Here is a 51,749-nt window from a genome sequence, read left to right as displayed (position 1 = left end):
ACTTATTATATTCAAATAATGATTGCGATAGACCTTTTTGACTTGAACGTTCATAAGAGAAAAACTCCTTTACGTTCCTTGTGTGTCAAGGATTCATTCGACATCGGAACGAAAAAATCCTCCCGATTTTCGTCGAGAGGGTGCGAAATGTGAGTTATAACTTAATATATATAAGTTGCAATAAAGATTTTCCGATTGTTCGATTCTGTTTTCCTTCATAACAAGTCATTTTGATAGAATGCAGCGGGCGCTCTACTGGATGTAAAACAAAGTTTCAACTTATATATTTTCATGAACAAAAGAAAAATCCTCCTTAAAAAGCAACACTTTTTAAGGAGGAAACAACCGTTACGACGGCAGCTTCGTCTCTCCCATCAGGAACCGGTCCACTTCACGGGCCGCCCCCCGGCCCTCGTGGATCGCCCAAACGATCAGGCTTTGGCCGCGGCGGGCGTCGCCAGCCGCAAACACGCCCTCGATGTTTGTTGTATATTTGCCGTATGGGGCTTTCACTTTGTTGTTGGCCGTTTCAACGCCAAACTGCTTCAACAACGGCTGCTCTGGCCCTTCAAACCCGATGGCGATAAACACCAAATCGCACGGCCATACTTGTTCCGTCCCCGGAATTTCTTTAAAGATCGCTTTGCCGTTTTCATCGATGATTTTTTCCATTTGAATCGTATGCAGCTCTTTCACGCGGCCGTGCTCGTCGCCAACGATTTTCTTTGTTTGAATGCAATATTGACGCGGGTCGGCGCCGAATTTCGCTTTTGCTTCTTCATACGCGTAGTCAAGCGTAAAGACGAGCGGATATTGCGGCCACGGATTATCGTCCGGGCGCTTGTCCGGCAAGGCAGGGTGTTTGCCGAACTGGACGACGCTTTTGCAGCCTTGGCGCAGCGCGGTCGCCACACAGTCGGCCCCCGTGTCGCCGCCGCCGATCACAATGACACGTTTTCCCTTGGCATCGATAAACTGGCCGTCGGCAAAATTCGAATCCAATAAACTTTTCGTCACGCCGGTCAAATAATCCATCGCAAAATGGACCCCCTCAAGCTCCCGGCCTTCAATGGCCAAATCGCGCTGCTTTTGCGCACCGATGCACAAGACGACGGCGTCGTACTGAGCACGAAGTTCGTCAGCCATAATATCTTTGCCGACTTCGGTGTTCGTAATAAACGTGATGCCTTCCTCTTCGAGCAGACGCACCCGCCGCTCGACCACTTCTTTTTCCAACTTCATATTCGGAATGCCGTACATCAATAAGCCGCCGATGCGGTCAGCCCGCTCATACACCGTCACCGAATGGCCGGCTTGGTTGAGTTGGTCAGCGCAGGCCAACCCGGCCGGGCCGGAGCCGACGATGGCCACCTTTTTCCCCGTGCGCGTCTTCGGGATGCGCGGTTTCACCCATCCTTCAGCAAACCCTTTATCAATAATGGCCCGTTCGATTCCTTTAATCGCAACCGCTGGGTCGGAAATGGCCACCGTGCACGATCCTTCGCATGGCGCCGGACAGACGCGTCCAGTAAATTCCGGGAAATTATTGGTCTTTAAAAGTCGGTCAAGCGCTTCTTTCCAGCGCCCTCGGTACACCAAATCGTTCCATTCTGGGATCAAGTTGTGCACCGGACACCCCGAGGTAAGGCCGTTCAGCTCCAATCCCATATGACAAAACGGCGTGCCACAGTCCATACAGCGGGCGCCTTGGCGGGCCAGCACCTCTTCCGAAAACGGCTGTGTATATTCTTTCCAATCATCAAGACGGGAAAGCGGGTCGCGCTTTTTTTCCTCCTCGCGTGCATATTCCATAAACCCTGTTGCTTTTCCCACGATGGTTCCCCCTCCTTCTTTCCGTACACGTCCTCTCTTCTCCCCGATGCGGCCTTCCCGCCTGTTAGGCCAGTCAAAAAGCGAGCCCCGCGCGGCCGCGGGGCCAAAGCGGCGCCGCCATGCCACAGCCGCCCGAAAGGAAGACCTTATTTCGCGGCCGCTTGCAACACATGGACACCGACGGCAGCCGCTTTTTTCCGTTTCGCCACCGTTTCAAACGCCGCCAAGGCAGCTTCATCATACGAAAACCCGGATTGTTCGAGCGCTTGAATCGTTTCCACCATCAGTTTGTAGTTGTGTGGAATGACTTTGACAAACCGGCGGACATACGCATCCCACTCTTCGAGCACTAACGCCGCCCGCGGGCTTCCCGTATAGCGGTAATGGTTTTCGATCATCCGACGCACGTCGCGAATTTCTTCCTCGTCTTCGAGCCGCTCAAACGAGACGAGCTCAAGGTTGGCGGTTTGCTGCCAGCTGTCTTCGTCAGCGAGAACGTAAGCGATGCCCCCGGACATGCCAGCGGCGAAGTTTTTGCCAACCGAACCGAGGATGACGACGCGGCCGCCAGTCATATATTCACACCCGTGATCGCCGACTCCCTCAACAACGGCATGAACGCCGCTGTTGCGCACACAGAACCGTTCACCGGCGCGGCCGCGAATGTACGCCTCGCCGCTCGTCGCCCCGTAGAAAGCGACGTTGCCGATAATGACATTGTCCGCTGCGGCAAACGGCGCCTCATGCGGCGGACGGACGATCACTTTGCCGCCGGAAAGCCCTTTGCCGACGTAGTCGTTCGCGTCGCCGACGAGCTCGAGCGTCATCCCTTTCGGCACAAACGCCGCAAAACTTTGCCCGGCCGATCCGGTGAAATGGAGGCGGATCGTATCATCCGGCAACCCTTCCTCACCGTAGCGTTTCGAAATCTCGCTGCCGGTCATCGCCCCGACCGTGCGGTGGACGTTGCGGATGGCGAGGTGAAGTTCGACCGGCTCCTGCCGTTCAAGCGCTGGCTGCACCGCCGGCAAAATTTCTGTATGATCAAGCGTCTCTTCCAAACGATGGTTTTGCCCTTTGATGCAAGTGCGCGGTCCATCGACTTGGTACAGAAGACGCGACAGATCGAGATGTTTCGCTTTCCAATGCGCTTTCGCCCGCTCGCTTACCTTCAAGACATCGACGCGGCCGACCATTTCGTCGATCGTGCGGAAGCCGAGCTCCGCCATAATTTCCCGCACTTCTTGAGCGACAAAGTACATAAAGTTGACGACATGTTCTGGCTTCCCGGTGAATTTTTTACGCAGTTCCGGATTTTGCGTCGCCACGCCGACCGGGCATGTATCCAAATGGCAGACGCGCATCATGACACAGCCTAAAACGACGAGCGGTGCCGTCGCAAATCCGAATTCTTCGGCCCCAAACAGCGCCGCCATCACAACGTCACGGCCGGTCATCAATTTGCCGTCGGTTTCTAGAACGACGCGGTCGCGCAACCCATTGAGCATGAGCGTCTGATGCGTTTCCGCCAAACCAAGCTCCCACGGCAGGCCGGCATGTTTAATACTCGTTTTCGGCGAAGCGCCCGTGCCGCCGTCATAGCCGCTGATGACAATGACATCGGCGTTCCCTTTCGCCACGCCAGCGGCGATCGTGCCAACGCCGGCTTTGGCGACGAGCTTCACGCTGATGCGCGCATCTTTGTTGGCGTTTTTCAAATCATAAATGAGTTGGGCCAAATCTTCAATCGAGTAAATGTCATGGTGCGGCGGCGGAGAAATAAGCTCCACCCCTGGCGTTGAGCCGCGCACTTTGCCGACCCACGGATACACTTTGTTGGCCGGAAGCTGCCCGCCTTCACCCGGTTTTGCTCCTTGGGCCATTTTGATTTGCAATTCATCGGCATTGACCAAATAATGGCTTTTTACGCCAAAACGTCCGGACGCCACTTGTTTGATCGCGCTGCGGCGCCAGTCGCCGTTTTCATCTTTCACATAGCGGGCCGGGTCTTCGCCGCCCTCGCCGCTGTTGCTTTTTCCGCCGATCCGGTTCATGGCGATCGCCAGCGCCTCATGGGCTTCCTGGCTGATCGAACCGAACGACATGGCCCCTGTTTTAAAGCGGCGGACGATCGACTCGACCGGTTCGACTTCCTCAATCGGCACCGGTTGCCGGCTCGAATCGAAATCGAACAAATTGCGCAAGAACGTCAACTGTTCTTCATTGGCCAGTTTCGAATATTGTTTATAGAGGTTGTAATCGTTTTTCCGGCACGCCCACTGCAGCAAATGGATCGTCTTCGGGTTGAACGCGTGATGTTCGCCGTTGCGTCGCCATTGCAGCTCGCTGCCCGTATCCAGCACATCGTCTTCGTACCGTGCGTCAAATGCGGACTCATGGCGCATTTTCGCTTCTTTGGCGATTTCCGCAAGCCCGATGCCGCCAATTTGCGATGCCGTGCCGGTAAAGTATTCATCAATGACATCGTTGCCGATGCCGACGGCCTCAAAAATTTGTGCGCCGCGGTAGCTTTGCACCGTCGAAATGCCCATTTTCGACATCACTTTGACGACACCGTCAACAGCCGCCTTGATATATGTTTTCACCGCTTCACGGTAAGACAAGGCGATCGTGCCGTTTTCTGACGCTTGGCGGATCGTCTCCAGCGCCAAGTACGGGTTGATGGCGTCCGCCCCGTAGCCGATGAGCGCCGCAAAATGATGCACTTCACGCGCTTCACCGCTTTCTACAAGCAGGCTGACGTTCGTGCGCGTCCCTTTGCGGACAAGATGCTGGTGAAGCCCGCTTGTCGCCAACAAAACCGGAATGGCGACATGTGTTTCATCAACGCCGCGGTCGGACAGCACAAGAAGCGCCGCCCCGTTTTCGATCGCTTCATCCGCTTTGGCAAACAGCTCATCAAGCGCCTGTTTCAAATCATCAGTAAACAGCGTAGGCAGCACCGCGCACGCAAATTCCGGGTACGGATTGGCTTTTAACGCTGCGAGCTCTTCGTTCGTCAATAGCGGAGTTTCCAAGCGGATGCGCCGCGCCGCTTTGGCGTCCGGATGCAAAATGTTCCCTTCTTTGCCAAGCAGCGTCATCGTCGAGGTGACGACATATTCGCGGATCGCATCAATCGGCGGATTTGTCACTTGGGCGAACAGCTGCTTGAAGTAGTTGAACAAACTTTGCGGCCGCTCCGACAGCACGGCAAGCGGCGCGTCCATGCCCATAGCGCCGGTCGGATCTTTTCCTTCCGCCGCCATCGGCAAAATCGTTTTTTCCACATCTTCAAACGTGTAGCCGAACGCTTTTTGCAGTTTGACAAGCTGCTTCGGCGCTTCGACGTCCTCCGGAATTTCCAGATCGCCAAGCGTGATCATTTGCTCGTTGATCCATTGGCGATATGGCTTTTCATGAGCCATTTCTTCCTTGATTTCCTGGTCGGAGATGATGCGCCCTTGCTCGAGGTCAACCAAAAGCATTTTCCCCGGGCTCAGCCGTTCCTTATATAAAATGTTGTTCGGGTCGACATCAATGACGCCGACTTCGGATGAGAAAATAATATAGTCGTCTTTGGTGACATAATAGCGGGCCGGACGCAAACCGTTCCGGTCCAAAATGGCGCCGATTTGCTTGCCGTCGGTGAACGAAATCGCCGTCGGTCCGTCCCACGGCTCCATGAGACAGCTGTGGTACTCGTAAAACGCCTTTTTCGCCCCGTCCATCTGCTCATCCCAAAACCACGGTTCCGGAATGAGCATCATCGCGACATGGGCCGGCTTCCGGCCAGCGAGAACGAAAAATTCAAACGCATTGTCCAAAATCGACGAGTCGCTGCCGTTCGTATCCAAAATCGGCACGACTTTTTCCAAATCCGCGCCGAACGCTTCGGACACAAATTGTTTCTCGCGCGCCGCCATCCAGTTGACGTTGCCGCGCAGCGTGTTGATCTCGCCGTTATGGATCAAGTAGCGGTTCGGATGGGCCCGCTCCCAGCTCGGAAACGTGTTCGTGCTGAAGCGCGAGTGCACGAGAGCAAACGCCGAACGGAACCGTTCATCTTGCAAATCCAAATAAAACGCATCGATTTGTTCCGGCGTCAAAAGCCCTTTATACACGATCGTCCGGCTCGAGAAGCTCGCTACATAGCACTCGTTGTGTTCCACACATTTTTCGAATTGTTTGCGGATCACATACAGCTTCCGTTCAAACGCCAACTCATCAGCCACGTCATCACTTGCCGCGACAAACACTTGACGGACGAACGGCTTGCTTTGCCGCGCCAGTTTGCCAAGCTTGTCGTTGTCAACGGGCACGGTCCGCCAACCGAGCAGGCGCTGCCCCTCTTTCGCAACGATTTCATTGAATTTCGCTTCGTAATACGCCCGCTTCTCTTCCTGTTCCGGCAAAAAGAACATTCCGACCCCGTAGCGCCCTTTTTCCGGCAAGTTCATCCCACCGCACACCGCTTGAAAGTACTCATGCGGAATTTGCGTCATAATGCCCGCGCCATCACCTGTTTCCGGATCGCTTCCTTGTCCGCCGCGGTGTTCAAGCTGGCGAAGCATATGGAGCGCTTTTTCGATAATGTCATGTGACGGTTTTCCTTTCAAATGAGCATAAAACCCGATCCCGCATGCATCATGTTCAAATTCCGGGCGATACAGCCCTTGTGCTTCCGGTAATCCGTAGTGTTTCATGCTGCCTTCCCCTCCCGTTCCGAATTGTCTGTAATATTCATTGTAGTTTTCAAAATTAATATAAACAATATATAATTTAGATAAAATCCATCTCTTTTTGCGATCAATCAAAAGGAGGGAGAAAAATGGAGCTGCGGCAACTGCAATATTTCGTGGAAGTCGCCCGGCGCGAACACGTCTCCGAAGCCGCCGACGCCCTCCATGTCGCGCAGTCGGCGATCAGCCGGCAAATTGCCAACCTCGAAGCGGAGCTTGGCGTGCAGCTGTTTGAACGGGAAGGGCGAAACGTGAAGCTCACCCCGATCGGCCGCCATTTTTTGCCGCACGCCGAAGCGGTGTTAAAGGCGGTCGAGGATGCAAAGCAACAAATCGAAGAGTATTTGGACCCGGAACGCGGAACGATTAAAATCGGGTTTCCGACAAGCCTGGCAAGCCACATGATGCCGATGGTCATCTCCGCCTTTAAAGCGGAGCACCCAAACGTCTCGTTCCATCTCCGCCAAGGGTCGTACTATTATTTAATCGAAGCGGTGAAAAAACGGGAGATCGACCTTGCCTTTCTCGGACCGATTCCGGTTCGTGAAATCGGCATTAAAGGAGAAATTTTGTTTTCCGAACCGTTTGCCGCCCTCCTGCCGAACAGCCATCCGCTCGCTCGCCGCGACCGGATCGTGTTAAACGAACTGCGCCACGACCCGTTTGTTACGTTTCCAAAGGGATACATTTTGCATCAAATCGTCATTGACGCTTGCCACCAAGCCGGATTTTCGCCCAACATCTCATCGGAAGGCGAAGATCTCGATGCCATTAAAGGGCTTGTCTCCGCCGGCATCGGCGTGACCCTCTTGCCGGAGAGCGCCCTGTCGGAAAGCTTGCTTCGCTACGCCGCCAAAGTGCCGATTGAAATGCCGCAAGTGAAGCGAAATGTCGGCATCATCGTCTCCGACCATCACGAGCTCGCCCCGTCGGTGAAAGTGTTTTACCGGTTTGTGAAAGACTTTTTCTCCGAGCTGGAGCGGTACCAATTGCGGGGATAAAAAAGACGCAGGCGCTGCTTCCTGCGTCTTTCTCTTATTCTTCTGCACGCCTGCCTCCCCCGTCCCCTTCACTCTTTTAGAAGACTGGTGATTTAATGAAAAAATCAGCTCAACAATATCCCTTCTCAAGTTAAGAAACCTTGTAAAAATGTCTCTTCTTTTCCAAAAAAAACCACCCATTTGACGAAAATGATCGTTTTTCACCGACCTTTTAGGAAGTGTTCGTGTCAAGGACAAAACAAGAAGGAATGTGGAAGCATCGAGCTTTTGGCGTTGCTTCAAGCAGACCGCGTCCCAAACGTCATCCCAGCCGCACCACCATCCGGCCGCGCAGTTCGCCGCGCAAAATGCGCTTAAGCGCTTGCGGCAATTCAGCGAGCGAAATCTCTTGAGCAATCCGCTCCAAATCCGGCTTTAAGTCGCCAGCGAGCCGCTCCCAAATGCGGAGGCGCACATCCATTGGACAATAGACAGAATCGATGCCAAGCAAGCTGACACCGCGCAAAATAAACGGATGGACCGTCGTCGGCACTTCCGCCCCTCCGGTCAGTCCGCTCACCGCCACGGCTCCGCCGTAGCGGATGCGGCTTAACACCGTGGCCAGCGTCCGGCCGCCGACCGGATCGACTGCCGCTGCCCAGCGCTGCCGATCAAGCGGACGAATGCGCTCAGCCGTGACGTCCTCTCGCGTCAACACTTCTTTCGCCCCTAAAACGCGCAAATAATCGTGCTCCGCCGCTTTGCCTGTGCTCGCTTCCACCGTGTAGCCGCGCTTCGCGAGCATCGACACGGCCAGACTCCCGACTCCGCCCGTCGCCCCCGTGACAAGCACCGGTCCGCGTTCCGGCGTCAGCCCGTGCTCCTCAAGACGGTGAATGGACAGCGCCGCTGTAAACCCAGCTGTCCCGATCGCCATCGCTTCTTTCAACGTCAACCCTTTCGGCAGCGGAACGAGCCATTCGCCGTGCAGGCGAGCATATTCACTGTAGCCTCCGAAATGTGTCACGCCGATTTCATAACCGGTCGCAATCACCTCATCCCCTTCGCGAAAACGCGGATGTTGCGACGAAACAACCACCCCGGCCAAATCAATTCCGGGCACAAACGGATACGTTTTCACAATTTTGCCGTCCGGAATGGACGCCAATCCGTCTTTGTAGTTGACGCTTGAATAATGGACGCGGACAAGGACATCGCCTTCCGGCAAATCATCCATGGAAATCGTCTGCACACCGGCGGTAAATTCTGTTTCGGTTTTGTTGACAACAAACGCTTGAAATGCGGACATCATTCTCTCCCTTTCCCCATACATTCTTCACTCATGTCATTCGACAAACAAACGCCAGATTCCTTTTTTATCATCCTGAACCAAGAAGACCCTCACTCCCGCTTGTGAGCGTAAGCGGGTGATAAATAAACGTCTAATGAAAGTCCTCCCTACACTTCCTTGATTTCTTTTGCTAAACTGTAAACAAACGTATTCTTAAAAATGAAAGAGGGTGAAACAATGGGCAATATCCCTGACTCGAACAAAATTTACACTTACGCTGACTGGAAAACATGGGAAGGTCGCTGGGAACTTATAAATGGAAAAGCATATAATACGACACCTGCTCCATCTTCGGAACATCAATTTGCAGTCGGAGAATTGTATTTTGCTTTGCGCCATTTTTTCCAAAACAAACATTGTTATGTTTTTATGGCGCCGTTTGATGTATTCCTTAGCAAAAATGAAACGTATGAAACCCCTGATGACATTGTCCAACCCGATATTGCCGTGATTTGCAATAAAAAACAGATTGTCCAAAAAGGATGTTACGGGGCACCTACACTGGTTGTTGAAGTCTTGTCACCTTCAACCGCTTTAAAAGACTACAACGAAAAATTTTATACTTACCAACACTATGGAATTGCGGAATATTGGATTGTTGATACTGCTAATAAAATGATTCATGTGTACTATTTGCACGAAGGTACATATCAACGACATGCAACATACGGACAACAAGACACGCTGCATTCCGCACAATTTAAGGACTTAGCTATTCCATTAACGTATGTATTTGAATGGGGTTAAAACGGCTCTTGTTCGGAATGACCATTCAGTGTTCATGATCGATCTTTCGTCAAACACACAGGAATCGATGATCGGGCAGCCTGCCCTGAGGCAGGTGTCTAAGAATCTCCCATCTCGAAGAACAAGCGCATAGGCGGGAGAACGTTCAGCCCTAGCGACAGCCGCCTGCTTCTATGTTTTTCCGAATGTCTGCACGAAGGCAAACAAAACACCAGCCTGTCGACCCAAGCTGGCGTTTGTCCTTCTTCTTATTGAATGGCCGCTAGCGCCCCGGTCAAGACACGCACCACAAACGAAAGTTCATCATCCGTGATGCAAAGCGGCGGCGACAGCGTGAGTACGTTGTTGTATCCGGCGACTGTCGTTCCGTTTTTGCCGATGATGAGGCCGTTTTCTTTGCATCGATGGATCACTTGATTGACAAGCGACACATCAAGAGGCTCTTTCGTCGCTCGGTCGGCGACCAATTCAATGCCGACAAGCAGCCCTTTGCCGCGCACATCCCCGACGTACGGATGGTCGGCCAGTTTCGTTTTCAGTGCCGAAAGCAGCCATTCGCCCGCTTCACGCGAACGGTCAAACAGACGCTCCTCCTCCATAATCTCGATGTTTTTCAGCGCCACCGCACAAGCAGCCGGATGGCCCCCAAACGTATTGACATGGCGGAAATAGTCGTATTCGCCTGTTCCTTTGAACGCCTCGTAAATCTCTTTCCGAACCGCCGTTGCCGCCAGCGGCAAATACGCGCTCGTAATGCCTTTCGCCATCGTGATAATGTCCGGCTTGACGCCGTAGTGTTGAAATCCGAACGCTTTTCCCGTCCGGCCGAAGCCGCAGATGACTTCATCGACAATAAGCAAAGCCCCGTGTTTTTCACACACTTCTTTGACCGCTTTCATATACCCGTCCGGAGGAATGAGCACACCGCCCCCGGTGATGATCGGCTCCATAATGACGGCCGCAATCGTTTCGCTCAACTCCCACGTCATGACATCATCAATGGCCTTTACCGCCCGCAGTCGACGCGGATCGTCCGCTGCATCCGGGTCGCGGTAGACATCCGGCGGCGGCACGTGGATGAAACCTGGGGCGAGCGGCTCGTATTTGTATTTCCGCTGCGCCTGCCCGGTGGCTGAGAGCGCCCCCATCGAGTTGCCGTGGTACGCCCGGTAGCGGGAAATGATTTTGTACCGATGATGCTCCCCGCGTTGCTGATGGTATTGGCGGGCGATTTTAAACGCCGTTTCGTTCGCTTCCGACCCGCTGTTGGAAAAGAAAATCACATACTCATCGCCTAACAGTTCGTTGAGCTTTTCCCCGAGCTGAATCGCCGACAAGTGGCTTTGCGTCAACGGGAAATCGTCATCGCCATTGAAGCGAACGCAGGGGCCGCCATCATTCAGTATTGGTTTCCTTCCATTCCGTTATGGCTGCTCAGCCTTGTCCTGACTATACTGATGACACTTACTAATATTTGGTCGGTCAAATCGTACGGGGAGTTTGAATACTGGTTCGCTTTCATCAAAGTAGCAAGCATCGTCCTTTTTCTTATTCTCGGTTTGGCATTCATTTTCGGCCTTGCCCCGGGCAGCGATCCGGTCGGCTTGAAAAATTTGACCGGCCATGGCGGATTGATGCCGCATGGGATCGGTTCCATCCTTATCGGCATTGTCATCGTCATTTTCTCGTTCTTCGGGACGGAAATCGTGACGATTGCCGCCGGAGAATCAGCCGAACCGCAAGAAGCCGTGTCGAAGGCCACTAAATCGGTCACATGGCGGATTTTAGTGTTTTACATCGGCTCCATCGCCGTTGTCGTCACATTGCTCCCTTGGAACTCGGCGAGCGTGTTGAAAAGTCCGTTTGTCGCTGTGCTCGAACATGTCGGCGTCCCTGCGGCCGCGCAAATCATGAACTTTATCGTATTGACCGCCGTTTTGTCCTGCCTCAATTCGGGGCTGTACACGACATCGCGCATGCTGTACTCTTTAGCGCAAAAAGGAGAAGCACCGCAACTATTTTTAAAACTAAGTAAAAACGGCGTCCCAGTTCGAGCGGTCATCGCCAGCACGTTGTTCGCCTACATCGCCGTCATCATGAACTACGTTTCGCCTGATAAAGTGTTTCTCTTTCTTGTTAACTCTTCCGGAGCGATCGCGCTGCTCGTTTATTTAGCCATTGCTGTCTCGCAGTTGCGCATGCGGCAAAAACTCGAGCGGGACAACGGCGCCGCCTTAAAAATCAAAATGTGGTTGTTTCCGTACTTGACCTATTTTACGATTCTCGTTTTGCTCGTCATTCTCGCCTCGATGTTGTTCATCCGCTCAATGGTTTCACAGTTGTTGCTGACGTTGCTCATCACTGCCGTCGTCATCGTTTGCTACTTCGTCTTCGCCCGGCGCCGCCTCAATCCAAACTACCAGCCGGCGGCATCCACAACAGCGAAAGATTGATCCCTATCACATGAACGGGCGCCCGTCGACACGGGCGTTCGTTTTGTGTAGAACAGATCTTTTCCACCCCTCTCGTCCAAATCGCGCTGTCATGTAAAAATGACAACTTTTTAAACTTCCGTCAGCTCCTATTACATTAGCTGCCATTCCGTTGTATACTTACATTGAGAATAAATTCACAAACTAGGAGGATTAAACATGATCGTCCACGAACTGATGGACATGGAGCACTTATTTGCCGAGCAATTGCAAGAAGGATATTATGTCATTCGCGAAACATACCAAAACGTACTCGTTGAGCCGGAAGACGGCGACACCGTCCGGCAAGTGGACGCCGGAACGGAAGAAGTCGTCACCATCGTATTTGATCCCGGCGACGAATACTCCCTCATTTGCCTTGACACCTACACTTTCGCCGACGGCATCCCATCTTTAGCGGAGCTCAAAGAAACGATTGCCGCGGAGTACGACGTCTTTGTCAACGACCGTTGGGCTGCGGCGTCGTTGTAAAAAAAGCGCCCGAAACGTTGGACATCAGAGACTCGGAAAACACGGGTATCACCTCAACCAAAGCGCCTTTCATCAACCTAGTCAAGGAACAGCCCGTTCGCCTAGCGAGCGGGCTGGTTGGTTCTCTCAATCCGAAACACTTTAAAGCCGATATCAAGCTCCGTCTTCCCCGTTTCATAAACGATTTTCTCCCCCGCGCGGCGGATGCGCTCGCGGCCAATGTCGCAAATCGTCCGAAACCCCACCCGATACGCCTCGGACGTTTCCGCAAGCCGTTCGGGAAGCTGCACCATTATAAACGACCGCCGGCCGCCGTCTTCGGCGTTTTGCTGCATGACGGCATGAGCCGTTGTCGCCGAGCCGGAAAAAAAGTCGAGGATGAGATCATCATCCCTCGTTGTCAACGCCACCATGCGCTGAATGAGCTTCACCGGCTTCGGGTAATCCATCACCGCGAGCCCATCGAACAGCTCCTTCAGCTCCTTTTTCGCCTCCTGCGAATGGGACACCTCGTCATGCGTCCAAATCGTAAGCGGCGTCACCGTCGACTTCACTTCGCTTAAAAACCGCTTCAGGCGCGGCACCCCGTTTCCGTCTTTGCCAAACCAAATGCGGTTATCCGCCGCCAGCTCGGCGAAGCGCTCCTTCGTCACCCGCCAGCAATACCCATTCGGCGGGGAAACGACCCGACCGCTTGGCGTCACAATCTCATAAATCTTTTCCGGAATCGGCGGACCCACCGACAAATCGCCTGACGTCCATGGACCGCGTGGGTCATTGTCTGGGTTGGCATACCGCCCATCCGCTTCCGGATGGCGCGGCAAGCCGTACCAAGCCAGGCGATCGATGTTTTTCGCATAACATAAAATGAAATCATGGTTGCGCGAGGCGAACTTGTTCATATTCACGGGCGAAAACGCCCGCTGCCAAATGAACGTGGCGACAAAATTCCGCTCGCCAAAAATTTCATCGCACATTTTTCTCAAATTCGCCTGCTCCGTATCATCAATGGAGATAAAGATGGCCCCCGTCTCGGCTAACAGCTCCCTCGCCACCCAAAGGCGCGGGTACATCATGTTGAGCCAGCCGGCATGGGCACGCGCTTCTTCCTGGATTCCGCTAGGAACAACGGCTTTCCCCTTGCGCCAATTGTCTTTGTACGTGAGCACTTTTCCGGTATTGTACGGCGGATCGATGTAAATCATTTGAATGGTTCCCGCATGCGACGTCCTCAGCAGCTTTAACGCCTCTAAATTGTCTCCTTCAATATACCAATTGTTTGTTGTCTCCCACTGTTTGCTCGCTGCCTGATCCGGCCGCAATACTCCGGACGCAGGCAGCTCAGCGAGCCGCCTCGCCTCCGCCTTCCCCGGCCACGTGAACTCATATGCTTCTTGCCGTTCGTGACCGCCAAACACTTTCTTCAGCAACTCCCAATCGATGCCCCCATCTACAACCGCTTCCGGAAAGAGCTTTTTGATCGCCTCAAGCCTTGCATCCGCTGCCGGTTTCCTTCTCCCGCCGACGTTTGCCATGGCACTCCCCCTCTCTCCCCTCGCCCTTCCCAACGCGGTGCTTTTTTTGACGAATCTTATTTCCATTATTTCGCCACGGCGCACCGGTTTCCTTCCTTTGGCCATAAAAACACCCCCGCCTTCTGCAAAAAGCGGGGGAGCAAAACCTTTGAACGAGGTTTTCCTTTTTCATTTTCAAGATCCGTTCAGTAAATCTTGTTGAAACATATTTACTTGCGGTTTTTATCCTCTAAACGAGACCTTCCTTTTTCAAGAGTACCTTCATTTTACCATTGATTTTCTAAGGTTGCAACGGGTATTCTTGCACACCCCTTCTACTCCTCTCAAAAATAAAATGTGGTTATGTCAACTTTAACAAGTGACTAAAGTCGTCAACCGTTCAAACCATTGGTATATCAACACCATATTTCTGTTCCCGAAAGAAAAACCGCCATGCACACCTCCCCCTGTTTTTTGACCGTTTTCGGACCGTGCATGGCTGAATTCGGCACCGAAAACAAGACGAGCCAATGAGACGGAGAAGGCGGCATGGCGGATGGCGACCGCTCATACGGTTTTCAAAGAGAGGAATGGTCCACCTTTTCAAGCTTAGAACAGCCGACCCGGTACATATACAGTTTGACACCGTCGATCATGAATGCCCGGGCTTCCCCACGCCGTGAAGCGTAGTGCTCGAGCCCGAGCATAAAATTCACTCCTTCACGGTATTCCTCGTTGCCGATCACCTGAAGCGACGGCGACATGAGTTGGCGCGAGAGGAAGAGGATCGCCTTTTTCCGCGCCCGTGTGAGCGAAACGTTGAGGCGGTTCAAACTGTAGATGAACTCCCCTTCCATCACAGCCAGTTCAGGGTCGGCGACGCCGTAGCTAATGATCGCCGCATCCGCCTCTTGCCCTTGCATTTTATCAACCGTATCGACGAAAAACGGCGGGCGCAATTCTTGGCGTTCAAGCTCACGGCGAATGGCGCGGATTTGCGCCCGATGTGGCGAGATGATAAACAGCCCGTGGCGCCAAAACGCTTGATCGCCATCCGGCGTGTCATCATACCGTTTTCCATCACCATCAAGGAGCCGTTCCCGAAGCACCCTCGTTATGTTGGCCACCCAGCGCGCTTCGGCCTCATTTTCTTGCGTGCCGTGCGCACCATCATAAACGCAAACAACAAGCGGATAATCGGGGTCGATCGCCGCTTCCACCCATTCATCGGCAGTTGGAGCGGCGGCGAGCGCCAATGTTTGCTCAGCAATTTGGCGGGTGAACGCCGTATAGTCACGTCCATAAATCCGATCGGCCGGGTAGCGGCAAAGCGCCTCATTCATGCGGAAATTGTCCGTCAATTGGCGGGTATACCGCTTCTCGACATCGGCGTCAAACAACAGGCGGAAAATCGAGTCGAACAAGTGCGGCTCCCCTTCGCCGGCCGCATACGTCCCTTGAATGATCGGCGGCAGCTGGAAATGGTCGCCGACAATGAGCAGCCTGCCTGCTTTTTTGACATGGCGTAACGCCAACAGTGAATCGGCCACGCGGATTTGCGACGCCTCATCAAGGACGACGACGTCAAACCCTTCTATATAGCCTTTTTCGTATGCCCTTTGAATGCCGTACAGCGTGGCGCCAAGCACCCGATGGCCGCCGCTGCCAAGCCATCCGAGAAGGTCACGGTCCGCCACCTCGGCGATTCCTTTGGCGTTTTCCGTCTGAATCTCGCCGAGTTTCGCGATATGGACGCTGCGCCGCGGCGCAAGCTCCTGAATTTTGCGCAGGCAGTTTTCAATCGCCGCGTGAGTGAAGCCGGAGATGAGAATGGCAAGCCTCCGCCCCTGATGTTCGTAAATCGCCATAAGCAACTGAAGAGCGGCGGCGATAAAGTGCGTTTTTCCGGTGCCAGGCGGCCCCCAGACGAGTGTCAACGTATGACGAAGAAATTGAAGAAACGCCTGGCGCTGGCTTTTCGTCAGCCCGCTTTGGCGGAGGAGCGCCTTCACCTCCTCTACATCCCAGTTGGGACGAAACGTTTTCCGATAGCGAATCGGATCGCGAATCAAGTCCAAGATGCGATGATTTTCCTGATCCAACTGTTGCAACGCCTGCAAGACGCGCCGGGTGGTAAAATCGGCATGCCGGATCGACAGCCGATACTCCTCTCCTTCCACAAGCGGGAACCGGTCGATCCATTTGGGCAACTCGAGCTCGAGTTCAGCTGTCTTGCCATCATCTTCGATGGCGCGAATGCGGGTAAAGTACAAATTGGCCCATTGGGGCGGCTTCCATTCGCTGGAATACTTATAATCTGGAAACGCCTGTTGCGCCTTTTCCCCTTCCTCATTGCACTCCGTCAAAATCCAGCTCGCCTTTTGATCGATCGCTTCAAGCGCCTGCCGGTTGTTCAATCGGAACCGATCGCCGCCAAGGTACGTGACATGAAGCGTCACTCCGTTCTCAAGCCGCTCCGAAAGCGGGAGCAGGCGGCTTCGGCGAATTTCCAAGTAGTTTAATAGCGCCTCGTAGCGCGCCATAAACGCCAGCTTGGACACAAGCGGATCACGGTAATCAGCCAGATCGGGAAAAGCAAATTTTTCCGGCCAGACAATAAGCGGCGAAGGATGGACGCTCTCAGCCCAGACGCGGATGCCTTGGATAATGCTGCTTGCGGCCCAAAGACGCCGGCTTAGCTCCTTCTCGACCGCTTTTCGTTTTTCCTCGTCCCCCGTTTGCCAGGCGTCGTGCAGCACATCCAGTTTCATGGCGTTTGTCAAACGAAATGAAAAACGCTCACTCGCCGAGTACAGAAACGGCGAATCATTGTAGGCCGCAATATATCGCGACAAGTCTTCAAGACGGTACGCGACATGCGCCGGCAAGGCGAACAGCTGGCTCACGGCCGTTGTCAGGACAACGACAGGAAGCGGAACCATTTCGCTTGGGTGGTCGCTGGCACTTGCTAATGAGCTGCTATGAAAATAAGACAGCAACCGAACGGCTTTTTCTTGATATTCTGGATCGAACAAAAGCTCTTGAAGCAACTGTTGCACATTGTCCCATTCATAGTTGTCGGTGACATACGCCTGCACCGATTTTTGCGACCGCCACTCTCGATCCCGGTTGTAATCGTGCACCGTCTGAAGCAGGCGGTCCAGCGCATCGGCAAACGTTCGGCCAACCGCGTCGCATTCTTCCAGAGAACCAGCAATAACATGATGCATTTCTGATCCCGTTCCAAACACATCTGTTCCACCAACACGGTACAACGATGCCGCCGCGATCTTGCCCGTCAGTGGATCGCGTTGCGCGGTGAGAATAAGACGGATGTCTTCCCATATCGGCATATGTGTCACCGCACGGTCATACGGAACGACTTTTTCTTGCGTGATGGCCTCAAGCTGCGCTTCAAGCCGCCGAAGTTGGCGCGCCAGCCCGGCGTTTTGTTTCAGCACATGCCTGTTTTCTTGACGTTCAAGAAATTGGCGAAACTCACCGATCGTCTCAGGCAGCTGCCGCTCACGGATGAAGCGGGACGTGTAGTTCGATAAGTACGGAACGAGGGAAATGTGCTTCTGTTGCCGTGCTTTGTCGAAACAATAGTCATAAAACGGACACCATTCACACCGGTAATCTAAGTGCCAAAACAGCTCATCGGGTTGCTTCTCGGCCAGCGCCGTCAGTTCGCCAGCCAAAAACTGTTCGAGATACGGGAGCAACTGGCTGATATCCGCTGCTTGCGGCTGCTCGGTTTTGTACGTCCATACCCCCGCTTCGCACCAATCCACATTGCCCCTAATGCCGTGCTCCTCTAAAACGGAAGACAAAATCAAGGCGTACAACGCCGTTTGCACGCGGTGGGAAAGCTTCAACACGTCTGATGATTTGATGTCGATGATGCGAAACACAAAGCCGTTTTGTCCCGGTATGCACTCAATCAAATCCGGGCGGCACGCCGCAAAATGGATGTCGTCCCGATCCAACCCGTACCGTTCGTAAAAGCGCGGCGGCGCGATCAATGTCGGCTGATACAAATATCGCTTGCTCGGCCGCTTCAACTCGCGGATCGTTTCCTCGCCATCCAAATAGCAGTGGGAAATCGGCACGCCAGGCTCTCGCTCTCCCATCTTCACTTGGCCGGCCAAATGGGTCGTGATCACTTCCTCTTCCCACTCAACTCCTCGGCGCAGCACTCCCTCATGAACCGCGGGCCGCTCAAACAGCTCTTCCGGCACATCGAGCTCGCCGCGCCGCTCTTTCGCCAACGACTGAAAATAAAAATTCCGCTCGCACTCATGATAAAAATAGCTTGCGATTTTGGCAGGAGAAACGTAAAGCATACATCGATCCCTTTCTAAAACGTACTGGCCGATGCCCGCACTGAGATTTGTCAGTTTGTTTATCCATTGTATCATATGTTTGTACGCTTTCCTATATACACCATTCCTGCTTGTCTAACAAGAACATATGTGCTATAATGAAGGAAATTAAGATGAAAGAGGGGCCAACATGAGCGAAGAGATCCTCTTGCAGTTGTTCAACCGCCTCGGTCATATCGAAAACACGTTGCATCTCCTCGTCGAAAGCCACAAACGGCTGGAAGCAGAACAACAAGAAATCCGAAAAGAGCAACAGGAAATCCGAAGAGAACAACAAGAAATGCGGAAAGAGCAACAGGAGATCCGAAGAGAACAACAAGAAATGCGGAAAGAACAAGAAGAATTCCGACGCATCCAGCAAGCTCTCCTTGAAGGCCAAAAGCGGTTGGAAGAAGAACAAGCCCATATCAAAGCCGGCCAAAAAGAGCTGTATGACTTGATGTCTGCCCTGCTTCACCGCCAGGATGAAACCGACGCCGCACTCGACGCCCTCGCGATGGACGTGCACAAACTTCACGGTGAAGTTTCTTCCATCCACCAAAGACTCGACTCCTTAGAGAAAAAAGTCGATTCCCATGCCCAATCATTCAATGAACAGCTGAACAACATCAAACTTGACATCACCTTCCTCTCGAACAAAGTCATCGAACACGAACGGGAAATCTACAAAATTAAGAATATCATTTTATGACGATAAAGCAGGCGGGCCGCCTAAGCCCGCCTGTCCTTTTATTTCAATCCTTCTTCCACCTGTTTGATCATTTCCGACACCGACGTCAATCCGCCGCCTGAGAGATACCAATAATTTGGATCCAAGTAGACAATGTGGCCGTTTTGATATGCTTTCGTCTTTTTCACAAGCGCATTTTCAATCGTTTGCTTCGCTGTCGGCTTTCCTTCTACAACGGCGTCGCGGTCAATGACAAACAAGTAATCCGGGTTTTTCTTGGCAATGTACTCAAATGATACGCTTTGTCCATGAGGATTCGTCACTTTCAAATTCGGGTCTGCGGCTGGCACGCCGAGCACATCATGGATGAGCCCAAAGCGCGAACCTTTGCCGTACGCACTCACTTTCCCACCGGTCGTCAAAATGATCAGCGCTTTTTTGTCTGCAGCCTTTGTCTTCACTTCTTCGATTTGTTTTTCAATATTGGCCAGTTCCTCATCTACTTCTTTTTCTTTGCCAAACATTTGCCCGATCAGCTTCATATTGTTTGTAAATGAATCCCAATAATGTTGAGTGTCAATCCCTATATACACGGTTGGGCCAATCTCTTTCAACTTGTCATACAAATTTGCTTGACGACCGGAAATAAAAATGACATCCGGCTTGATTTCGCTCAATTTTTCAAAATCCGGCTCCATCAAGCTGCCGACGTTTTGGTAGTCGCTGCTTTTATATTTCTCCAAGTATTTCGGCACGTTCATCTGCGGCAAAGCTGTCACCTTCACCCCTAGTTTATCAAGGGTGTCTAGCACTCCGAAATCAAAGACAACCACTTTCTCTGGATTTTTCTTGACTTTCGCCTCTCCAAGCTGGTGCTTGATCGTCATTTCCTCGGCTTGTTCCGTTTTCTTCTCGTCATTCTTCCCACTTGCTCCGTCGCTTGTATTCTCCTTATTGCCGCAAGCAGCCAGTACGATGAGAAGCAAAGCAACCACTACCATCAGCCAACGCTGTTTCATTGGCTATACCCCCCTTTGGAAATTCAAATTATATGTTGACGGCTTTCGTATTCACTCGACAAGGGGCGCCCTTTCTTGCCGATGTCAACATGAAAGCCGGCTCAACCATTTTTTGCTTAATTGGAATCTTCTTCATATACTTGACTTTGATCGCGTCTCCCCGTCCCATGTTTGAATCCGAGACGGAGCTCTTCACCAAGCATGCCCATAGGCTTCCACAGCCCGCTTTTTCACTAGTCAAGATGGACGCTTTCTCATGGGAAATTGCTAAAAATACACACAGATGCGCCGATTTTCAATCGTCTGCACGCGCACATCCAAATCATAAATGCCGCGAAGCACTTCATCGCTCATGATCGATGAAACATCCCCTTCACAGACGACCGCTCCATCTTTTAACGCGACCATATAATCGGAGTAACAGGAGGCAAAGTTAATATCGTGCATCACCATCACGATCGTTTTGCCAAGCTCATCGACCAGCTTGCGCAACACTTTCATCATTTGCACGGCGTGTTTCATATCCAAATTGTTCAACGGCTCGTCCAAGAAAATATAATCCGTATCTTGCGCCAACACCATCGCGATATAAGCTCTCTGCCGCTGTCCGCCGCTCAACTCGTCCATATAGCGGTCTTGCAATGGCTCCAGCTCCATATAGCGGATCGCCTCACGCACATAGTCGCGATCTTGGCGCGTCAAGCGGCCGCGCGAATACGGAAAGCGACCGAACGACACCAATTCGTGTACCGTCAAGCGAGCCGCAATGTGGTTGGATTGCTTCAAAATGGAAATTTTTTTCGCCAACTCTTCTGTCCGATAACGAGCAATTTCCTTTCCTTCAATCCAGATTTCCCCGCCATCTTTTGGAATTAAGCGGCTCATCATGGACAAAAGCGTGCTTTTCCCCGCCCCGTTCGGGCCAATGAGCGATGTGAGCTTGCGGCGCGGAACAGATAAAGATACACGGTCAATCACGGTCTTCCCGCCGTATCGCTTCAATACTTGTTTCACCTCTACCATGCTTTTCGCTCCTTTAACAAAAGGTATAGAAAATAGACGCCTCCGACCATGTTGACAATGACAGACAACGTCGTCGAAAAGGTGAACACTCGCTCGACTACCAGCTGGCCGCCAACGAGGGCGATGATGCCGAACAGCGCCGCTCCTGCAAGCAAATAACGATGTTCATACGTTTGAAAAAACGCATACGCCACATTGGCGACTATCAATCCGAAAAACATGATGGGACCAACAAGCGCGGTCGAAACCGACACCAACACCGCCACAATCATCAGCAGCCGTTTGACGACCGTTTCATACGCCACGCCTAAATTGATCGCATGATCTTTGCCGAGCGACAGCACGTCCAACTCGTGAAGATGACGGTATGTATACAATGTCGCAGCCGCAATGAGCAGGCCTGCCGGCCAAAGCAAGTCTGTTTTTATATTGTTGATGCTCGCAAACATTCGATCTTGAATGATGGAAAATTCATTTGGGTCAATCAAATATTGCATGAAAGACGTCAAACTTTGGAAAAACGTACCGAGAATCATCCCAACAAGCAAGATGAAATATAAATTTTGCCCTTCACGGTGAAACAAAAACGAATACAATAAAACTGAAAAACCGATCATCGACCCAGCAGACAAGAGAAAGTGCAAGGTGTTGCCCATCATGGTCAACGTCGTCGAACCGAACAAAAACACCACAGCAGTTTGTACAAGCATATAAACGGAATCAAGCCCAATAATGCTTGGAGTTAAAATACGATTATTGGTCATTGTCTGAAATAAGACGGTCGAAACCGCCCCCGCCCAACCGACAAGCACCATCGCGACAATCTTTTCGCTCCGCGAGCGCAACACATAGTCAAAATCCCCTCGCAAGTGTGCAAACAAAAACAGCACGATCAATCCGAGCGCCAATACCACGAGCACAACCACTTTCATCCGATTAGACATACTGCTTCGTTCTCCTTACGAGCAAATATAAAAAGACACCGCTTCCGATTACTCCAACCGTCAAGCCGATCGGAATTTCGTATGGATAAATGGCGACTCGGCCAAATACATCGCAAATTAGCACAAACAAAGCGCCAAATATGGCTGTCAACGGCAATACTTTGCGCAAATGATCCCCATAATACATCGTGACAATGTTCGGAACGATCAGCCCTAAAAACGGCAGCGTCCCAACCGTCAACACCTCAACAGCAGAAACAACAGCGACAATGAGGAGACCAGTGTAGACAATCGAACGGTAGCGAACCCCTAAGTTCGTCGCCATCTCCTCCCCCATGCCGGCGATCGTAAACCGATTGGCGTATACATAAGCGATTGCCATGAGCGGAACGCTCACATACAGCATTTCATAACGTCCTTGCATCATAACGGAAAAATCGCCGTGCATCCATGCGGACATCGATTGAATCAAATCATATTTATAAGCCAAAAACGTCGTGACAGAACCGACAATATTGCCAAACATCAAGCCGATGAGCGGAATAAAGATCGAATCTTTGTACTTCACACGATCCAAAACCGTCATAAACAGCAGCGTCCCCGCAAACGCAAACACAACGGCAATAGCCGCCTTCACAAGCGGCCCTGCGGCAGCGAATGCAATCATGGACACCAACAGGCCAAGCCGCGCCCAATCCATCGTTCCCGCCGTCGTCGGCGACACAAATCGGTTTTGGCTCAACTGCTGCATGATCAAGCCGCAAATGCTCACGCTTGACCCGGCGATCAGAATGCTGATGAGCCTCGGCAAGCGACTGATCAAAAACACTTCCCACGCCTCACGGTCGCCGGCAAACAGCTCGCGAGGCGATAAATCATGCACACCGACAAACAATGATGCCGCAGCCAAAACAACAAGAAGCACCATCCATTTTTTCATGTTTTCTCATCCTGTCTCCCGTTCTATCCCATCATACAAGTCGAATGACGATGCCATGTCCAGACTCAATTGCTTTACAGGTGCAATTATGATATTGATTATCTTTCCTAATTAAAAAGATAAATTCTGCTTGTGTTGAGAAGCAACCAGCACCGCCAAGATGGCTGGCATCTCCTCAATCGCTGTTCTTTTCAAGTCAAGCCATTCTGTCCGCATGCGGCCACCACATCTCACTCCATTCTTTTGAAAACCATGTTCCCGCCCAAACCTCTAAAAAGAGAAGGATTATCATTTTCACATACCATATTTTAATTGATAAAAATTATCATTGTCAATATTTTCATCATTTTTTTTTCTGTTTTCTTATTTTTTCTTCATTTATCGACAAAAATAAGGTTCTCTTTCGTTTGAGACACCCTTCCTCTAGAAGGACGATGGTGGGCAAAAGAGGGGCGAAATACGTTCAGCCTTCTAAAATTCCTGCACCTCTCGAGGTTGCCAATTTCGGCGCAGCATCCATTGTTGACCAGCAAGATCGGAAGGCTGGAAAATGTTGTACAACATGCTGTTGGTCCCAACATCTTTTTCATCTTGTATAATTCAGCTTTTTCTCGCGAAAATGCTGCCGATTTGTATGCAACAGCATGTTTTGTCCAACCTTCCCGTATCTAGACTTATATTCCTTTCTGCAACTCAATCTCCATCTCGAGCAAAGCATAGCTTAACGTTTTGCCATGCGGGTCAAGGGCCAATGAGGTAGTGACGCCGCCTTCAAGCGCATCTTGACAGACAAATTGCAAGGAGGCGATGTTGGGAAGTTCGTATCGAACCACATCCCCTTTCACAATCGAGCTCAAATGCTCCTTCACTTTTTCTGCGGTTACCATTTGGGACAGCAGAGGATAATCCGTTTCCCGAAAAGGAATAAGCGACAAGATTAACGTATTTCCTTTGTCCCCGGCCCGGCAGTGGGCCAAATCATACAACTTCACTCTCATCGTCGTCACTCCCGGATCGTTATTTGTACATTGACCATTTGGCGTGGAATCAATGTCGAAATAATGCCAATGACCTCATGCACGTATTTCCTTGCCCCGCCGCCGCCTGCCGGGCCGTTTGTGTACAGCGATTCCACTTCCTCACCAATCAGTTCAGCCTGTTCTTTTGTATCCGCTTTCCCTGCCACCCGCAACCGGACTTCATACGGCTCGCCGCCCTGTCCTAAAAATGACCGATGGGCTGATGATAAGCCAATATAGTCCACCTTCAGATTCACAAAACAGTCTTTTAACCGCTCATACACAATTTCCCCGGCAAGCTGCGCCCGCCGCAAAGCGTTCGGCCCCGCATACGAAATTTCGCCTTCCCCGACAAAACCGCCATGATAGCCAATGCTCACCTTTAACATATCTGGTTTTGTTTTGCCACTTCCTCCGGTGATCTCAACACGGTCCGGACCGATTTCGCGCAGTTGGACTGTTGTCAAATCAACAACCACATCAGGGGTGATATAGGCTGTCGGGTCAGTCACTTCATATAACAGTTGCTCTTTGACAGTCATCGGGCAAATGATCCCTCCTGTCCCGTCTACCTTGCTGATCACAGCCGTACCGTCAGGCATCACATCAGCAAACGGAAACCCAAGTCTAGCCATGCCAGGGACGTCTTTCTTTCCCGGATCCGCAAAATAGCCGCCGGTAATTTGTCCGGCACACTCGAGCAGGTGACCGACAATCGCTCCCTTAGCTAAACGTTCTGTATCATCAAGCGGCCATCCATAATGGTAAATCATCGGCGCAAGAAATAACGACGGATCCGCTACACGGCCTGTCACGATTACGTCTGCCCCCGACTGCAGCGCAGGCAGGAGCGCATCAGCACCAAGGTAAGCATTCGCGGATAATATCGTTCCGTAGCTATCGATCGGTTTCCCTGACTCAATTGCCAACATTTGTTTATCAATCTTTTCCATTACATCATCCCCGATGACAGCCGCTACTTTTATTTTTAGTCCCTTCTCCCGCGCCATAGCGGCGATGCGCTCCGCTGCCGCTACTGGATTGGCAGCCCCCATATTCGTAATCAGGCGGACGCGGTGCTTCACAATGAGCGGAAGAAGCAGTTCCATTCTTTTTTCTAATAACGGGTCATACCCGCGGGAAGGGTTTTTCCATTTTTGTTTTTGCGCCAAAGCAATCGTTCGCTCCGCCAAACATTCCAAAACAAGATAGTCCAACTGTCCCTTCTCTACTAAAATCGCGGCAGGCTCCAACCGATCACCGGAAAATCCTGCTCCAGCTCCTATTCTGACCATTTTCTCGCCTCCGTTTGCTTTCTTGTTACATTCCTTGTTATTATCAGAGAGAAATCGCCCCCGTAGCTAAAGCGACAATCGTCATCACAATAGTCGTTCCGAACGCCCATTTAAAAATAAATCGTTGGTGGGCACCAAGATCGACACCTGACAAGCCGATAAGTATAAAGGTGGATGCCGTCAGCGGGCTGAGCGGAAAACCAGTTGTCATCTGTCCCAAAATGGCAGCGCGCCCGATTTCGACGGGATCGATGCCGAATGAAGCCGCCGTTTCGCTTAAAATCGGCAAAACTCCAAAATAATACGCATCAGGGGTAAAGACAAGACTTAACGGCATGCTTGTGACCGCCACTATAAGCGGCAAATAAGATCCCATCGCGTCAGGAATGATCGAAACCATCGCTTTCGCCATCGCATCAACCATTTTTGTACCGGTTAAAATGCCAGTGAAAATGCCGGCTGCGAAAATCATCGTCACCACCAATACAACATTGCTCGCATGAGACGTGAGCCGCTCTTGCTGATCCTTGACATGCGGATAATTAACAAGCAAGGCAATCGCAAACGCAAGCATAAACAAAACCGGAAGCGGCAGCCACCCTTTAATTAAGGAAACGAGCAACACAATCGTCAAAATGACATTAAACCAAAATAAGTTAGGCCGTTTCGCCTCTCCCCCGTCAAGTGACGGTGTCAGTTGTTCCGTATCCAGTTCGACGACTCCCACTCGTTCCCGTTCCTTTTTGCCGAGCCAATAAGCAGCAAACAACACCCAAACAATCCCCGCCAACATCGCTGGAAGAACAGGGTTAAACAACTCGGTTGAATCGACATGCAGTGTTGCCATAGCTCTAGCCGTCGGACCACCCCAAGGAATCATGTTCATTACTCCAGCCCCTAAACAAACGACACCCGATAGTGTAAGCGGATTCATTCCTAAACGCCGATAAAGAGGAAGCATCGCCGAAACGGTAATCATAAAAGTCGTCGCCCCGTCGCCGTCGAGGGCAACCAGCAATGTTAGCGTTGCTGTGCCGATGACAATCTTTAACGGATCACCTTTTACTAAACGAAGGATGCGCGAAACAATCGGATCAAACATGCCGCTGTCGATCATCAACCCGAAATATAGGATGGCGAATGCAATCATAATCCCCGTCGGAGCTACTTTTTGAATTCCTTCCAACATCATCGTTCCCATCTGCGTCCCAAACCCGCCGATCAGCCCAAAAACCACCGGTACAAGCACTAAGGCAATCAATACCGAGATTTTTCTTGCCATGATTAAAGCCAGAAAAACACCAATCGTTAAAAACCCCAATAACGCCAACATTATCCCATTCCCCCTTCAAAATTGTTTCGTTCTATTTTCTTGCAAAATAAGTGCCAATGCCAAAAACAAAAACATCCGCTTTACATTCAATACAGCGGATGCGCCTTTTCTTATTCTTTAGAAAATGAATGGCTAAAACATGAATGCACTCCTTGTTGCTGCTCATTTCTAAAAAACTAGAATCGTTTCTAGGAAATTAAAAAAGACAATGAGCGATTGATTGCCAAAAAAGAAAAACCTTAACAGGCAAGGTTTAGTGGATAGCGCTTACAAATCAAGAATATTTGCTTCACCACAGCTCCCCTCTAATATTTATCATCCGTTAGGAGCAGAAGAAGGCAAATCCTCGGAAATCCCTAACTTTTTCAATTTGTTATACAACGTGGCGAGTGACACGCCAAGCTCTTTAGCCGCTTGTTTCTTCCCTTGTACATCGGTGCCAAACTGACGAAGCGCTTCGACAATCAAACGCTTTTCTGTTTCTTCAAGCATCTTTCGTAACGGTTGGATCGATGTAGAGGAACGGAAAACCTCCGGGTCTTTCATGATCGATGGGGGAAGATGATGCAGATCAATTTCCATTCCATCAGTCATGCAAATGGCATAATCAATCACGTTTTTTAATTCTCTTATATTTCCAGGCCAATCGTATGATTGCAACAAAGCCATTGCAGCCTGGCTGATTGAGCAAACAGGACGCTGTCCCCCACCACCTGAGGCTTGTATTATAGAATGAGCCAAAAGAGGGATATCTTCCTTCCGCTCACGGAGCGGGGGGAGATGAAGCGTAATTACATGAAGGCGATAAAACAGGTCTTCCCGAAAATACTGCTTTGCTACAAGCTGGCGCAAATCCTTATTTGTTGCGGCAATGATGCGCACGTCAATCCTCCTTTCGTGTGTATCTCCAACTTTGCGAATTGTCTTTTCTTGCAGCACACGCAATAGCTTTGCTTGCAAATCATACGGAAGATCCCCGATTTCGTCCAAAAAAATCGTTCCCCCGTCCGCCAGTTCAAACAGCCCGATTTTCCCTCCTTTTTTCGCATGTGTAAACGATCCCTCCACATAGCCGAACAATTCGCTTTCCAGCAAAGCGGCAGGAATGGCCGCACAATTTACAGGAACAAATGGATGTTCAGCACGCGGACCCTCCTGGTGAATCGCCTGAGCAAACAGTTCCTTGCCGGTTCCACTTTCCCCCATAATTAACACTGGCAAGTCCGACTCTGCCGCCCGTTTCGCGATACGGATCATTTCCTTGATCTTGTCATTATGGCCGATGATATGCGCAAACGTATAAGTAGCCCGATAAATCGAATAGACGGTCCTTTTCAATTCATTCAATCTTTCTTTGTTTCGCTTCAGCTCCTGCGTCAATTTGTGCACTTCCGTCAGCCCTTTGCAAACTGATACCGCTCCAATCACTTGGCCATGGACAACAATCGGTGCCATATCAACGACATACTCATTGGAACCTTCCTTGCGGTACACCCCGGTTCTCACTTTCCCGTCCTTCAACGTTTCTGGGAGAAGGGCGTTAGGCCGCACATCGCGCAGCCGTTTACCTATAATCTCGTTTTCCTTCACACCTGTTATGCGTGTATACTCCGGATTGACAAGGCGCACAACCTCACAGTCATCGATCACTAGTACGCCGTCATGGACGGACTGAAGAATGGCGAACAGCCATTGCGCTTGTCCATCAGCATCTTTGACGAGCTTGTCGAAACGACTCACCACTTTCATTCCCCCTTCCACAAAGAAAAAAGCTATTTCTCCCCTTTGTCTTTGATTTCTAAGCGTTTCTATCAGCCAAGCAACAGCAGACTTCTGGAGCGAAACGTGTTTGTTGTTATTTTGTATGCAGCTTCACCGCTCTTCACGACGTCAAAAACGTAAAAATCTCCTTCACGGAAAAGTTCCATGAGCAATTTTTGCTCTCCACCCGGGCATGAAAATCCCCCTTTTCTTCCCATAATGAAGAATAGGCGCAAACAGTTCAACAGGACGTTATGCTTAATGGTGGCTTAGACCCTGTACGGAAAAGTGTTTGAATCCACTGGGTGCACCACCCATTGTCCGCCCTTTCCTGTGATAGAGGAAAGGTGACGACGAACGGAAAACTGCCGCATTTCTCCCGTGGATTCGCTGTTTGCGCACTCGATCATCGAAAAGGAGGATTTTCATCATGGATGTCATCTATCCTCGCTGCGCAGGATTGGATGTTCATGCCGAAACCATCGTCGCCTGCGCGCTATGGGAAGAAGATGGACACATTCAAAAGGACATTCAAACCTTCTCCACGTTCTCGAAGGGACTTGGCGACCTGCTTGAGTGGCTCGAAGAACATGGCGTTACCCATGTCGCCATGGAATCCACCGGCGTGTATTGGAAACCGGTCTTCGCCTTCCTCGAGGGCTATGTCGACTTGACACTGGCCAATCCGCAGCGGATCAAAAATGTCCCGGGAAGAAAAACCGATGTCTCTGACGCCGAGTGGATCGCCAAGCTGCTCCGCCATGGACTCGTTGAAAAAAGTTTCGTCCCCCCAGCGGATATTCGCGAATTGCGGGATTTTACCCGCCTCCGCAAAAAGTGGGTCGGACAGCTGACTTCGGAGAAAAACCGGATTCAAAAAGTGCTCGAGTCTTCCAATGTCAAACTCGGCTCGGTCCTCTCCGATCTCTTCGGCGTTTCCGGAAAAGACATCCTCGCCCGGCTGCTTGAGAAGGGATACGTGGACAAGGACGAGTTGGATCAATGCCTGCGCGGAAGGCTCAAAAAGAAAAAGCAAGCGGTGTACGATTCGCTGCTCGGCACCTTGACCGAACACGAGCTCCGTCTCCTTCGCCTCTTGTGGAAACACGTTGAGGAATTGGAGCAGTTAATCGAAGAAGTCGACCAGCACATCGACCGCCTGCTCGAGCCGTATCGCGAGGAAGTCGAATTGCTGATGACCATGCCCGGAGTGAAAAAACAAACCGCCGCCGTCATCATAGCCGAGATGGGAACCGACATGAGCGTCTTTGAAACGCCGGAACGGGCGGCTTCATGGACTGGATTGTCCCCCGGCAACCATGAAAGCGCCGGAAAGCGAAAGAGCACGCGCACGACAAAAGGCAATCCCCATCTCCGATCGGCGTTATGCGAGGCGGCATGGTCAGCAGCTCGATCCAAGACGCATCCCTTGTCCCGAAAGTTTTGGTCGTTGGCGGCCCGGTGCGGGAAGAAAAAAGCCCTCATCGCCATTGCTCGGCGGATGTTGGTGATCATCTTTTGCATGATCTCCCGCAAAGAGCCGTTCCGCCAACCACAACTTATTTAGTCTAGCCAAAAGGCAGACAGGTTATACGAGATGCCTAAAATCGGGCACCTCTGCTTTCCTATTGCCTTTTTTGGCCATTTTCAGTATACCCTCACGGATCAGGAGCGTATACCGCACTCACCAAGTGGTGGGGATTTTCACGGAAAAGCGCACCTCGGGAAACGTGGTCGATGCAGCCGCCCCGTTGGCTGCATCGTACACGTCTTCTAGCTGAAACGTCCCCGATTGCCAAACATATTTTTCCATCACCTGGTGCTGATAATCGACAAGCCAGTACTCGCGGACTCCTGCTTTCTCATAATAATGACGCTTAAGCAGCCGATCGTTGCGGGCCGTGCTTGGCGACAACACTTCCACCACCAGGTCGGGAGCGCCGTAACACCGCCCTTGGCGCAGTTTCGTTCGATCGCAAATAATGGATAGGTCAGGCAACACCGTTACATTTTTCGTTCCTTTTTGTTCATCTTCAAACAAAAGAACGACTTGGAGATTGCTGCCGAACACAAGACAAGGACTTCCTTTTAACGCCATGCGAAACTCGGCAATCAAATTGGCGACCACCCCTTCATGCTCATAAGGAGCTGGGGACATCAACACAATCGTTCCTTCGTACAGCTCCATCCGCTCGTCTCCAGCTAAAGAAAAGAACTCGCCGAGCGTATACCGGCGTTGCTCGCCTGATTGGCTCATGCCGCTCTCCCTCCCGCACATGCTATTTCCTCTATATGTAAGCAAACCGTTTGCTCGCCGACAATCGCCTTTGCCAATTCCCTCACGCTAAAAAAGCGCCCTGCCCAAACGGCAGCGCACTTTCCTCAACTTCTTATCCTTTTACAAACACCGTTTTAATCGCCGTGAAAAACTCGATGGCCGCCCGTCCTTGTTCCCGCGAGTGGGAGCTGGACTGCTTCATCCCGCCAAACGGCGCTTGCAGTTCGACGCCGGCGCTTTCTTCATTAATCCGGACGAGTCCGGCCTCGATGTCTTGGATGAACGCGAGCATCTTGCCGATATTTTGCGTGAAAATCGAGGCGCTAAGGCCAAACGGTGTGTCATTGGCTAAGGTTAACGCTTCTTCAAACGTGTCCACTTTAATTAAGGCGAGCACCGGCCCGAAAATTTCCTCGCGAGCGATCGTCATGTTCGGGGATACGTTCTCAAACACCGTCGGCTCTATATAAAACCCGTTTCCGAGCTCTCCATCGACCAAGCGGCGGCCGCCGCAAAGCAATGTCGCCCCTTCTTCGATCCCTTTTTCGATATAAGAAAGAATCGTCTCCAACTGCTTCCGGCTGGCGCACGGCCCCATCCAAACGCCGTCCTCGAGTCCATTGCCGATGTTCAGCTGCTTCACTTTTGCCAACAATTTTTCCTTAAATTGATCATAGACGGCGCGCTGGACGAACACGCGGCTTGTCGCCGTGCATTTTTGTCCCGTGGAGCGCAGCCCGCCGCTGATCGTTGCTTCGACGGCGCGATCAAGATCAGCGTCCTCGAGCACGATCACCGGATTCTTTCCGCCCATTTCCAGCTGGTATTTCGCCCCTCGGGCCACCGCTTTTTGGGCGATCGTTTTGCCGACTTCATTGGAGCCGGTGAAGGTGATGCCGTGAATGTGAGGGTGTTCGGCGATCGCATTGCCGATGACCGATCCTTTGCCTGTCACCAAATTCACCACACCGGCCGGCAGCCCCGCCTCGTCAAAGCATTCCACGATTTTCGCTGCCGTGACCGCCGTTTCCTGCGCCGGCTTAAACACCACCGTGTTTCCATAGACGATGGCGGGTGCGATTTTCCAAATCGGAATCGCGACTGGAAAGTTCCACGGCGTGATGACCCCAACCACGCCAAGAGGCACGCGCGTGGTAAACATCAACGCTTCGCTGTCCATGGATGGAATGACCTCGCCGATGGACCGCATCCCCTCCCCAGCATAGTAGCGCAAAATATTGACTCCCCGCTGCACTTCCCCTTTTGCTTCCGGGAGCGTTTTTCCCATTTCTCTTGTCATCGTTTCGGCGATCTCGTCAAGCCGTTTCTCAAGAACGTCAGCCGCGCGGAACAAATACTCTCCGCGTTTCGGGCCGGACAGCTTCCGCCATGCCGCCTGCGCCCTTCGCGCCGCCTCAACCGCAACGTTCACATCCTCGACTCCGGACTCTTGAACGTAGCCGACGATATCATCGATGTTGGCTGGGTTAAGGCTGGCTTCGATTTTTCCAGTGGAGGAATGAATCCATTCGCCATTGATGTAATTCAAGTATGTTTGTTTTTCTGTTCCCATCTTCATAATATCTTCTCCCCCTTTCCATTCACGTGATCGCTGCATACGATCTTGGAAAAAATGTTTGCCCCTGGTCATGATCTGAAAAATACAAGTTCATAACACTACTATAATATAGTTGAAATATTTTGTGAATTATATAAGTTGCAACTTTTTTACATAGCATTGTTCGCTCTTTTTGTCACCGTGCCAGCTTTTCAAGTGATAAAGATAGGACATGGAGATCGGAAATCCTTTATTACAACCTAATATAGATTGAATGCGGCTACAATGAACAAAACACCGAAGCCATTGCATGAAAGCAACAAAAAACCAACCTCCCCTAAACAAGGAGAGGCTGGTTTCCATTTCACCCTGACCACTTTAATCATGGAAATTCGTCCCATCCGTCACTTCTTTGACGATGCCGGCGCGGATGACGAAGTCGCCGAAGTGTTCACCGTCAAGCCGCTCTTTCGCATAGCGGGATAGGAGCATGCGCAGTTCGCGCAAAATTTCCTCCTCGCCGATGTTTTCACGGTACAGTTTGCCTAAGCGCGTGCCGTTGAACGCGGCTCCAAGGTACATGTTGTATTTGCCGACCGCTTTGCCGACGAAGGCGATTTCCGCGAGCACGTGGCGGGCGCAGCCGTTCGGACAGCCCGTCATGCGGATCGTGATTTCTTCGTCGCGCAAACCGTTTTCATCGATAATTTCCTCGATTTTATCGAGCAGTTTCGGCAAGTACCGCTCCGCTTCCGCCATCGCCAAACCGCACGTCGGCAAGGCGACACAGGCGAGCGCGTTGCGGCGCAAGGCGGTGTACCGGCGGCCGTCGGTCAAGCCGTATTTGGCGATGAGCGCCTCGATTTCCGGCTTTTTCTCGCTCGTGACATTGGCGATGATCAAGTTTTGGTTTGGCGTCAACCGGAAATCGCCGGTATGGACTTTCGCGATTTCGCGCAGGCCGGTCATCAGCTTGTAATCGTCGTAGTCTTTGACGCGGCCGCCTTCGACAAAGAGCGTGAAATGCCATGTCCCATTGACGCCTTCGACCCAGCCGTAGCGGTCGCCGCTATGCTCGAAATGGTACGGGCGCGCTTCGCCGAGCCTCCAGCCGAGGCGGCGCTCAATTTCTTCTTTCACCGCTTCCAGCCCAAGCCGATCGATCGTGTATTTGAAGCGGGCGTGTTTGCGCGATGAGCGGTTGCCGTAGTCACGCTGAACGGTCATAATTTTCTCCGCCACTTCCACGACTTGATCCGGCTTGCAGAAGCCGATCACTTTCGCCAGTTGCGGATACGTCGTTTTGTCCCCATGGGTCATCCCCATGCCGCCACCGATGGCGACATTAAACCCGGCAAGCTTGCCGTCCTCGACAATGGCGATGAACCCGATGTCTTGCGAGAACACATCGACGTCGTTCGACGGCGGAACGGCGATGCCGATTTTAAACTTCCGCGGCAAATACGTCGGTCCGTAAATCGGCTCTTCTTCGCCGTCAACCGCCGGCGTCCCCGCCACTTTCTCGTCGTCCAGCCAAATTTCGTAATACGCCCTCGTCCGCGGCAGCAAATGGTCGCTGATCAGCTTCGCCCATTCATACACTTCCGCATGCACTTCCGACTGGTACGGGTTCGGGTTGCACATGACGTTTCGGTTGACGTCGCCACACGCCGCAAGCGTCGTCATCAGCGCATTGTTAATGGCTTGCATCGTTTTTTTCACGTTCCATTTCAAGACGCCGTGCAGTTGGAACGCCTGGCGCGTCGTTAATTTTAACGTGCCGTTCGCGTATTTGCGGGCAAGTTCATCCATGACAAGCCACTGTTCGGGCGTCGCCACCCCGCCCGGCGTGCGCACGCGGATCATAAATTGATAGGCCGGTTCAAGCTTTTGTTTTTGCCGTTCGGTGCGCACGTCGCGGTCGTCTTGCAAGTAGCTGCCGTGAAACTTCATCAGCCGGTTGTCATCATCTGGGATGCCCGCGCTGAGCGGGTCTTCCATCGTTTCGGCAAGCGTGCCGCGCAAGTAACGGCTTTCCTGTTTAATGCGCTCGACATCGCTTGGCGGTCCGTCCGGCGCTTTTAACACGACTTTCGCCATTTCCGATTCCACTCCTTCTTTAGAGATTAATAGACGTCGCGTTGGTACCGTTTTTGCTTTTGCATTTCCGTCAAATACGCTTCCGCCTGTTCGCGGCTCATGCCGCCCTCTTTTTCGATAATCTCGATCAACGTCTGATGAACGTCGCGCGCCATGTGTTGCTTGTCGCCGCAAACGTAGACGACAGCACCTTCCTCAAGCCAACCGAACAGCTCTTTGCTTCGTTCAATCATCCGGTGCTGCACATACACTTTCTTCTCCGTATCGCGAGAGAAGGCGACATCCATTTTGGTCAGCACACCGCTTTTCAACCATGCGAGCCATTCGGTTTGATACAGGAAGTCGGTCATAAAGTGTTGGTCCCCGAAAAAGAGCCACGATTTTCCTTTCGCCCCGATGGCCTCGCGCTCTTGCATAAAGGCGCGGAACGGCGCCACTCCGGTGCCTGGACCGATCATAATGATCGGCGTGTCGGGATCCTTCGGCAACTTAAAGTTCGGGTTCGGCTGCACAAAGACCGGCAACGTATCGCCGATTTGGACGCGTTCGGCGCAGAATGTCGAGCACACCCCTTTGCGCAGGCGGCCGTGCGACTCATAACGGACCGCACCGATCGTCAAGTGCACTTCATCTGGATAGGCCGCTAAGCTGCTCGCGATCGAGTACAGGCGCGGCGGCATTTTCCGCAAGATGGAGATGAGTTGCTGCAAAGTGGCGTCCCATGGGCCGAAATCGCGGAGCGCATCCAACAAATCACGGCCTTTGGCGTATTCTTTCAATTTGGCTTCATTGCCGGGCGCCACAAGCGCTTGGAGCTCACTGTTTTTTGACAGCGTCGCCAGCTTTTGCAACAGCGCTTTCGTCAGCACCGTAATTTCAAAATGTGAGGTGAGCGCTTCACGCAGCGACCGCACTTCCCCATCTTTGTCGATCGTCACCGTTTCTTCCGGGTTCCATTTCATTTCTTGGATGATGAGGTCGACAAGCTCGGGATCATTTTTCGGGAAAATGCCAAGCGCATCGCCCGGTTCGTACTTCAACCCCGATCCCTCGAGCGACAATTCCAAATGGCGCGTTTCCTTGTTCGATCCGCGGCCGTTTAAGTTGATGTTTTCAAGCACCTCGGCCGGGAACGGGTTTTTCCGCGAATAGACGACAGCTGGTTCCATTTTTGGCGCCGTGGCCGCAGCGGACAAAAGCGGCGTGGCCCCAACATGGGCATTCGCTTCTTTGCTTAACTCGCCAAGCACGCCATCAAGCCATTTCGCCGCCGCTTCTTCATAGTCGACATCGCAATCGACGCGCGGATAAAACCGTGTTCCGCCCAGCTCCTCAAGACGTTTGTCGAAATCTTTCCCCGTCTGGCAAAAATGTTCATACGACGTATCGCCGAGCGCCAAGACAGAGAAACGAAGATGGTTGAGCTTTGGCGCCCGTTTGCTGTGGAGAAATTCGTAAAACGATACCGCATTGTCCGGCGGATCGCCTTCCCCATGCGTGCTCACAACAATGAGCAGCGTCTCCACTTTCTTTAATTCGTTCGGCTTAAAATCAAGCATGGACAACACTTTCGCTTCAAACCCACGCTCTTTGAGCGCTTTGCCGGCTTTCTCAGCCAACTTTTGCGCATTGCCGGTTTGCGAGCCGTACAATACCGTCACTTCTTTCGAAACCGGTTTGCTGCTTCCAGCAAACAGCGCCGGCGCTTCGGCATCCAAAACGGCGACCGCCGCCTCGGCAGCAGCCAAATACCCGCTCAGCCAAAGCTTTTGCGACGGCGTCAACGTCGGCAACAAACGATTCAAAAGCTCAATCTGCTCCTGGGTAAACGGACTGTTGGTTACTTGCAGCTGCAACGGTGTCCACCTCACAATATAAAATAAAATGGAACGATTGGCGCCGTTTCGGTCTCAACGACAGGACGAACGCCAAATTCCATTATTCCTATAAGCCAAGTATACTTTAATGAGGGTATCATATTTACACTTTACCGCAAAACAAAACATTAGTAAAATAAATATAAATTATTAAAACTATTAGTATTTCTAATAGTACGGTCATCATGGGGACGGAGGAGAGGCGGACATGTACTATGAAGAGTTAAAAACGTTCATCACCTTAGCTGAAGTAAAAAACTTCACCAAAACTGCGGAAATTCTCCATTTGTCGCAGCCAAGCGTCAGCTTGCACATCAAAAATTTAGAAAAAGAGTTTCAAACGAAACTGTTCATCCGCTCCCCGAAGCGGCTGCGCATGACGCCGACCGGCGAGCTCCTATACGACCGCGCCAAACAAATGGTGGCGCTTTATGAACAAACGAAACAAGACATTTTGGAACACCATCATTCCGTCAAAGGAAAATTGAAAATCGGGGCGAGCTTTACAATTGGAGAGTATATTTTGCCGCCGCTTTTGCCCGATTTCCAAAAACGTTACCCAGAGTTGGAGCTTGAGGTCATGATCGGCAACACAAAAGAAATTGTCGAACTCGTCAAATCATATCAAGTCGACATCGGCTTGATCGAAGGGCAAACGAACGAAAAAGAACTGTCCGTTCATCCGTTCATGCAGGACGAGCTTGTCATCGTCGCCTCCAACCGCCACGAACTGGCGCAAAAAGAGGAGGTCACGATCGCCGAGCTGCAAAACGAAGCATGGGTGGCGCGCGAAGTCGGGTCGGGAACAAGGGAATATTTCAACCATTTCATCCGCTCGAACGGGCTGAAAGTCAAATCGCTCATGATCATCAGCAGCAACCAAGGCATTAAAGAAACGTTGATCAACGGCAACGCCCTGTCCTTGCTGTCGCGCAGCGTCGTCGCCCGCGACATCGAGCACGGCCACCTGTCCATCGTTCGCCTGAACCATCCACCGTTTTACCGAATGTTTTCCTACATCTATGCACCGATTATGGAAAACAAACAAAACGTGCGCATTTTCCTTGAAGCCTTGCAAACCAATTGGACTGGCGTCAGCCAATAACAGAAGGGCGTGGTCATGGATGACCCGCCCTCACACTTCCATCTCCCCATGGCGGATGTGCGGCATTTCAATTTGAATCGTCGCATGGCGAATGTGAAAGCGCGTTTCGACCAAATCAATCGCCCGCTGCAAAACCGCCTGTCCATCGCATCCTTCCTCAATGAGCAAATGGCAGCTTAACGAATCAAGCCCCGAGGTGATCGTCCAAATATGCAAATCGTGGACATCGATCACCCCATCAATGCCCGAGAGCGCCGCCTTCACTTCCGCATGGTCAATCGCCGCCGGCGTTCCTTCCATTAAAATATGCACTGTCTGCTTGACTACGGCAAATGCTCCTTTTAGAATCAAAACCGCCACCGCGATGGAAATGAGCGGATCGGCCGCGTACCAATCGAACAGCCAGATGACAAGCCCTGCCGCCATCGCCCCGACCGAGCCTAACGCATCGCCGATCACGTGCAAATACGCACTGCGGACATTGACGTTCTCTTTGACATCCCCTTTGCGCATTAACACCCAAGCGCTTGCCAAATTAGCCAGCAACCCTATGACAGCAATGGCCATCATCGGCCCGCTCGCGACAGCAGGTGGATTCACAAACCTCGCGACCGCTTCCCAAATAATCCAAGCGGCAATCCCCACCAACGCAACCCCGTTTACGAGCGCCGCTAAAATCTCGAACCGGTAAAATCCATATGTCCTCTTCGGCGACGCAGGCCTCGCCGCAAACCACACCGCCAACAGACTTAACAAAAGCGAAGCAGCATCGCTCAGCATATGCCCCGAATCCGAAAGAAGAGCAAGGCTGTTCGTCACAAGCCCGCCGACAAACTCCAGAACCATAATCCCAACGGTAATGACAAGAGCGGCCGCCAACCCTTTTTGGCTCCCCTCTCTGCCCAAGCCATGATGATGCCCGTGATGGTGGCCGCAATGGCCGTGTTCATGATGATGCATCGTTCTTCTCTCCCTTTTATGGATGTTGAGCGTGATCAATCGCCTGCCTCAGCAGCGAAATGACATGATCGTCATCGCACGAATACACCAGTGATTTCCCTTCACGGCGATATTTGACAAGCCGCAGCGCCCGAAGCAGCGCCAGTTGATGGGAAACGGCCGACTGCGACATGCCGAGCACTTCCGCAATATGGCCTACATGGCATTCTTCCTGCGACAACAAATACAACATCTTCATCCGCGTCGGATCCGCCAACGCTTTAAAGATTTTCGACACTTCCTCCACGACGCTTTCATCTAAAAACAAATGATCTTCTGCCTTCATCATCGTTCCCTCTCATTTTAACATATGAGCATTTGTTCATATATGTGAATCATAACCCTCTTTTTTTCCTCTGTCAATCCTCTTTCAAGCTGCCCAGCTCCATGAACATCCGTCATGCACGAGCAAAGAAAAAAGCAAAGGGCGGAGCACCCTCTGCTTTTGTTCTTACGATCTCACCCGCACCGCCGTCCCTGTCGCAATGCACATCATCATGCCATCGCGCAGCGTTTCAAAATCAAGATCCACCCCGATGACGGCGTTAGCGCCAAGATGCTTCGCCTTATTGACCATCTCCTTGATCGCCATCTCCCGCCCTTCGGCCAGCTTGCTTTCATACGTTCCGCTCCGCCCGCCGATGATGTCAGTGATGCTGGCGAGAAAATCGCGGACGACATTGGCGCCCAAAATGACTTCTCCCGCTACGATGCCCAAATACTCTTCAATTTGTTTTCCTTCAATGGTATTGGTGGTCGTGACAATCACAGCTATGTCCCCCTCGTGGCTCATAATAGATTGGAAGTACCCCATTCCATTATACTACATTGCCTCTATGACGTCGCCGGTCCACTTCCCCCTCTTAGCTAACGCTTGAAGGTTGCAACGCCATCGCACCTGGGCGCACCTGGGGGTCAGTACGAACAAACATTCAGCGCCACGATTACGGCGTCAACTCCATTCGAAATAGCCATGGCAGACGCCGCCCTCAACCCTCGCACAGGGGATCCGGAGGAAATCCCCAACATCGCCCTGTTTTTAGCTTCCGATGACGCCAGTTTTCTAAACGGCGCTGTGATCGTCGCCGATGCCGGATGGACGGCGTATTGACGCGCCGCCCCCTTCCGCTTTTCCGGTTAGGGGAGAGAGGCACCTTTTGAAGACGAAATCGAAAAGAAAAAGCCGCCCCAACACGTTTCGTTCCCCTTCGGGACCGGCTTTTTTCCTTTTGTCAGCCGCGAACCATTTGGTACACATGCATTACCAAAGCAACGACCGCCGCCACTCCAACAAACGACACCAAATACAAAATCGGCGACCCCGTGTGGCCAAACACCACTTCATTTTGCAGCATGGCCGCTTTCTCCCAAGCATTCTCCACATCGGGCTTGTAAAGCTTCGTTTTCCAATACCCTATGCCGATGGTTGATGCCAAATACACGACATGAACGATGATCGAAATGACGAAAGCGTGAATAACGGTTTTCATGAACATCCCCTTCTCACCTTTCGGAAATATGGACGGTCCTCCATTGGAGGCGTCGGCGCAAATGTCCATCCATTGCATCCGCATTCCGATACGATCTTCTATCATTTTATCATACAAGTTGCGCAAAACCATCCCCTGCATATTTCCGAATCGTTCCTTTTGATCAAACGTTCAATCCCTTCAAAAGAGGGGATATTCACAGACACTGGATTGAAGTAAGCTTAACGATAGCATCGTTTTTCTCCATCCCATCAAGCACATGATGTGTGTGAAACGCCAATAAAAATGAATGATCATTCATTTTGTTATGGTATAATGGTAACAACATCCTCACACCAATAAGGAGGCCCGTTCGCCATGCTGCTCGATAAAGTGATCAAAAAGCGGTTTGAAACGGAGACCGTGCAAAACGTGCGCATCGCCAAAGGAACGGCGATGTTTCAAGGCGTCCGTCTTACCGTCCGCTGCTTTGTCATCGATGGGGTGCTGATTGACACCGGCGCAAAATCGATGGAAAACGAATTTACTTCGTTTTTCCAACAACAAGACATCGACCAAGTCGTCATCACCCATTATCACGAAGACCATACCGGCTGCGCAGCGTTTTTGCAGCGAAAGATGGGCCTGCCCATCTACATGCACGAACTGATGATCCATTATTGCCAGCAAAAGGCGGACTATCCGCTATACCGAAAAGTGTTTTGGGGCAAGCGCGATCCATTCACCGCCAAGCCGATCGGCACGACGTTTTCCTCGCGAAGCGCAACGTGGGACGTCATCCCGACGCCAGGTCATTCCATCGATCATGTGGCGTTTTTGAACCGCGAAACGGGGCAATTGTTCAGCGGCGACTTGTACTGTCAGGAGAAAACGAAAGTCATCTTGCGCGAGGAAAACATCCCGGCGATCATCGCCTCCTTGCAACGCACGTTGACATACGATTTCGGCGACGTCTTCTGCGCCCATGCCGGCTATCTCCCAAACGGGCGCGAGGCCTTGCAGCGAAAACTCGATTACTTGCTTGAACTTCAAGGCAACATCATCGATTTATACGAAAAAGGCATGCCGCCGAAACAAATTCAAGAAACGCTTTTCCCGAAAAAATATCCGATCGTCTTTTTTTCGGCGAAGGAGTGGGACTCCCTTCACATTGTCCGGTCGGTCATTCAAGAATATCAAGCGAAACGGGCAAGCTGAAGCGGACGCTTCCCGGAAATGGCCATAGACCATTAGGGCAAGCCCATATTCCGTTTTCTTCCATTTCAAATGAAAAATTACTATCTTCGCCAGCAACGGGACAAATTAAGAAAAAACGAAAGGATGGGTCCCGTCGATGAACGAAACACCGCGCGTCAAGCTGCACGGGTTCAACAACTTGACGAAATCGCTCAGCTTCAATATGTACGATATTTGCTATACGAAAACGGCGAAGGAGCGGGAGGCGTATATCGAATACATTGACGACGTGTACAATGCCGAACGGCTGACGAATATTTTAAAACGTGTCGCCGACATGATCGGCGCCCATGTGTTAAACATCGCCAAACAAGATTACGTTCCGCAGGGCGCGAGCGTGGCGATGCTCGTTTCCGAGGGGCCGGTCGTCGAGGTGCCCGAAGATGACGGCCCTTTGCCGGAGGCGGTGGTGCTTTCCCTTGACAAAAGCCATATCACCGTCCATACATACCCAGAATACCACCCGAATGACGGAATCAGCACGTTCCGCGCCGATATTGATGTCGTCACATGCGGGGAAATTTCGCCGCTCAAAGCGCTCGACTATTTGATTCATTCATTTGACGCCGACATTATGATCATCGACTACCGCGTGCGCGGATTTACGCGCGACATTCACGGATACAAGCTGTTTATCGACCATGACATTACGTCGATTCAAGATTATATCCCGGAGCACATTCGCGAAAAGTACGATATGATCGACGTAAACATTTACCAAGAGAATATTTTTCACACAAAATGCAAGTTGAAACAGTTTGACTTGGACAACTACTTGTTTGGCTATGCAAAAGAGGATTTGAGCGAACAAGAAGCGAATGAAACAACCGCCAAGCTGAGAAGGGAAATGGATGAGATCTTTTACGGAAAAAATATGCCGAACACCGTTTGACGCGGGCGCCTTTTTGACGCCTGCCGGCTTTCGGGCCGGCCCACACCGGTTCCCGATTGGCGCCGTCTATGGTATGCTAGTAGAAAAAAGGAAAAGGTGTTCATGAATGAAGTACATCATCGTCGGAGCCGGCATTTTAGGGGCCTCGACCGCTTACCATTTGGCCAAGGAAGGCGCAAACGTGATCATCATCGACCGCGGCGACAAAGGGCAGGCGACCGGTGCGGCGGCGGGGATTGTCTGCCCTTGGCTGTCGCAGCGCCGCAACCAAAAATGGTACCGATTGGCCAAAAACGGAGCGAAGTTTTACCCCTCCCTCATCGAAGAACTGCAAGCGCTCGGGGAAACGGACACCGGTTATGCGCGCGTCGGGGCGCTTTGCCTGCATACAGACGAACAGAAACTGGAACAAATGGAGGAGCGCGCTCGCAAACGGCGCGAAGACGCGCCGGAAATGGGAGAGATCGTGCGGCTTCATCCCCATGAGGCGAAGGAGCTGTTTCCGCCGCTTGGCGGTGAGCATCATGCCCTATATGTGAGCGGCGCCGCCCGAGTGAACGGCCGGGCGGTGCGGGACGCCCTCACAAACGCGGCCCAAAAGCTTGGCGCCGCCTACATCCGCGGAAACGCCCAGATCCTGTTTGAAGGCTCCCGCGTCATCGGCGTGGAAGTCAATGGAGCGAAATACACGGCCGAAGCGGTCATCGTCACAGCCGGCGCATGGGCTGGCGAACTGCTTGAGCCGCTGGGCGTTCGGTTTGCCGTCACTCCACAAAAAGGACAAATCGTTCATCTCGAATGGTTGGCAGGCGAGACTGGCCGATGGCCGGTCGTCATGCCGCCGAACAATCAGTATATGCTCGCCTTCCCTAGAGGGCGAATCATCATCGGAACGACCCATGAAGATGAAGCGGGGATGGATGTCCGCGCCACCGCCGGCGGCATCCACGAAATACTGGACAAAGCGCTCGCCGTCGCGCCAGGGCTGTCGGCGTGCACCTACGTGGAAACACGGGTCGGGTTTCGCCCGCGCACGCCTGGATTTCTCCCTGTCTTCGGGTCGCTTCCCGGTTTTACCGGACTTTACGCAGCCAACGGCCTTGGCTCTTCCGGGCTCACCGTCGGGCCATATTTAGGCGCAGAGCTTGCCAAGCTTGTGCTCGGCCGCCCGACCGAACTTGATTCGTTCGACTACAACGTCGCCGAGGCCATCATCCCGCTTTCCTGACGCTGCCGCACGGTGCAACACTAGCACTCCCACCCGATGCCCAACTGCCGCGTTCAGCGGCCAGCGCCGGCTGCGGGCTTGCCCCATGCAGGCCCGCAGCCCGTTTAGCTGTTTTGTCCTTCGTATTTTTTCAACTGTTCCGTCAGCTGTTGAAACAACGCCATATCTTTTCGGTCAAGCGCCTGGTCAATTTGCATTTTCAACACCGACAGTTCATGACGTTTCAGCGCCTCATCCAACACTTGCTCGGCCGCCTTCGCCATTTTCTCATGCCGCTCGTGCCGTCTGACATTTTCAAACGCTTGGTGATCAATAAGCCGAAGGTACGAAAAATTCCTTGCCTTTCCTGGAAAATGGAGCGTCAAATAGAGCGTCTCGTTCGGATGCAGCGCCAAATCGCCCATAATCGAGGCAAGGCTCGTGCTTTTTTGACCGCGCCGATAAAAGACGAGCCCTTCCTCTTCCGCCATCGCAGTCGAAATGATCAGCCACCGCGCCTGCTTTTGCTCGGTTTCCGTAAAATGGACGTTCTCAAGCAAATGGGGGTGTTGAAGCAAGTATTGCAGCACAAATCGGGCATCGGGATGCTTCAAACGATGCTGCTGCAAAAACGTTGTTAAGAACTGCCGCTTTTCTGAATAGGACACCCATCTCGTCATAGCCTCACCCCCTTCAACTGCTTCTCCATGGAAGATAACAGCGGCCGCAGCGCAAGATCGTCTCAACAAGCCTCGATGATCCATTGCTATTCCATTCACGTCTTTGTTTTCCAGTATACTTGATTGCGCCCCGCCGTGCATCTGAAAACCACAGGGCAAGGCCCCTTTCATTCCGACACCAAGCGGCAAACGAAATAGAAAAACAGCCGCCCTTCATTTCCAGGCGGCTGCTCCTTCTAAGCAACGGGCTCTCGGCTTTCCTTTCCATTGCTAAGACCTATGGCCTACGCCAACTGCATCGCAAAGTGGCCGTTCAATCCGAGCGCTTCGGCTGTGGATGCTTGCACTTGCCGCAACAGCGCTTCGTTTTTCATCAACGACTCGCCGTAAGACGGAATCATCTCTTTCACTTTCGCCCGCCATTCGTTCATCCGTTCTGGGAAGCACTTCTCCATCACTTCAAGCATGACATGAACCGCCGTCGATGCCCCTGGCGACGCGCCGAGCAACGCCGCGATCGAACCATCAGCCGCATGGACGACTTCCGTGCCAAACTGCAGCGTTCCTTTGCCGCCAGCTTCCGTGTCTTTGATCACTTGCACGCGCTGACCCGCCACGACGATGTCCCACTCGTCGCTTTTTGCCGTCGGGACGAATTCCCGCAGCTCTTGCATGCGCTGTTCTTTCGACAACAGCACTTGCTGGATTAAATAGTTGGTCAAGGACATATTTTTCACGCCCGCCGCCAAGATCGTCAAGACGTTATGCGGCTTGATCGAGGTGAACAAGTCGAGCATCGAGCCGTTTTTCAAAAACTTCGGCGAAAACCCGGCAAATGGCCCAAACAGCAGCATCTTTTGATTGTCGATGAACCGCGTGTCCAAATGCGGCACCGACATCGGCGGCGCGCCGACTTTCGCTTTGCCGTACACTTTCGCATGGTGCTTTTCCACCACTTCCGGATTGTTGCACACCATAAACAACCCGCTCACCGGGAAACCGCCAATCCCCTTTCCTTCGGGAATGCCGGATTTTTGCAACAAATGGAGGCTGCCTCCCCCGGCGCCGATGAAGACGAACTTGGCCGCATGAAGCTCCACCGTGCCCGTGTCCAAATTCCGCACCTTCAACTCCCATAAGCCATCGCTTGTCCGTTTGATATCCTCGACATGATGGCGGTAGCGGATCTCCACGTTCTTCCGTTTCAAATGTTCAAACAGTTGGCGCGTCAACGCCCCGAAGTTCACGTCCGTCCCCGATTCGATGCGGGTCGCCGCGATCGGCTCGTCCACCACCCGCCCTTCCATCATGAGCGGCACCCATTCGGCCAACTTTTTCGGATCATCTGTGAACTCCATCCCTTTAAACAGCGGATTGGCCGCCATCGTTTCATGCCGCTTTTTCAAAAACGCCACATTGTCTTCCCCTTGCACAAAGCTCATATGCGGCAGCGGACGGACGAAATCTTTCGGGTCACGAAGAATACCGCTGTTGACTAAATAAGCCCAAAACTGCAAAGAGACGTAAAACTGCTCATTGATTTTAATCGCTTTGCCGATGTCAATCGACCCATCGGACTTCTCAACGGTATAGTTCAGCTCGCAAAGCGCCGCATGCCCCGTCCCGGCGTTGTTCCACTCGTTGGAGCTTTCCGCTCCTGCCTCTTCCAGTCTTTCAAAGACGACAATGTCCCACTCTGGCGCCAATTCCTTCAAGAGCGTCCCCAACGTCGCGCTCATAATGCCAGCGCCGATTAAAATGACATCCGTTTTTCCTTGTTTGTTGCCCATGTTTACCATCCCTATCCATGAATAGTTGTAAAAGAGCATCGAGCGAGCGCTCGAAATGATTCCACCGATACCCCTTTTGTTTTTGAGGGCGATTACAAAATTTATTATAACACAATTGATTAATAGTATGTCACTATTATCGATTTTAACAAAAATATACTAATATAATTCAATGCACCGTTGCATATTCATGACATCAACACGACCATCCGCAATCGCCCTTCACAATAATTTTACAAAATCGTTGAATATTTCGCCACCATCTCGAGAAAAAACGCAGAGATTTTTCAAGAAGACTGATGAAAAACAAACGAAATCATTTCATAGCAGCAAAAAAGACGGCTCCATGCCGCCAAAGCGTCATATAAGCCATCTACACCCGAAACATTCCAAGGTGACATCCATCGTATTAGGCAATCGTTTTTTCAATTTCTCTAACAAATGGCTCGTGCGAAGTATTCTCTAAAAAATCTTCGAATATTTCATCAAGTTGCAAGTTGAGATCTTCATTGACCTCATTCCCGTCCTCGTCATAAATCTCAAAGTGGCTGTACTTCCATTGATCAAATGTTTCCCTAAGCAAGTCACAGTATGTCACCCAACGCTTTCCATAGTTAGACATATACGTCGGCACCCATTGATCAATGTAAACGTTGTTTAACAACTCATCTAACGGAGAACAATAAAATCGCGAGCCCTTACTTCTCCCCAGCGACCGGACAAGCTCGGCGAACTCTTCCTTCTTCATTTTCCTCACTTTACCGGAATAGTCATAGCTGATCTTGCCGTTGTATGGATTGATGAATGGTTCAGCGGTGTATATCCATTGGTGCGGTATATGCGTTTGAATCACTTCCATGAGCATTCGGGCAATGAGTTGCGGGATATCACGGAAATCCAACTTTTCTCTTCCTCCCTCACAAGAAGATGCGAAACAACACCGTCTTTCATCCCGCAATGGAAACCGTAGGATGAAAGGCGGCCAAATTTCGTAATCAAGCAAGGCGCTTCCGCGGTCACGGTCTTCACAAACGCAGCGGCCCTTCGGCATCCTTAGGCCATGCCGTCCATACGACGATCAATTGGCCGCTTGTCGTCACCAACCTTCTTATTCCCCATGGCCATCCCCTTGTTTTTTATTTCCCTACTCTTCAAGCAATCCCCGAACATCTTCCTCTAGAAGATCCACCAACCGAGCAATGTCTTCCACCGTCATTCCTTTGCGCTCCATGTTACGAATCAGCTGTTTCATTCCTTGTTGAATTCCACGTTCCATCCCTTCTTCCAACCCCTCCTTCCTTCCCTTTTGCTCATAGGAAATGATCAGCCCCAACACGTTCTCTTTTTCTTTCGTTTCCATCGCCTTCACTTCTCTTTGCAGTTGTTGCTCTTCCTCCTCCGACAACTTCACATACGTTTCAAAAAAGCCCAAGAGCAGCCGCTGCCTCGCTTCATCCAGCTCCAATCGCACCAACATGCGCAAAAACTCTTTTTTCAACTCGACTTTCTCACTTTCAGTATACCCCATTTTGCCAAGCAGCGCAGCCGCAATCGGATTGTCATGCCGAATAGAATCCCGCCAATGTTTCTTGCGCAACTCCACCGGGAAAAAGCGGAACTGCAACACCTCGCCAAAGGGAAACTCAATCGAAAACACGGACGGTTCATCACGGAGGGCATCATGGCTGAAGACGGCAATGGGAACAATGCGGATGCGGTATTTTTCAAACAAACGGCTGAAATAGACAAACATGCGCTCCGGAAAGGACGACTGCACGCTGCTTTGATTCTCCACATGAACGATGATCAGTCCATCTTCCCCTTTCAGCTTCGTCTCGACCAACAGATCAACGCGGTATTTTTCTCCTGCGGTCACATCAGTGAACAGTTCTTCGGACAAAAAGGACAAATGGCGGAAATCGATATGCTCGTGCATGTCGGGGAAAAAGAGGAAGAAAAACTCTTCGAAGAACGTCTGGATCAGCTCTTTGAACAATCGGTCATGGTCAATGGCCATCCGATCACCTCACGATGAAGATGTTCACCAACTATCATTCGTGAGCACGAGGCGAAAATCCTGCATGTACGATATAAAAAATGGAGAGCCAGGAAAAAAGCTCTCCGTTTTGTGCTTGCTCCCCGTCATACAAACGGCAGCGAACGCGAGTGAAAAACACTCAGTTGAAAAAGGCTGCTTCAAAAAGTTATGTCATCATCACCTTTTGAGACCGCCCTTCAGTAAGTACATCGCCACGACCAGCGTTTGCTTTTACTTTCTTAGAACGGCCGGCGGGTATTTCAGCTCAGGATGCAACGTTTCAAACACATCAGCAACATTTAATATCGTTCCTTCCCCAAAGGCTGGGCCGATGATTTGCATCCCTACAGGAAGTCCTTGAACAAAACCACATGGCACCGTTACAACAGGCAAGCCCGTCAAGTTAAACGGTCCTGTAAAACGGATGATATGGTCAAGAAAGTTTACTTCCTCTCCATTGATCCATACCGTATCCTGCCCGATTTTGGGAGGGAGAAACGGAATGGTTGGGGTGATCAAAACATCTACCTTATTGAATATTTCCATGAACTCGTGATCCAATTTCAAACGAATTTGTTGCGCTTCCAAGTAGTCTACAGCGGAAGGGAGTTCTCCAAGCTTTAAAAGGAAACGGACATCATCGCCAAAATCTTCTTCCCTTTCTACTAAATGATTGTGATGAATAGCGCTGGCTTCTGAAAGAATCGTGATCATTTCCGCATACTGCGCATATTGCAATGTTGGAATTCGCACGGTTTCTACAACAGCACCTTCGCGTTCCAAAGAAGCAATCGCCTGTTTAACCGCTCTTTCGACTCCTTCATCCACATGATCAAAGAAGTACGGTTCTATGCCAATTTTTACACCTTTAACAGACTCCATGAATTGTGTGGAATAACTCGTTGCAGGGGCATCGGTGGAAGTAGGATCTTTTGGGTCGTATCCTGCCATGGCTTCTAAAATATAGGCAGCGTCCCTCGCCGTTTTCGCCATCGGACCGATATGGTCCAACGACCATGCAAGCGGGAAACAACCATATTTGCTTACTAGTCCATAGGTGGGCTTTAAACCGACAATGCCGCAAAACGAAGAAGGAATTCGAATCGAACCACCGGTATCTGTTCCTAGGGAAGCAATCGTCATATGCGCCGCCGTTGCGACCCCCGATCCTCCGCTTGAGCCTCCGGGAATGCGTTCAGGATCCCAAGGATTTCGGGCAGGTCCGAAATGAGGATTATTGTTCGTTGCTCCCCAAGCATACTCATGCAAGTTTGTTTTTCCAGGAAACACTGCTCCCGCTTCCGTCAACTTCTCGATTACTGTCGCACTGTAAGTTGGCCGGAAGTTTCGGTGAATTTTTGACCCCATCGTTGTTGTTTCATTAGCTACGTAAAGAATATCTTTGATTGCTATAGGGATGCCATGTAGCGGGCCGCGGTAATTTCCAGATCGGATTTCCGATTCCGCCAACTCAGCTTGCTTGCGTGCTTTCTCTGCTGTCACCTCTATATAGGCATTCAGCTTATTGTTTAATGTTTCAATTTGTTCGAGTACATCGTCAACGAGTTCAACAGGTGAAACTTCTTTGTTTTTTAGAAGAGGGGAAAGTTCAGAGATTGTTTTCGTATTTAGCCGTTTTTCCACGATACACACCTCCCGGTTGGTGGACGACTCCAATATCTGCCTCATTCAAACCAAGTTTTTCGACTCCCTGTTTTAGTTGCTGAATGGCTTTCCACTGATGCTCAAGCATCATCAATTCCTGTTCTGAACACTTAATCCCTTTTTCTCTTAATTTCTTTTCTATGCTATTGCTCATTTCGTTTCCTCCCTTCTAAAATTATTATACATTACAAGAATTAAATTCCAAAATATTTTGACTTAACAAAATATAATAAATATACACCCGATTATTTTGACAATACTCTACTGAATTTCCTAAAATGTAGTTAGACATCACCCGTCGAAGGTTCGTTGTCAGCGATCCAAGGTTCCTATGTAACCAATCCTAAAATCTAAAAGTAAAGAGGGGAACGCCATGGAAGCGAAACAAACCGTGTTTGTCAATGAGTTCACTAACGGCATCTTAGACCCTCATGGAAACATGCTTGGCCCCGTGCAGGATGGGGGATACATTGTCGCCAATACTACTCCTGGCTGCTGGGGACCGATGATCACTCCTTGCATCCGCGGTGGCCATGAAGTGACAAAGCCCGTTTTTGTCGAAGGCGCTGAAGTAGGAGACGCCATTGCGATTAAGATCAAATCGATTCGCGTCACCTCTATCGCCACATCCTCAGGAAATGATAAACCAATGGAAGGTCGGTTTGTCGGCGATCCGTTCGTTGCTGTCAAATGCCCACAGTGCGGAACGATGTACCCGGAAACGAAAATCGAGGGGATCGGCCCGGAAGCCATTCGGTGCGCGAATTGTGGCGCGGACGTGACTCCATTTGTATTTACGAACGGCTATACGATGACGTTTGATCCAAACCGACAAATCGGCGTGACCGTGCATAAAGAAGCGGCAGAACACATCGCTCGACAAGGACGGTACTACATGGCGACACCCGACAACTCCGTCCAAAACCCGATCGTCACGTTTGCGCCCCATGACTTAGTCGGAACGGTGGCCAGACTCCGCCCGTTCCTCGGACAGCTCGGCACCACCCCGGCGCGTCCGCTACCGGATTCACATAACGCTGGCGACTTTGGCCAATTTCTGATCAACGCCCCACATGAATACGGGATTACGAAAGAACAGCTGGAAGATCGCACGGACGGACATATGGACATTAACCGTGTACGCGAAGGCGCCGTGTTGATCTGCCCTGTGAAAGTGCGGGGCGGAGGTGTTTATCTCGGTGATATGCATGCCATGCAGGGCGACGGGGAAATTGCTGGGCATACGACCGACGTATCTGGCATCGTCACCCTTCAAGTGAAAGTGATCAAAGGGTTGACCATTGACGGACCGATTCTTCTTCCTGTTGCTGAGGACCTCCCCTACTTGGCAAAGCCATTGACAAAAAAAGAAAAAGAGATCGCCCTCGATTTGGCACAATCATGGGGGGTAAACAAATTGGAAGAATCGTTGCCGATTTCCTTTGTCGGGACAGGTGCCAACCTAAATGAGGCAACAGAAAACGGGTTGCAGCGGGCAGCGAAAACGTTAGGCATCTCTGTCCCTGAGGTGATGAACCGTGCCACGATTACCGGCGCCATCGAAATTGGCCGACATCCTGGGGTCATCACCGTGACCTTCTTGTGCCCTGTTCGTTATTTAGACAAGATTAGTTTGACCTCGCTAGTGTACGATCAATATCGCAGCGTTTTGGAGTAAAAACATGTCGATCATCACTAAAGGCTTCATCCTCTCGCACTTGCCAAGCAGGGATGAAGCCTTATGTTTGTCAAGATTCGGGCACATACATTTTCTGCAGCGGAAGCAGCGCTCTCGCATCGCTAGGCATGTTCTCATACCAATGGACAATCAAGTTGACCAGCTCTTCCAAATCAATCAGTTTCACGGAATTATGTTTGGCGACTGCCTCTGCGTGGGACGTAAAACCGCCTGTGGAGACGAACAGGCAATTGGCATCAATCGGGTTGGCTCCGAGAAGCTGCTGGATTTCCGGGGCCGAGGCGGCGCTTTTGCGATGCTTCACTTGCACCTTGATTACAGGTTTTTCAAAGCCAAACGCGTCCTTATAGGCGAGCACATCCACACCGCCGTCAGGGCCTTTCGGACTCACTTGCACATTGTACCCCATTGCTTGAAGCAAGCCCGCCACTAAATCTTGCATTTGCCACGGATCAAGCTTGTCCACTTTGTCTTGGATCATCATCAACGCTTTTCCAACAAGGTCTTCAACGATTTCTTCCGTTTCCCCCTCTTCATGTTGAGGTTTTGAGAATGGTTCACTGTGTAAACGCTGCTCGATTTCATCGCCCCATTCGTCCACTCGAAACACCGTCAG

Annotated in this window: 38 protein-coding genes and 3 pseudogenes (1 of these 41 only partly in view); 12 read left to right on the top strand and 29 right to left on the bottom strand. The window is 51.3% G+C overall.

The window, feature by feature from the left end; all coding sequences use genetic code 11:
• Positions 1-348 precede the first annotated feature (348 nt).
• Positions 349-1,833, bottom strand: a complete 1,485-nt coding sequence (locus DI44_RS09295; RefSeq protein ID WP_033025204.1) for a glutamate synthase subunit beta — start codon at positions 1,831-1,833, stop codon at positions 349-351.
• A 146-nt stretch (positions 1,834-1,979) separates the two neighbouring features.
• Complete coding sequence (gene gltB / locus DI44_RS09300) at positions 1,980-6,539, bottom strand: glutamate synthase large subunit (protein WP_033025201.1); 4,560 nt, start codon at positions 6,537-6,539, stop codon at positions 1,980-1,982.
• Between the two features lie 125 nt (positions 6,540-6,664).
• Here gltB and DI44_RS09305 point away from each other — a divergent pair, with 125 nt between their 5' ends.
• On the top strand, positions 6,665-7,576 hold the full coding sequence (locus DI44_RS09305; protein ID WP_033025200.1) for a LysR family transcriptional regulator: 912 nt from the start codon (positions 6,665-6,667) through the stop codon (positions 7,574-7,576).
• A gap of 301 nt (positions 7,577-7,877) precedes the next feature.
• Here DI44_RS09305 and DI44_RS09310 read toward each other — a convergent pair whose 3' ends face one another.
• Positions 7,878-8,864, bottom strand: coding sequence for an acryloyl-CoA reductase (locus tag DI44_RS09310; RefSeq protein WP_031212882.1), 987 nt, complete (start codon positions 8,862-8,864; stop codon positions 7,878-7,880).
• Positions 8,865-9,083: 219 nt separating this feature from the next.
• Here DI44_RS09310 and DI44_RS09315 point away from each other — a divergent pair, with 219 nt between their 5' ends.
• Positions 9,084-9,653 carry a Uma2 family endonuclease gene (locus tag DI44_RS09315; RefSeq protein WP_011230924.1) on the top strand — a complete coding sequence of 190 codons (570 nt, stop codon included), beginning with the start codon at positions 9,084-9,086 and terminating at the stop codon, positions 9,651-9,653.
• A 248-nt stretch (positions 9,654-9,901) separates the two neighbouring features.
• Here DI44_RS09315 and DI44_RS09320 read toward each other — a convergent pair.
• Positions 9,902-11,011: pseudogene (locus DI44_RS09320) on the bottom strand (aspartate aminotransferase family protein); the annotation flags it as partial.
• On the opposite strand from DI44_RS09320, the pseudogene DI44_RS09325 reads away from it, so the two are divergent.
• A pseudogene (locus tag DI44_RS09325) lies at positions 11,012-12,106 on the top strand (amino acid permease); the annotation flags it as partial.
• 198 nt (positions 12,107-12,304) lie between these two features.
• Positions 12,305-12,616, top strand: a complete 312-nt coding sequence (locus tag DI44_RS09330; RefSeq protein ID WP_023634509.1) for a hypothetical protein — start codon at positions 12,305-12,307, stop codon at positions 12,614-12,616.
• A 101-nt stretch (positions 12,617-12,717) separates the two neighbouring features.
• Here the strand turns inward: DI44_RS09330 and DI44_RS09335 are convergent, their stop codons facing one another.
• Positions 12,718-14,151 (bottom strand): site-specific DNA-methyltransferase, encoded by a 1,434-nt coding sequence (locus tag DI44_RS09335; RefSeq protein ID WP_023634510.1) that lies wholly within the window; start codon positions 14,149-14,151, stop codon positions 12,718-12,720.
• 557 nt (positions 14,152-14,708) lie between these two features.
• Positions 14,709-18,476: an AAA domain-containing protein gene (locus DI44_RS09340; RefSeq protein WP_033025199.1), complete on the bottom strand. Its 3,768-nt coding sequence runs from the start codon at positions 18,474-18,476 to the stop codon at positions 14,709-14,711.
• A 169-nt stretch (positions 18,477-18,645) separates the two neighbouring features.
• On the opposite strand from DI44_RS09340, the gene DI44_RS09345 reads away from it, so the two are divergent.
• A complete protein-coding gene (locus DI44_RS09345) occupies positions 18,646-19,206 on the top strand; it encodes a hypothetical protein (protein WP_033025198.1) in 561 nt (186 codons plus the stop codon).
• Between the two features lie 38 nt (positions 19,207-19,244).
• Here the strand turns inward: DI44_RS09345 and DI44_RS09350 are convergent, their stop codons facing one another.
• From DI44_RS09350 to DI44_RS09385, 8 genes are all read right to left on the bottom strand, one after another.
• Complete coding sequence (locus tag DI44_RS09350) at positions 19,245-20,204, bottom strand: siderophore ABC transporter substrate-binding protein (RefSeq protein WP_033025196.1); 960 nt, start codon at positions 20,202-20,204, stop codon at positions 19,245-19,247.
• Positions 20,205-20,471: 267 nt separating this feature from the next.
• Entirely contained in the window at positions 20,472-21,227 is a 756-nt protein-coding gene (locus tag DI44_RS09355; protein WP_015374606.1) for an ABC transporter ATP-binding protein, read from the bottom strand.
• Positions 21,221-22,171 carry an iron chelate uptake ABC transporter family permease subunit gene (locus DI44_RS09360; protein ID WP_013145614.1) on the bottom strand — a complete coding sequence of 317 codons (951 nt, stop codon included), beginning with the start codon at positions 22,169-22,171 and terminating at the stop codon, positions 21,221-21,223. The genes DI44_RS09355 and DI44_RS09360 overlap by 7 nt, the downstream gene beginning before the upstream one ends.
• On the bottom strand, positions 22,164-23,111 hold the full coding sequence (locus DI44_RS09365) for an ABC transporter permease (RefSeq protein WP_013145615.1): 948 nt from the start codon (positions 23,109-23,111) through the stop codon (positions 22,164-22,166). Before DI44_RS09365 ends, DI44_RS09360 begins: the two co-directional genes overlap by 8 nt.
• Positions 23,112-23,785: 674 nt before the next feature.
• Entirely contained in the window at positions 23,786-24,118 is a 333-nt protein-coding gene (locus DI44_RS09370; protein WP_020278755.1) for a hypothetical protein, read from the bottom strand.
• A complete protein-coding gene (locus tag DI44_RS09375; RefSeq protein WP_015374602.1) occupies positions 24,115-25,425 on the bottom strand; it encodes an acyclic terpene utilization AtuA family protein in 1,311 nt (436 codons plus the stop codon). The genes DI44_RS09370 and DI44_RS09375 overlap by 4 nt, the downstream gene beginning before the upstream one ends.
• A gap of 43 nt (positions 25,426-25,468) precedes the next feature.
• Positions 25,469-26,758: a CitMHS family transporter gene (locus tag DI44_RS09380; RefSeq protein WP_015374601.1), complete on the bottom strand. Its 1,290-nt coding sequence runs from the start codon at positions 26,756-26,758 to the stop codon at positions 25,469-25,471.
• Positions 26,759-27,073: 315 nt separating this feature from the next.
• Entirely contained in the window at positions 27,074-28,498 is a 1,425-nt protein-coding gene (locus tag DI44_RS09385; RefSeq protein ID WP_223810900.1) for a sigma 54-interacting transcriptional regulator, read from the bottom strand.
• A gap of 451 nt (positions 28,499-28,949) precedes the next feature.
• On the opposite strand from DI44_RS09385, the gene DI44_RS09390 reads away from it, so the two are divergent.
• Complete coding sequence (locus DI44_RS09390) at positions 28,950-30,086, top strand: IS110-like element ISGka2 family transposase (RefSeq protein WP_033025194.1); 1,137 nt, start codon at positions 28,950-28,952, stop codon at positions 30,084-30,086.
• A 117-nt stretch (positions 30,087-30,203) separates the two neighbouring features.
• Here DI44_RS09390 and DI44_RS09395 read toward each other — a convergent pair whose 3' ends face one another.
• From DI44_RS09395 to DI44_RS09410, 4 genes are all read right to left on the bottom strand, one after another.
• The gene (locus DI44_RS09395; protein ID WP_033025193.1) at positions 30,204-30,776 is read right to left on the bottom strand and encodes a Uma2 family endonuclease; all 573 of its coding nucleotides are present in this window, start codon (positions 30,774-30,776) and stop codon (positions 30,204-30,206) included.
• 133 nt (positions 30,777-30,909) lie between these two features.
• Complete coding sequence (gene gucD / locus DI44_RS09400) at positions 30,910-32,376, bottom strand: alpha-ketoglutaric semialdehyde dehydrogenase GucD (RefSeq protein WP_033025192.1); 1,467 nt, start codon at positions 32,374-32,376, stop codon at positions 30,910-30,912.
• A 357-nt stretch (positions 32,377-32,733) separates the two neighbouring features.
• Positions 32,734-34,455, bottom strand: a complete 1,722-nt coding sequence (gene cysI, locus DI44_RS09405) for an assimilatory sulfite reductase (NADPH) hemoprotein subunit (RefSeq protein ID WP_033025191.1) — start codon at positions 34,453-34,455, stop codon at positions 32,734-32,736.
• A gap of 26 nt (positions 34,456-34,481) precedes the next feature.
• On the bottom strand, positions 34,482-36,311 hold the full coding sequence (locus tag DI44_RS09410) for an assimilatory sulfite reductase (NADPH) flavoprotein subunit (protein WP_033025190.1): 1,830 nt from the start codon (positions 36,309-36,311) through the stop codon (positions 34,482-34,484).
• Between the two features lie 229 nt (positions 36,312-36,540).
• On the opposite strand from DI44_RS09410, the gene DI44_RS09415 reads away from it, so the two are divergent.
• Positions 36,541-37,437: a LysR family transcriptional regulator gene (locus DI44_RS09415; protein WP_033025188.1), complete on the top strand. Its 897-nt coding sequence runs from the start codon at positions 36,541-36,543 to the stop codon at positions 37,435-37,437.
• A gap of 30 nt (positions 37,438-37,467) precedes the next feature.
• Here the strand turns inward: DI44_RS09415 and DI44_RS09420 are convergent, their stop codons facing one another.
• From DI44_RS09420 to DI44_RS09430, 3 genes are all read right to left on the bottom strand, one after another.
• On the bottom strand, positions 37,468-38,397 hold the full coding sequence (locus tag DI44_RS09420) for a cation diffusion facilitator family transporter (RefSeq protein ID WP_033025187.1): 930 nt from the start codon (positions 38,395-38,397) through the stop codon (positions 37,468-37,470).
• Between the two features lie 16 nt (positions 38,398-38,413).
• On the bottom strand, positions 38,414-38,722 hold the full coding sequence (locus DI44_RS09425) for a metalloregulator ArsR/SmtB family transcription factor (protein WP_025951296.1): 309 nt from the start codon (positions 38,720-38,722) through the stop codon (positions 38,414-38,416).
• 165 nt (positions 38,723-38,887) lie between these two features.
• The gene (locus tag DI44_RS09430) at positions 38,888-39,205 is read right to left on the bottom strand and encodes a YbjQ family protein (RefSeq protein ID WP_033025186.1); all 318 of its coding nucleotides are present in this window, start codon (positions 39,203-39,205) and stop codon (positions 38,888-38,890) included.
• A 107-nt stretch (positions 39,206-39,312) separates the two neighbouring features.
• Here DI44_RS09430 and DI44_RS17925 point away from each other — a divergent pair.
• A pseudogene (locus DI44_RS17925) lies at positions 39,313-39,547 on the top strand (SDR family oxidoreductase); the annotation flags it as partial.
• 121 nt (positions 39,548-39,668) lie between these two features.
• On the opposite strand, the gene DI44_RS09435 reads toward DI44_RS17925, so the two are convergent.
• On the bottom strand, positions 39,669-39,926 hold the full coding sequence (locus DI44_RS09435; protein ID WP_015374580.1) for a hypothetical protein: 258 nt from the start codon (positions 39,924-39,926) through the stop codon (positions 39,669-39,671).
• 357 nt (positions 39,927-40,283) lie between these two features.
• Between DI44_RS09435 and DI44_RS09440 the strand changes: the two genes are divergently transcribed.
• The 3 genes from DI44_RS09440 (at position 40,284) to DI44_RS09450 (ending at position 43,282) form a co-directional block, all read left to right on the top strand.
• Positions 40,284-41,123, top strand: coding sequence for an MBL fold metallo-hydrolase (locus DI44_RS09440; RefSeq protein WP_033025184.1), 840 nt, complete (start codon positions 40,284-40,286; stop codon positions 41,121-41,123).
• A 136-nt stretch (positions 41,124-41,259) separates the two neighbouring features.
• Positions 41,260-42,054 carry an adenosylmethionine decarboxylase gene (speD, locus tag DI44_RS09445; RefSeq protein ID WP_011230896.1) on the top strand — a complete coding sequence of 265 codons (795 nt, stop codon included), beginning with the start codon at positions 41,260-41,262 and terminating at the stop codon, positions 42,052-42,054.
• Positions 42,055-42,160: 106 nt separating this feature from the next.
• Positions 42,161-43,282: an FAD-binding oxidoreductase gene (locus DI44_RS09450; protein ID WP_033025183.1), complete on the top strand. Its 1,122-nt coding sequence runs from the start codon at positions 42,161-42,163 to the stop codon at positions 43,280-43,282.
• 104 nt (positions 43,283-43,386) lie between these two features.
• On the opposite strand, the gene DI44_RS09455 is transcribed toward DI44_RS09450, so the two are convergent.
• From DI44_RS09455 to DI44_RS09480, 6 genes are all read right to left on the bottom strand, one after another.
• Positions 43,387-43,941, bottom strand: a complete 555-nt coding sequence (locus tag DI44_RS09455) for a YpiB family protein (protein ID WP_015374576.1) — start codon at positions 43,939-43,941, stop codon at positions 43,387-43,389.
• Between the two features lie 284 nt (positions 43,942-44,225).
• Entirely contained in the window at positions 44,226-45,740 is a 1,515-nt protein-coding gene (locus DI44_RS09460) for a malate:quinone oxidoreductase (RefSeq protein ID WP_197501148.1), read from the bottom strand.
• A gap of 400 nt (positions 45,741-46,140) precedes the next feature.
• Positions 46,141-46,632, bottom strand: coding sequence for a hypothetical protein (locus tag DI44_RS09465; protein ID WP_033025181.1), 492 nt, complete (start codon positions 46,630-46,632; stop codon positions 46,141-46,143).
• 243 nt (positions 46,633-46,875) lie between these two features.
• Positions 46,876-47,748, bottom strand: coding sequence for an Rpn family recombination-promoting nuclease/putative transposase (locus DI44_RS09470; protein ID WP_014195572.1), 873 nt, complete (start codon positions 47,746-47,748; stop codon positions 46,876-46,878).
• Between the two features lie 252 nt (positions 47,749-48,000).
• Positions 48,001-49,413, bottom strand: coding sequence for an amidase (locus DI44_RS09475; RefSeq protein WP_011230888.1), 1,413 nt, complete (start codon positions 49,411-49,413; stop codon positions 48,001-48,003).
• Positions 49,379-49,588 carry a hypothetical protein gene (locus DI44_RS09480; RefSeq protein ID WP_014195569.1) on the bottom strand — a complete coding sequence of 70 codons (210 nt, stop codon included), beginning with the start codon at positions 49,586-49,588 and terminating at the stop codon, positions 49,379-49,381. Before DI44_RS09480 ends, DI44_RS09475 begins: the two co-directional genes overlap by 35 nt.
• Positions 49,589-49,807: 219 nt before the next feature.
• Here DI44_RS09480 and DI44_RS09485 point away from each other — a divergent pair, with 219 nt between their 5' ends.
• Positions 49,808-51,112 carry an acetamidase/formamidase family protein gene (locus tag DI44_RS09485; RefSeq protein ID WP_011230887.1) on the top strand — a complete coding sequence of 435 codons (1,305 nt, stop codon included), beginning with the start codon at positions 49,808-49,810 and terminating at the stop codon, positions 51,110-51,112.
• Positions 51,113-51,182: 70 nt separating this feature from the next.
• Here DI44_RS09485 and DI44_RS09490 read toward each other — a convergent pair whose 3' ends face one another.
• On the bottom strand, positions 51,183-51,749 hold the 3' portion of the coding sequence (locus DI44_RS09490; protein ID WP_033025180.1) for a restriction endonuclease. 417 nt of this gene lie beyond the right edge of the window; 567 of the gene's 984 nt are visible here — the last part of the coding sequence; its start codon lies off the right edge, out of view — the gene reads right to left on this strand; the stop codon is at positions 51,183-51,185.

It is taken from the genome of Geobacillus sp. CAMR5420, assembly GCF_000691465.1.
GTDB lineage: Bacteria > Bacillota > Bacilli > Bacillales > Anoxybacillaceae > Geobacillus > Geobacillus thermoleovorans.
Note: the sequence above shows the minus strand (reverse complement) of the source record. Positions and strands in the feature narration are given on the sequence as shown.

Excerpts from the sequence above, each read along its gene's own strand:
- DI44_RS09380 (WP_015374601.1), bottom strand. The coding sequence starts at position 26,758 with ATGTTGGCGTTATTGGGGTTTTTAACGATTGGTGTTTTTCTGGCTTTA.
- cysI (WP_033025191.1), bottom strand. The coding sequence starts at position 34,455 with ATGGCGAAAGTCGTGTTAAAAGCGCCGGACGGACCGCCAAGCGATGTC.
- speD (WP_011230896.1), top strand. The coding sequence starts at position 41,260 with ATGAACGAAACACCGCGCGTCAAGCTGCACGGGTTCAACAACTTGACG.
- DI44_RS09390 (WP_033025194.1), top strand. The coding sequence starts at position 28,950 with ATGGATGTCATCTATCCTCGCTGCGCAGGATTGGATGTTCATGCCGAA.
- DI44_RS09440 (WP_033025184.1), top strand. The coding sequence starts at position 40,284 with ATGCTGCTCGATAAAGTGATCAAAAAGCGGTTTGAAACGGAGACCGTG.
- gltB (WP_033025201.1), bottom strand. The coding sequence starts at position 6,539 with ATGAAACACTACGGATTACCGGAAGCACAAGGGCTGTATCGCCCGGAA.
- DI44_RS09345 (WP_033025198.1), top strand. The coding sequence starts at position 18,646 with ATGAGCGAAGAGATCCTCTTGCAGTTGTTCAACCGCCTCGGTCATATC.
- DI44_RS09360 (WP_013145614.1), bottom strand. The coding sequence starts at position 22,171 with ATGTCTAATCGGATGAAAGTGGTTGTGCTCGTGGTATTGGCGCTCGGA.
- DI44_RS09460 (WP_197501148.1), bottom strand. The coding sequence starts at position 45,740 with ATGGTAAACATGGGCAACAAACAAGGAAAAACGGATGTCATTTTAATC.
- DI44_RS09305 (WP_033025200.1), top strand. The coding sequence starts at position 6,665 with ATGGAGCTGCGGCAACTGCAATATTTCGTGGAAGTCGCCCGGCGCGAA.
- DI44_RS09355 (WP_015374606.1), bottom strand. The coding sequence starts at position 21,227 with ATGGTAGAGGTGAAACAAGTATTGAAGCGATACGGCGGGAAGACCGTG.
- DI44_RS09470 (WP_014195572.1), bottom strand. The coding sequence starts at position 47,748 with ATGGCCATTGACCATGACCGATTGTTCAAAGAGCTGATCCAGACGTTC.
- DI44_RS09480 (WP_014195569.1), bottom strand. The coding sequence starts at position 49,588 with ATGAGCAATAGCATAGAAAAGAAATTAAGAGAAAAAGGGATTAAGTGT.
- DI44_RS09365 (WP_013145615.1), bottom strand. The coding sequence starts at position 23,111 with ATGAAAAAATGGATGGTGCTTCTTGTTGTTTTGGCTGCGGCATCATTG.
- DI44_RS09485 (WP_011230887.1), top strand. The coding sequence starts at position 49,808 with ATGGAAGCGAAACAAACCGTGTTTGTCAATGAGTTCACTAACGGCATC.
- DI44_RS09350 (WP_033025196.1), bottom strand. The coding sequence starts at position 20,204 with ATGAAACAGCGTTGGCTGATGGTAGTGGTTGCTTTGCTTCTCATCGTA.
- DI44_RS09420 (WP_033025187.1), bottom strand. The coding sequence starts at position 38,397 with ATGCATCATCATGAACACGGCCATTGCGGCCACCATCACGGGCATCAT.
- DI44_RS09425 (WP_025951296.1), bottom strand. The coding sequence starts at position 38,722 with ATGAAGGCAGAAGATCATTTGTTTTTAGATGAAAGCGTCGTGGAGGAA.
- DI44_RS09375 (WP_015374602.1), bottom strand. The coding sequence starts at position 25,425 with ATGGTCAGAATAGGAGCTGGAGCAGGATTTTCCGGTGATCGGTTGGAG.
- DI44_RS09310 (WP_031212882.1), bottom strand. The coding sequence starts at position 8,864 with ATGTCCGCATTTCAAGCGTTTGTTGTCAACAAAACCGAAACAGAATTT.
- DI44_RS09340 (WP_033025199.1), bottom strand. The coding sequence starts at position 18,476 with ATGCTTTACGTTTCTCCTGCCAAAATCGCAAGCTATTTTTATCATGAG.
- DI44_RS09450 (WP_033025183.1), top strand. The coding sequence starts at position 42,161 with ATGAAGTACATCATCGTCGGAGCCGGCATTTTAGGGGCCTCGACCGCT.
- gucD (WP_033025192.1), bottom strand. The coding sequence starts at position 32,376 with ATGAAGATGGGAACAGAAAAACAAACATACTTGAATTACATCAATGGC.
- DI44_RS09415 (WP_033025188.1), top strand. The coding sequence starts at position 36,541 with ATGTACTATGAAGAGTTAAAAACGTTCATCACCTTAGCTGAAGTAAAA.
- DI44_RS09455 (WP_015374576.1), bottom strand. The coding sequence starts at position 43,941 with ATGACGAGATGGGTGTCCTATTCAGAAAAGCGGCAGTTCTTAACAACG.
- DI44_RS09315 (WP_011230924.1), top strand. The coding sequence starts at position 9,084 with ATGGGCAATATCCCTGACTCGAACAAAATTTACACTTACGCTGACTGG.
- DI44_RS09435 (WP_015374580.1), bottom strand. The coding sequence starts at position 39,926 with ATGAAAACCGTTATTCACGCTTTCGTCATTTCGATCATCGTTCATGTC.
- DI44_RS09395 (WP_033025193.1), bottom strand. The coding sequence starts at position 30,776 with ATGAGCCAATCAGGCGAGCAACGCCGGTATACGCTCGGCGAGTTCTTT.
- DI44_RS09330 (WP_023634509.1), top strand. The coding sequence starts at position 12,305 with ATGATCGTCCACGAACTGATGGACATGGAGCACTTATTTGCCGAGCAA.
- DI44_RS09335 (WP_023634510.1), bottom strand. The coding sequence starts at position 14,151 with ATGGCAAACGTCGGCGGGAGAAGGAAACCGGCAGCGGATGCAAGGCTT.